Consider the following 57,671-nt stretch of genomic DNA (forward strand, 5'->3'; position numbering starts at 1 on the left):
CGGCGCGCGGGTCCCGGCCGGGGGGGGCGGCCGTCCGCCCCGCGCTCCGTACGCCGGCACCACGATCGCCGCCCGGTGTCATGAATCCTCCGGGCCCATCAGGGCCGTCTGGATCTGCACACTCTTGCGCCGGGCGATCCGCAGCCCCCGTCCGGGCGGCAGGATGCGCCCCTTGACGTTGCCGAAGAGATAGCCCTCGGTCGGCGGGCAGGACAGCAGGATTCCGGGGGTGTTGACCTCCTGGAGCCGTCGCATCAGCGGGTCGTTGAGGCCCCGGCCGGCGCCCGCCGCCGAGCGGGCCACGATCATGTGCAGACCGACCTCGTAGCCCAGCGCGAGGAAGTTCGTCAGCCCCTCGAACGGCTGGTTCAGCGGTCCGCCGCCGCCCACCATGTCGTAGTCGTCGACCAGGACGAACAGCCGCGGCCCGGTCCACCAGTCGCACAGCCGCATCCGGGACGGGGCGATGTCCGGGCCCGGCATCCGGGTCTTCACGGCCCGCGCCGCGCCACCGACCAGCTCCTTGAGGGCGTCCAGCGAGACGGCGTGGCCCAGCCGGTACTCGTCGGGGACCGCCTCCACCAGCTCGCGGCGGTAGTCCACGACCATGATCCGGGCCTCGGCGGGGGAGTACCTGGCCATGATCGCCTGCGCCGTGAGCCGCAGCAGGTTGGTCTTGCCGCTCTCCGTGTCGCCGACCACGATCATGTGCGGATTGGTGCTGAAGTCATGCCAGACGGTGCCCATCCGGTCCTCCTCCAGACCCAGCGGCACCCGCAGATCACCCTCGGCGGGCGGCAGCTCGGCCGCCGGGAGCTTCGTCGGCAGCATCCGCACCGGGGGAGCGGGCGGGCCCGACCAGTGCTCGCGCACCGCCGCCACCAGCCCGGCCACGCCGTCCGCGAGGTCATCGGCCCCGGCCACGCCGTCGATGCGCGGCAGCGCCGCCAGATAGTGCAGCTTGGACTCGCGGGTGAGGCCACGCCCCGGGACCCGGGGCACGCCCGCCGCCTTGCGCACATCGATCCCCGAGTCCATCGGGTCGCCCATGCGCAGCTCCAGACGGGTCGCGGCCTGGTCCCGGACCGCCGAGGACAGCTCGACCCAGCGGGCGGTGGTGACGATCAGGTGGACGCCGTAGTTGAGGCCCCGGCCCGCGATGGCGTTGAACGTGGGGATGTGCTGGTCGTACTCCTGGCGGACCGTCGACCAGCCGTCGATGACCAGGAAGACATCACCGTGTTTCTCCCCCGGGAACTCCCCGGCCGCCCGGCGTCGCCGCAGCGTCGCCATCGAGTCGATGCCGTTGTCCAGGAAGAACCGCTCCCGGTGCGCCAGCACCGCGGAGACCTCGGCGATCACCCGGCCGACCCGCTCCTGGTCCAGCCGGGCCGCGACCCCGCCGACATGCGGCAGGCCCACCAGACCCGCGAGCGTGCCGCCGCCGAAGTCCAGACAGTAGAACTGGACTTCGCGCGGGGTGTGGGTGAGCGCGAGAGACGTGATCAGCGTACGGACGAGGGTCGACTTTCCGCTCTGCGGGCCGCCCGCGACGGCGACATGGCCACCGGCCCCGGACAGGTCCACCCGCAGCTCGTCCCGGAGCTGGTCGAAGGGCCGGTCCACGACGCCGACCGGCACCGACAGCCGCCCCCGCCTGGTCAGATCCGTGGTGGTCAGTCCGTACTCGGTGTGCGGCGCGAGCAGCGGCAGCAGCTCGTCGAGCGGCGACGGGTCGGTCAGCGGCGGCAGCCACACCTGGTGCGCGGGCGGCCCGGCGTCCCGCAGCCGGTCCACGGCCACCGACAGCAGGGCGTCGCCGTCCCCGGCCTCGCTCTCGTCCGGCTTCTCCGGCTCGTCCGGAAGGTCGGGCAGCTGCCGCGGCACCACCCAGCCCGCCGTCCACGGCACCACCTGGCTGGCCACCCGCGCCTGGTGGGCCGAGCCGCTGCGCCGCCGGTACGGGCCCGAGACATAGGCCGCGCGGAAGCGGGTCAGCGCCTCGACGCCCGTCTTGATGAAGCCGCTGCCGGGAGTCGGCGGCAGCTCGTACGCGTCCGGCACGCCCAGCACGCCCCGGCTCTCCATCGCCGAGAACGTGCGCAGGCCGATGCGGTACGACAGATGGCTCTCCAGCTGGTGCATCCGGCCCTCGTCCAGGCGCTGCGAGGCGAGCAGCAGATGCACCCCGAGGCTGCGGCCGAGGCGGCCGATCATCACGAACAGCTCCATGAAATCGCGGTGCGCGGAGAGCAGTTCGCTGAACTCGTCGACCACCACGAACAGGCTCGGCAGCGGCGTCAGCGGCGTGCCGTCCGCCCGCGCCTTCTCGTACTCCAGGGCCGAGGTGTAGTTGCCCGCCGCCCGCAGCAGCTCCTGACGGCGCATCAACTCGCCGTGCAGCGCGTCCTGCATCCGGGAGACCAGCGCCACCTCGTCCGCGAGGTTCGTGATCACGGCGGAGGTGTGCGGCAGCTCGTCAAGCCCCAGGAAGGTCGCGCCACCCTTGAAGTCGACCAGCACGAAGTTGAGCGTCTCGGAGGAGTTGGTCAGCGCCAGCCCCAGCACCAGGGTGCGCAGCAGCTCGCTCTTGCCCGAGCCGGTCGCGCCGATCAGCATGCCGTGCGGCCCGGTGCCGCCCTGCGCCGACTCCTTGATGTCCAGCTCCACCGGCACCCCGTCCGAGCCCACCGCGATCGGCACCCGCAGCCGGGCGGATCCGGTGCGGCGCTCCCACAGCGTGGGCGGCTCATGGCGGTACAGGTCCGGGATGCCGAGCAGCGAGGTCAGCTCCACATCGGCGGCCAGCGGCTCGGCCGACTCCGTGGCCAGGCCCATCCGGTACGGGGCCAGATGCTTCGCCAGCGACGCGGCGACGGTCGTGCTCAGCCGGTCGGGCCGGCCGAGCGGGGTGGACTGCTCCTTGCGGTCGCGGTCCGTGCGCACCAGGTTCATGGTCTCGTCGGACACCTCGAACCGCAGCGTGGCGCGCCCCGGCCGCCAGGGCAGCTCGCCGGTGAGGTCGAGCACCACCGTGTTGCGGTGGCCGGGCCCCTCCATGCGGTGTCCGCCGGGCGGCGCGACACCGTCCAGCACGATCACCGTGTACGGCTCCTCGCGCCCCGCCATCGCCTCCGGGTCGAACGGCGGCCGCTCCTGGAACTCCCCGCCGAGCAGGTCGTCCAGCTCGTTCACCGAGGCCACGACCATCCGTACGGAGCCGGCGCCGTCGTTCTCCTGCGCGTGACGATTGTGCGGCAGCCACTTCACCCAGTCCCACTCGGCCCGCTGCTCGTCCGCCGTGACCACCGTGATCCACAGGTCCTCGGGGGAGTGCAGCGTGGCCAGTTGGGCGAGCATCGCCCGGGTCAGCTCCCGGATCCGGGCCGGATCGCCGCGGAACAGCACCCGCGCCCACGTCCGCAGATACACCGCGATGGGCTGGTCGGGGACGGTGGAGTACGCGCGGATGAAGCTGCGCAGCGCGTGCGCGGTGAGCGGTTCCAGGTCCTCCACCGGCTTGGTGGACAGCGGCGAGAGCCGCAGCCCCAGCTTCTGGTCGCCGACCGCGACCCGTATCTCCCCGAAGTCCGGGTCGCCAGGGCGCCGTTCCCACAGCCGGGTGGTGCCCACCAGCGACCACAGCGCGGTCGGCTCCGGATGACGCCACAAAAGGGCGCGCTGCTGCTCCACCACGGCGGCCCGGACCTTCTTCCGGGTCTGCCGCAGATAGCGCAGATAGTCCCGCCGCTCGCCCTTGAGCCGCTGCTTGCGCTCGCTGTTGCGGCGCACGACCTGGCCCAGGATCATGGCGACCGCGGAGACCACCATCATCCCGAGGGCCAGATAGATGAACGCGCCGCTCTTGGAGCCGCCCGGCCGCATGTACATCAGCATCATGGACACCGACATCAGCGCCATCGGCAGGTAGTTCCACACCGCCGAGCTGTCGGGCGTCACCTCCGGGAGCGAGGGCGGCTCCTGGAGGCTCAGTTCCCCTTCGGGCATGTCCGGGCCGCGCCGACGCGCGGGCCTGCGGAACAGGACGGTACTCAAGCGGGTGGTCTCCTTCGGGGCCGGGGGTGCTGCCGGGATGCTGCCAATGGGCTGAGAACAACCGTTGAACGGACGGTGACACGCGCGGCCGGGGCAGGCAGGGCCCGGCCATCAGGGCAGCCGCGGCGGACGGCAGGAGCGGTGAACCCGGGCCGGGGGCAGGAATCCCGGGCCGGTGAAGAAGAGTCTACGATCCGATTCCACGGTTCACTTCGACGGCCGTGACCGAAGCAGGCGGTTCAGCAAGTAGTGTGCAGCCTCCCTGCGCACACGTCCAACGCCCCACACCCCCCACGGAGACTTACCCCGTGTCCCGAACACGTCTCCCGAAGAAGCGTGAGTACTCTCATGACTGACAGCGCAACGGCAGGGCTCTGCCGCGTCACCGTGCGCGCCCCCGCCACCTCCATCGACCTCGCCGTCCCCGCGGATGTCCCCGTCGTCGATCTGCTGCCCACGCTGGTGCGGTACGCGGGTGACGACCTCGCCGAACAGGGCCTGGAACACGGGGGCTGGGTGCTCCAGCGGCTCGGTGGCGAAGCGCTCGCCGAGGACAGCAGCCTCGAATCCCTCGGTGTGCTCGACGGCGAGACGCTCTACCTCAGCCCGCGCACCGACGTCCTGCCCGAGGTCCGGCTGGACGACCTCGTCGACGGCATCGCCACCACCATGGCCGACCGCCCCTTCGGCTGGACGGCGACCATCAGCCGCCGGCTGCTCCTCGGCACGCTGATCCTCACCCTCGCGGCCGGACTCGCCGTCCTCGCGATACCCGGCCCGCCCGCCGAACTGCGCGCCCTGGCCGCGGCCGCCGCCGCGGCGCTGCTGCTCGGCGGCGCCGCCTCGGCCAGCCGCGCGGTCGGCGACGCCGAGGCGGGCGCGGCGCTCGGCTTCGCCGCCGTGCCGTACTGCGCCCTCGCCGGCTGGCTGCTGCCCGGCGGCGACCTCGGCGGACCGCACCCGTACGAGGTGCTCGGCTCCCGGCTGCTCGCCGCGAGCGCCGCGGCGGCGGGCGGCGCGATGCTGGCCGTCGCCCTGGTCGTCGCCTTCGCCGCGCTCTTCGTGGCCGCCGTGGCGGTCGCGGCCGCGGGCGTCCTCGCGGCCGTCCTGATGATGACCGCCGATCTGTCGGCCGCCCACGCCGCCGGTCTTGTCTCCCTGGCCGCCGTGCTCTTCGGGGCGTTCGTGCCCTCGATGTCGTTCCGGCTCTCCGGGCTGCGCATGCCCCCGCTGCCCACCAACGCCCAGCAGCTCCAGGAGGGCATCGAACCGCACTCGCCGTCCGCCGTGGCCGCCCGCACCGTCATCGCCGACGGCTGGATGACCGGCCTGTACGCCGCGGCCGGGGCGATCTGCGCCGGCTGCATGCTGGGCCTCGCGCGCGCCGAGGATCTCCCCGAAATCCTCACCATGGCCGCCCTGTCGGTGCTGCTCCTGCTGCACAGCCGCGGCCTCGGCAACACCCTTCAGCGCCTGTCGCTGGTCGTCCCCGCCCTGTGGGGCGGTGCCCTGCTGATCTACGAGGCGGCCACCTCGTACAGCTCGTCCGGCAAGCTCCTGCTGGTCGGCGGGTTGCTCGCGGTCGCCGCCGCCATCGCCATCGCCTCCTGGACGGTGCCGGGGCGGCGGCTGGTCCCGTACTGGGGGCGGGCGGCCGAGCTGCTGCATTCCGCCATGGCGATCGCCATGTTGCCCCTGTCGCTGTGGGTGCTCGGCGTCTACGGCGCCCTCCGCTCCCTCAACGGATAACGCCCAAGACCGCCCAAGGACGAGTTCTCCATGCAGACCAAACGCGACCAGGTTCAGGCCCATATGTTCCTCATGGGCCGGCTGACCTCCAGCATGCTGCGCTCCGACCCGGACGCGCCCGAGAGCCCCCAGGGCCGCACCAACCGCGGCGTCGCCATCGGCGTGATCATCACCGTGCTGCTGTGCGCCGGGGCCTTCGTCCTCGGCCTCATCTCGCCCGGCCAGAAGGACTCCTGGCGCTCGGCCGGAAATCTGATCGTCGACAAGCAGACCGGCTCCCGCTACCTCTACCTCGACGGACGGCTGCGCCCGGTGCGCAACTACGCCTCGGCGCTGCTGCTCGCCGGCTCCGACCTGGAGACCACCACGGTGGGCTCCAAGTCCCTCAAGGGGACCCCGCTCGGCACGCCCATCGGCATCGAGGGCGCCCCGGACTCGCTGCCCAAGGCGGGTGACCTGTCCGACGACCCGTGGCAGGTGTGTTCGGCGCCCTCGGCGGAGAACGACGGGAAGGTCGGCACCACGCTCGCGGTCGGCGCCGAGACGCCGGGCGACGCGCTCGGCAAGGGCGAGGGGGTGCTCGTATTGGGCCCGGACCGCAACCGCTACCTGCTGTGGCAGGGCAGCAGGCTGCGGCTGGACCGCGACTCGGGCGCGGCCGAGGCGCTCGGCTACGCCACCACCAAGCCGGTGCCGGTGTCGGCCGGGTTTCTGAGCGCGCTGCCTGCGGGCCCCGACCTCGCGCCGCCGGAGACCCCCGGGCTCGGCGATCTCGGGCCGCGGCTGGGCGGCCGCTCCACCCGGGTCGGGCAGGCGTTCGCGCTGGACGTCCCGGGCTCCGACAGCCGCTACTACCTGCTGCGCAAGGAGGGCCTCGCGCCGCTCACCGCGACCGAGCTGGCGCTGGTGCTGGGCGATCCGCAGACCCGCGCCAAGGCGTACGGGGGCCAGGCTCCGGTCGCCTCGCCGGTGACCTCCCAGGCGCTTCAGGGCAATCTCGCGCCGGAGAACTCGCTGAACAAGGGCCCCGGCCAGGCGCCGAGTTCGCCGCCGAAGGCGGTCACCGTGGCCGATGAGCAGACCCCGTGCGTCCGGGTGGCGCCGCAGGGCAAGGGCACCCGGGTCGGGGTCACGCTGGTCGAGGAGCCCGACCTGGGCCCGGTCGCCCAGCACTCCGCGGGCGCTGCCGCAGCCCCCGCGTGTCTGCCCGTGGACCGGATCACCGTGCCGCCGGGCCGCGGCGTTCTCGTACGGGCGCTGGGCGCCGGCGGGGGCCGGGTCGGCAGCACGGTCTACCTGGTCACCGACTCGGGCGTGAAGCACCGGCTGGCGAACCAGGACGCGGTCAAGGCGCTCGGCTACGAGGGCGAGGGTCCGCAGGAGATGCCCTCGCTGATGCTGTCGATGCTCCCCTCCGGCCCGGACCTGTATCCGCAGGCGGCGCAGAACGGCCAGGTCAACGTGACGGCGCCGCGCTGCCGCTTCCCCGGCAAGAGCGAACAAGCGAAAAACAATCTGACGACAACTCAGAAGAACGAGAAGACAAACGAGGCCTCGTAGCATCGCCGTCCTGAAGCCGATCGAGGAGAGGGGCGCGTATGTCTGCCAACGGCATGCAGCAGTCAGAGGAATCCGCGACACGGAACGGCATCCAGGCCCTGGAGATGGCCTTCAGTGGAGTCATGAAGTGCCGCCAGGACGTCGAGTCCACCAAGAACAACCTCATGACCCACTACAAGGGCAGTGACGGTGGCGCCTTCCGGGACCTCGTCACGTCATGGGAGGAGAAGGCCGATGTCATCCTCACCAACGTCCAGGACATGATCGAGACGCTCAACCAGACCCTCGTCGAGCAGGGCAAGCAGCAGGGGTCCTCGAACGAGGCCATCAACCAGGCCTACTCGCAGTCGGACGCGGTCTTCGACACCCTGACCGGCTGATCCGACCGCCGGTTTCCCCACCAACCTTCGGACCCTAGGCGAGACGAGGACAGGCAATGAGCGACTTCACCGACGGCTACATCTACGTCGACTACTCGCACATGAGCAACGCGGCCGACGACATGATCACGCAGACGAAGGCCATCGCGACCACGCTCGAGAACCTGGAGATGGAGCTCAACGAGCTCAAGAACACCTGGATCGGTGACGACAAGGACGTCTACACCCAGAAGCAGCAGGCCTGGGACAACGCGGTCAAGGGGATGGAGGACCTGCTCACGAAGCACTCCGCCCTGCTGACCTCGGTCTCCGAGAACTACCAGTACAGCGAGCAGTCGCTGACGCAGATGTGGGACTCGGTGAAGATCGGCCGCTGACGCCCGCCGGCGGGGCCGGCCCCCGAGGCCGGCTCGCCCATCACACCCCCAGCGGGAAGGACCCGGAGTGGACACCAAGGATCCGAACGAGAAGACGACCAAGCTGACCTTGGACAAGGCCGGTCTCCAGAGTTTCCTCGACAATCGCGTGCTGCCCTTCAAGGACGAGATCCGCAAGATCACCGAGGACGACCCCACGTTCGGTCCCTCGATGGGCTCGCTGATCGGCAAAGAAGACATCAGCATCGAGGATTTCGACTCCTACCAGGCCGGGAAGCCGCTGTCGCTCGGCTGGATGCTCCAGGAGGGCGAAGTCGACGGGCAGGTGGCGAAGCTCAACAAGAGCCTCGCCACGATGGCGGAGAACCTCGTCGAGATCTACAAGGAGCAGACCAAGCTCTTCGGGGACATCGAGGACAACCTGGAGTCCACGATCTCCACGCTGTTCTCCACCCAGAGCGGCAATCTGACCACCATCGACGGCCAGGAGTTCCTGGACATCTTCGAGGACGTGGACGACGACCTCGCCGGCGGCAAGTCCAAGGGTGGCGGCGATGACGACTAGGCGGTGTCCGGTGGGCCTTGACGCTCGCGGGCTCCTTCCCCACCCCGCCCCTTCCCGATACTGGGGCTCCGCCCCAGACCCGAGGTCCAGGGGCGAAGCCCCTGGTTACGGGAAGGGGCGGGGTGGGGGAAGGACCCGCCGGAGACCGCCCAGGGGCTGAGCGTCCCGCCGCCCCCGTTACAGCCCGCCCCCCACCCGCTGACCGGCCCGCCGGAGGTCTCGCGCCATGTCCAAGAAAGTCCCCGTCGCCCACTCCGACAACGACTGGTGGGCCAGGGCTGTTCGGGTGCTGACGGGCGTCGTCCTGCCCGCAAGGGCGGACCTCTTCGACAGCCTCCTCGGGAACAACGACATCCCGCTGATGCGGCTGGAGTTCTCCGACTACGACGGCGAGCCCTCCAACGCGATCGTCGAAGCGGTCAACGACATGTCGTGGCGTACCGAGAACTCCGGCTGGCGCATCAACAACACCGACTTCGTGATCCCGTTCTACTCCGGGAAACACGGTCCCATCAGCGGGGCGGCCCCGGGCACCAAGGTCGTGATGAAACAGGCCCGCATCACCCTGCTCGGCACCAACGGCACGGGCGATCCCCCGGCCGGCGGAGTGGTCGTGGGCGGCGAGTTCAAGAGCGGGCTGGGCAAGGACTTCGAGGGCCAGTCGAAGGACACGACCTGGAGCAACGTCGGCCTGTCGCACTACAGCTACGGCGGCGGCATGGCGCTTGTGTCGCTGATCAACAACGGCAAGACCACCGGATTCGACTGGTATGGCCTCAGGGTCAACGAGAAGGACGCGGTGGACCTGGATTCCCTCAACAGGTCGGCCGAAGCCCTCGACCGGGCTGCGCGCTTCTTCAAGAACCGGTACGACGACCTCCGGGACTGGGAGTTCGACCTCGGCAAGGAGGAGGCGTCATGGAAGGGAATGGCCGCCGGGGTCTTCCGGGACATGGTCCACGGGATGGCGCGCAACTACAAGTCGTACAACGAGCAGATTCCCCTCCAGGGCAACGGATCCAAGTACGGCAATGAGCTCCGCAAATACCGGCAGGACATCCACAACGCCTCCTATGCGCTGTACAACAAATGGAACACCTGGCAGCTGCTCACCGGAAATCCGCTGCGCTGGCTGCACGACATCCTGCTGGATGTCTCCGAGTGGATCTGGAAGAACAACATCACCAAGGTCCGTTACTACGAGGACTACGGATACGAGTCCTACGACTCGTACCACGCGGTGAAGCTGGACGGCTTCCACGGCGACCACCCGACCTACGGCCAGCTCGAGAGCAAGGAGGCCTGGAAGAAGATCGGCGAAGAGGCCATCAAGAAGTGGCAGCAGTCCGTCGTGGACGTGCTCGGGGAGGCGGGCAAGGCAGCCATCCTCGCCATTCAGAACTCCGTGAACGACCAGGACCTGCCCAAGAAGATCGACACGGAGACCACCAGCCTGAGTCAGGAGTTCGCCAAGGACCAGGCGGCGAAGGAGAAGGCGGACGCCGAGAGGGAGAGGAAGCGGATCGAGGAGGAGAACAAGAGGAAAGAGGAGGAGAACAAGAGGAAAGAAGAGGAGTGGAAGAAGAAGCAGGAGGAGGCCGAGCGCAAGGCCGAGGAGAAGGAGAAGGAGTGGGAGAGGAAGCAGGAGGAGGCTGAGCGCAAGGCGGAAGAGAAGGAGAAGGAGCAGGAGAGGAAGCAGGAGCAGAAGGAGAAGGAACAGGAGGAGAAGCAGCGGGAGCAAGAGAAGAAGCAGGAACAGAAGGAGAAGGAAGCCGAGGCCAAGCAGGCCGAACAGGAGGCCAAGCAGGCCGAGAAGGAAAAGGAGCAGGAGGCGAAGCAGGCCGAGCAGGAGCGCAAGGCCGAGGAGAAGCAGGCGGAGCAGGAGGCCAAGCAGGAACAGAAGGAGAAAGAGGCCGAGGCCAAGCAGGCCGAGCAGGAACGGAAGCAGGAGGAGCGGTACAAGGAGCAAGAGGCACAACAGCAGGCTGCTACGACATTGGCACGCGCGGAACGCGAGCAGCAGAAGAAGGAGCAGGAGAAGAAGCAGGCGGAGCAGGAGGCCAAGCAGGCCGAGAAGGAGGCGGAACAGGAGGCCAAGCAGGCCGAGCAGGAGCGCAAGGCGGAAGAGAAGCAGGCCGAGCAGGAGAGGAAGCAGGAGCAGAAGGAGAAGGAAGCCGAGGCCAAGCAGGCCGAGCAGGAGGCCAAGCAGGCCGAAAAGGAGAAGGAGGCGGAAGCCAGACAGGAGGAGCAGGAACAGAAGCGCATTCAGACCGAGAGCGAGTACGAGGCCAAGCAGAAGGAGCAGGAAGCCAAGCAGGAGCAGAAGGAGAAGGAGGCCGAAGCCAAGCAGGCCGAGCAGGAGGCCAAGGCCGAGGCCAAACAGGCGGAGCAGGAAGCCAAGCAGGCCGAGCAGGAGGCGAAGCAGGAGCAGAAGCAGAAGGAGGCCGAGGCCAAACAGGAGAAGCTGGAGCGCGAACAGGAACAGCGCCAGGCCGATGCGGAGAAGCGCTACGAGCGCCAGAGCCGGGAGCTCGGCGGCGGGAGCCCCGGGCGGTACGAAAGCCCGGACCTGCCCTCCGACCTGCCCGACGACTACGGCGGCCAGAGCCCCTCGCTCGACCGCAGCAGCGGCACCACGACCCTCAACCCCGACCGCACGGTCACCCTGGAGTACCCGGACGGCACCTCACGGACGATCGATGTGCCGGGCGGCGACATCTCCACGGTCCTGCCGGACGGTTCGACGGACTTCGACACGCTGCGCCCCGGTGACTCGATCACCAACAGCGATGGCAGCATCACGACCCTGGAACGGGACGGGACCCTCAACACCGAGTTCCCCGACGGCAGCAGCACCCGGATCGACCCGGAGCAGGGGCTGATCACCAACCGCCAGCCCGACGGGACCACGACCACCACCCCGATCGAGTCGGGTGAGACCCTGCCGAGCAACCTCGGCAGCTCCTCCAACCTCCACTCGCCGTCGAGCTCTTCCTCGTACGACGGCCTGTACGGCGGCGGCTATGAGGACGACCTGTACGACTCCACCCCGTACAACAGCACGCCGTCCGGCAACGGATATGGTGCGGACGGCAGCTCGTCCGGTGGCGGCATGCCGATGCTGCCCCCCGGCACCCGGATGAACGGGTCCATGAGCGGCGGCGCCGGTTCCGGCGACACCGAGCGGGTCCGAGGGGTGTACGACGACCCCACCCAGCCCATCGTGCGGCGTCTCGGCGGCTCCCGGCCGTCCGGTTCGAGCTACCAGGAAGAGGAGATCGTCGCGGCCCGCGGCGGCGGGATGTCCACCGCCGGCGGCATGCCCTTCGCCCCGCCGATGGGTGGCGGCATGGGCGGCGGCCAGCCGCAGACCCAGAGCTCCGACCGCGAACGGGCGGCGTGGCTGGAGGAGGACGAGGACGTCTGGGGCACGGACGAGGGCGGCGCTCCGGCCGTCATCGGGCGTTGAGAGCGGCGAGGAAGGCGTAGCGATGGACAGGGAATCGATCAAGGATCAGCTGGCCCGGGCCATGGCTGACATGGAGCGGACCCAGCAGGCCGTGGCGCAGGCCAAGGCGCAGCTCAGGACGGCCGCCGTCACGGCGCGGTCGCGGGACCGCGCGGTCGAGGCGACCGTCGGCGCGCAGGGACAGCTCGCCGATGTGAAGTTCCTCGACGGCAGGTACCGCACCATGGCTGCGGCGCAGCTCGCGGCCTCGGTGCTGGAGGCGGTGACCCAGGCCCAGGCACAGATGGCCCAGACGGTCATGGACACCTTCCGGCCGCTGTCCGACAGCGTGAGCGGCGCCCCGCGCCTCGACGGTGTCGGCATCGAATGGGACGAGATCTTCGCACCGCTCGCGGACACCGCCTCGAAGGGCCGGGCCGCGCATGCCCGTTCCAGCGACCGGCTGCGAGACGAGATCCACGAGGACGGGGACCGGAGGTAGGCCACGATGAGTTACGGATACGGCGGCGAGCGGTACGAGGCCGACCCGGCCCGGCTGATCGCCATGATGGATGAGATCCGCGCCATCGCCAAGCAGGCGAGGGAGCTCCCGGGCGGATTCACCTCGGCCCTGCAACCCACGCGGCGGTGGTACGGGATCGACGACGAAGTCGCCGAGGGGTACGGCCCCCAGTACGAGAAGACCGTCGAGGGTGTCAGCGACACCTTCTTCGCCATCTCCGACGCCGTCATCGGCGTGGTCGAGGGCCGCCTCCAGGAACTCCAGGAGGTCCGGGGGGCGGAGTCCTTCGCCCTGGACAGCGTGGACGAACTGCGGCAGGCCGTGAACTCCGTGGGCGGGGACGGCACCCAAGGCGGCGGCGGAAAACATTGAGCGGTGCCGACCGGGGAGGCTCCGTCCCCGAGGACTCCATCGAATTTCCCGATGACGTCCGCAAGATGCTGTTCGCCCTGGGCCTCGAGCCGCCGCAGGCGTCCTCGGACATGGCCTATGGCAGCAGCATGCCGTTCGACGAGTACGCGCAGGCGCTGCTCGACCTGCGCGATCGCATCATGGACTCGGTCAACCGGGTCGACGGCGCGCTGCCGACGCAGGTGGCCGACGTCTACAAACAGGCGATGGCGATGCTCACCGGCGCCGGTGGCCAGGACGCCATGGGGGAGTTCGCCGACAACCTGAGGGAGATCAGCAAGGGGCAGGTCGGGCACTCCAGAAACATCATGGAGAGCAAGTGGGAGGTCATTGCCGAGATCATCCAACTGATCATCGAGCTGGCCTTCATCGCCGCCATGGCGTTCTTCACCGGAGGGCTGTCCTTCGGCGACGCCGTCCTGGCGAGGACCAGAAGCCGTCTGGCGGTGCTGATCATCCTGGACCGGCTGCTGCGGATGACCCATCTGGCGCCCACGTTCAGCGAGGCACTTCAGGAGGCCTTCACGACCTTCGCGGTACGGATGGCGATGCTGGGCCTGAACAAGGGAGATCGCCGCCCCGACGGGATCGACTGGGGCAACATCGGCAAGTCCGCCGCCTTCGGCGCCCTGGCCGGGTTCTTCATCAGCGGCCTCTCTTCGGTACTCGGGCCCCTCTTCAAGAACATCTTCAACAACTTCGGCGACAACAAGTGGGGGCACTTCGGCGCGGAGCTGTTCAACAGCTTCGGAAGCGAGGGCGTCGGAGAGGCGTTCGCCGAGTTCCTGATCAACGGCCTCTTCGAAGGCAACTGGAAGTTCGACCCCATGACCATCGTGAGCGGTGGTCTCGGCGGCGCCTCCGACCACATCATCGGCAGCGGACTCGGCTACATCGGCAAGGGCCTGAACACCAAGTTCATCGGCGGCAATCTCTTCAGCATCATGCTGTTCAACGACCGTCCGGGGCCCAACTCCGTCCTGGGCGGGGGCGGTGGTGGCACCGGCTCCGGCGGGCCGGCCACCGTCGACACGGTCACCAACAACACCCCGACGCCGCCCCCGACTCCGACGCCGCCCCCGATCACGACGCCGCCCCTCACACCCGTGCACACGACGGTCATCCCTCCGGCCGTCCACAACAACGACGCCGACATCCCGGCGGGCGAAGTACCGGACCTCTACCCGGAGTTCGGTCCGGAGAACGACCCGTACTCCGACAGCGACACGGACTCGATTCTGAGTTCGGCCTCGAACTCGACCTCGAACTCGGACGCGTACTCGGACGCGTACTCGGACATCACCGACTGGGACGCCTACGAGGACACCGACCCCGGTACCGCCCCGGGCGCCGTGCCGCTGACCATTCCCAAGGCCGGGGCTCCCGACCCGCTGCCGCTGTCGTCGAACACCCCGCGGCGGGACACCACAGCCGACAGCAACCCGCTCCCGGATCCCGCGTCCGTCGGCCCCACCGCGTCCGCGCCCCCGGGCACACCGTCCGCCACGCCCACCCCGACCCCCTCGACGACGCCGTACACCTCGCCACGCGGCCGCGACACGGACCTGTACGGAGACGGGTTCGACGCGACCCCCGACGACACGCCGGACACGACCCCCGCCCCGGACACCACCACCCAGCACAGCGACAACAACCCCGCGGCCGCTGACCCCGTCCGGGATCCGGTACGCCCCGAGCAGTGGCGCGGGCGGCAGCAGGGGTCCCCGACCGAGATACACACCGAGATCCGGCCCGCCGCCGACGACCAGACGCAGGACCAGGACCAGGACCAGAGCCAGGAACAGGGCCACGGCGGCCCCGTGACCCAGCCCGCCCCGGACCCGACGGTCGTCCGCACCACGGTCCAGCGCGTCCAGGCCGACGACGGCCGCTGGGTGCGCAACCTGACCCTGGACCTTCCGGTGCGGTTCGGCGACGGGTTCTCCGCCGACCGGCTCCAGGAGTTCCAGGAGCGGATGCGCGGACTGCTGGACACCGAGGTCAACCACGGCCTGCCACTGCCGCGCTCCGGCGATCAGCTGCACATCGACCTGAACCTCGTCCACGACCCCGGCAACGCCGAGGCCATCGAGCTGACCGAGACGGCCAACCCCGCCCCGTCCGATCAGCTCCATGTCCGGATGTCCCCCGACGACCCGTCACTCGGCGGACCCGAGCGCGTCCGGCGCCAGCTCCGCAACGACGGGACCGCGCTGCACCAGGTGCTGCGCTACGCCGGCCTCGACGTGGATCCGGACGCGCTGCCAGGCCCCGCCGTACGCCCTGACCACCTCCAGACCGTCGAGGACCTGACCGACACCGGCCCGGCCGTGGCCGACCAGGCGCCGCCACCCACCCCCTCCGTGGCCGACCACACCCAGCCCACCCCGCCCGTGGCCATCGCCACGACGTCCACGACGCCCACCAGCGCCCTCACCGAGGCCGACGGCCCCGTCGGCCTCGCCGAGACCGTCGACACCGACCCGGCCCCCGTGCCCGAGCCGACGGTCCTGGCCACGGCCTCCTCGTCGCCGGTCGACCCCGCGCCGCGCAAGCCGGTGATGGCGGAGCCCGTCGCCGATCCGGTGCGCCCCGAGCAGTGGCGCCCCCGGCGGGAGGGGGCGCCCTCGGCGCCCCTGTGGACCGAGCGCTACGACCCGGCCGCCGACCCGCTGGCCGAGGGCCCGGGCCGCGGGCCGCGGACGCTGGGCGGGCGCGACACCGTCATCCGTGCGTGGATCCGGCGCGTCCAGGCCGACGACGGCCGCTGGGTGCGCAACCTGACGCTGAATCTGCCCGTGCGGTTCGGCGAGGGGTTCCCCGCCGACCGGCTCTCCGGCTTCGAGGGCCGGATGCGCGAACTGCTGGACACCCACATCAACCACGGGCTGACGCTGCCGCGCTCGGGCGACCAGCTCCACATCGACGTGAACCTCGTCCACGCGCCCGACCACCCGGAGGCCATCGAGCTCAGCTCGACCGCCGACCCCACCGAGTTCGACCAGTTCTCTTTCCGGCTTTACTCCGACGACCCGTCGCTCGGGCCGGCGGAGAACGCGGCGCGCCGCCGCAAGAACGACGCCCGGTCGCTGCACGAGCTGATGCACTTCGCCGGTCTGGGGGACCGGTCGCTGGACCCCTCCTCGCTCTTCCGCCGGATCGAGAACGGCTCGGTCGACAGCGTCGGGATCATGGCCGATGCGAACACGCTGCCCGACCGCGCCGTGCCGGCGCACTACCTGCGGACCATCGAGGACGCCGCCGACTCCGGTCCCGTCGTGCGCGACCATCCGAGCTCGGCCCGGCCCCTGCCGACCACCACCTCCGGCGACCCCGCCGATCTGCTGCCGCCCGCCGATCTGCGACCGGCGCATCCGCCGTCCCAGGCGAACATCGGCTTCAACGCGGCGCCCAAGGACGTCGAGGACCTCAAGGAGCTGTGGGACCGGGCGGTCGAGAGCCAGGGCCCCGGCAGCGGGCCCCTCACCATCACGGTGGACGGCGCCAGCGTGACCGCGCCGCAGCTGATGACCGCGGTCCTGGAGCGGCTCGGCGCCACCGACCGGGCGGGCGATTTCACCGTGCCCAAGCCCAAGGCCAAGCTCACGGCGGGGGCCACCCACAAGGTGCTGCTCTCCTTCAACGCCGACGGCCACCGTGGCACCGTCAGCCGGGACATCCGCATCGAGTCGGCGCAGTCGGCCACCGAAGCCGCGCCCGGGCCGGCCGGTCCGCCCCGTCCCCCGTACGACCCGGCGACCACGCCGGAGGCCAACGCGCGGGCGCTCGCGGTGGGCCGTGACGTGGCCGCGCTCATCAACGGGCTGATCCCGGGCGACGGGCGGACGCGTGACGTCCAGGGGCCCCTCGTGCTCACCGGCGGCGCCCACGCCAATCTGCGCTTCGGCAGCCCGCGCCCCCTCGCGGGCCTGGACTTCCGGCTCGCCACCCCGGATGTGCGGCGGCACGAGGACCTGATCAACCGGGCCCTGGCCGAGCACTTCCCGAGCCCGCCCGGCGCCCCGCCCAACGCCCTGCGGCAGGACGGGCGCGACCCCCGCGCGCTCAGCGGACAGATCAACGGCGTCGACATCACCATCGGCCCGAGCACCGACCCGTACCGCGACACGGACGAGGCCGACGGCATCGCCGTCCCGTCCCTCGTGGACTCCCTGGTCGACACGGCGTACGCGCTGGCCGCGCGGCCGGACCGGCACAAGCGCGGCTCGGACCTGTTCGACCTGCTGTGGGCGCTGGGCCGGAACCCGGGCCTGGACGCGGCGCTCGCCGACGAGCTGGTGCGGCGGCGGGGCGCGGAGTACGCCGCCCAGCGGCCGGCCCAGGCGAAGGCGGATGTGACGAGCCAGTTCATCGACGTGCTGAACGGGCTGATGGGGACCAGGGCCGCGCGCGATTCCCTGGAGGTCCAGTGGCGCGAGTTCGGCGCCACCCCGGAGGACGTCCACCGGCTGCACACCACCCTCACCGACCTCGCCGACAGCTTCCGGGCCGGGTCCGGCCCGCACCGCGCCCTGGTCCTGACGGCGGGCAACTTCACCGGCGACATGTTCGGCCTGGCCACCGCCCTCTCGCTCAACCCGAAGCTGCACGTCGGCGTGGTGACCGGACCGCGCACCCGCGACCAGGTCGGGCCGTTCCTCCGGAAGACCCTCACCGCCCCGGTGCACACCCGCCACGCCCGGGCGATGGCCGAACTCGAGGCGAACACCCGGCTGTCGCCGAGCGAGCGCGCACAGGAGCGGGACCGGCTCACCGCCCGGCGCGACGCCGAACTGCGCGCACAGGAGGACCGGCTTCACACCCTCCACACCGACGACCCGCACCAGCTGTACACACAGACCGCCAACGGCTACGAGGCCCTGCCCTACGACGCGATGAGCCCACCCGTGCCGGCGGGGCTGCGCAGCACCCGGTTCCAGAAGCCGACGAAGTACGCCACGAGCGAGGTGGCGCAGGTATGGGACGGCCAGGGGCGCTCGAGGGCGACGATCCGTGGCGCCTGGGGCCTGGACAACCCCCACACCGAGCGGGTGCGGCGCTTCCTCGCGGCCCGCGGAGTGCCGGAGGGCGGCCCGCATGTGGTGCTGTGGTCGCGGCTGGGCAGCCGTCAGGAGGGCGACGCGCACCCCCAGCACGACAGCGGCACGACCGGGCTGCGGCAGATCATCGACCATCTGCCACCCGGCACGAATGTGATCATCGCGGGCGACAGCGCGCAGAGCGGCGCGCTGAAGCGGCTCGCCGACGGCTATGACAACGTCCACGACCTCACGGAGTTCTGGAAGACGGACGACTGGCGGCAGGCGTTCCCCGACGAGACGCGCGAGGTCCAGTTCCAGGTCTTCGACCACCTCTCCCAGGCCTCCGGCGGCAACCTGAAGCACCTTGGTTTCCGCAGCGGCAACCTGGAGGGCTACGCCCTGATCGGGCATCAGGTGCGCTACCTGGAGGAGACCGGGAACCGCCAGGCCAAGCGCATGAAGGCCTGGCACGACCCGAAGATCGGCTATCAGCGGATCACCGTCAACAAGGTGCCGACCCTCGCCGGGCAGTGGGTGGTCAAGAACGCCGAGGTGACCGGCAACGAGGCACCCGTGCCGTGGTGGTCCGACCTCGACAGCGCGAACACGGGGTCCCGCGCGCGGCTGAAGACCGAGTCGCTCGCCGCCTTCGGCATCCAGAACACCCCGGCCCAGCGCGGCTTCGCCCCCCTGGACCTGGAGGCCATCGGCTCGTATCTCGGCTTCTCCGCCCAGGGCTCGCAGGGAGCGCTCGACGCGCGCCCCCTGCCGCCGCCTCCCGGCACCTCGGCCCCGTCCCCGGCCGCCGACCCGACCGGGCAGCGGCCGCGGGCGCGGCGGCCCGCCCCGTCCCCGGTCTCCCCGGACCGCGTGGCGGACCTCGCCGCCCGGCTGCCGGGCATGCCGTCGGCGGAGCGCGCGAGGGAGCTGGCGCTGCTGTCGTCGGCCGACCGCGAGAAACTGGCGTCGGACCCGGCGCTGATCGACGCGCTGGAGGCCGGGCTGCCCGCGCCGGAGTTCGCCGCGACGGCCGCGCGGCTGCTGATCCAGGTGCCGAAGGGGGTGAACCAGCCCGACGCGGCACGGCGCGAGGTGCTCGGCCGGCTCACGCCGATGCTGAGCAACCGCAAGGTGGCGGCCACCCTGCTGAGGGCCCGTGCGCGGGTCGTGGTGGTGCCCAAGGACGAGGCGATGACCTCGCTCGCCCCGTTCCGCCATCTGCGGGGCAAGCCGGTCGGCCCGGACGGGCGGGTCTGGGACACCGTGCGCGGCAAGGGCGGCCGCACGACAGCGGTGACGGAGGAGAACCTTCTCGGCAAAGAGAGCACCATCGGCGACGAGCACATCTACGCCAAGGGGTACTCCACCACCACGCACGAGTTCGCGCACGCCATCCATCAGCACGGGCTCTCCGACAAGGACCGCAAGCGCATCCGGGACGCCTTCTACGCCAAGCGCAACCGGGAGCGGCGGTCGCAGCTGCCGGGCTCCAAGGTCCCCCCGCCGCAGTGGCCGGACGGAGTGGCCAGGGACCTGGCGGGGCAGCCGGTGCTGAACTACTCCGCCCGGGACGAGTACGAGTTCTTCGCCCAGCTGACCAACGCCTACCTCGGGACCAACGAGGGCACCGACCCGTACACCGGGCAGCGCCGCAACAACGGGGCCCAGTGGGTACGGGAGTACGAGCGGGGACGGCCCAAGCGGGAGCGGCTGTTGCCCCTGCTGGAGCGGCTGTACGGCACGAGCCGTCCCGAGGCCGAGAACAACCTGTACGAGGGGTTCCGCGGGCTGTGGGACCAGGCCGAGAACACCCACCGGCCCCAGCCGCACGTCCCCGCGCCCGCGCCCGACCCCGCGCCCACCGTTCCGGCCACCGTGTACACCCTCGGGGCCGACGGGCAGACGCCCCCTCCGCCGCAGACCACCGCCCAGGACCAGCAGGAGCGGAACGGAGACCAGGACGGAGACCGGGACGGAGACGGTACCGAGACCGGTACGGACACGGCGGAGACGACGCCGCCCAAGGATCCGCTGAGCATCGAGCACCACCTCGACCGCCGCCGCCCGCCCCGCCTCGACCGCGGGCTGCCGCCCGCCCCGCTGGAGCGCGAAGGCGCCCGGTTCACCGACGGCAGCCGGATGCCCGCCCCCCTCGACGGCATCCGGCAGCTGATGGCCGATCTGCCCGAGGAGGTGCTGGCGCGGTCGGCCGCCTTCGGCACCAAGGACTTCACCCTGCGCGGCACCGACCAGGCGCTGAAGGAGCTCGATCGCGAGCTGCGGGCCAGGCCGGGCGCCCGGCCCCGCAAGCCCCGCTCCGGCGCCCCGCGCGACACCGGCCTGCTCGCCGAGGTGGCGACGGCGCTCCGCGAGGACCTGAGCGGACTCAGCGGCGACGGGCGCGAGTTCACCTACACCGACGAGCAGGGCCGGGTCCGGGTGCTGCACCTCGCGGTGCGCCACTACGGCGGCTGGGAGCGTTTCGCCGACACCTCCGACGGACCGCGGAAGATCGAGTCGACGGCGCGGACCCAGCGCACCACGGGACGCACCCCCACCCAGAGCACCAGCTACGCCCTCAACCCGTTCGTCCCGCTGTGGCCGCTGACCAAGCCGCTGGACGTCTTCGGCCGGGTCGGCCTGCGCTTCGCCCGCACGCACGCCGTCGGCTACACCCTCACCTCCCAGGCCACCAGCCAGTCCAAGACGAGCAGCACCGACACCTCGCACCGCTACCTCGACGACGCCTACTACGAGTTCACCGTCACCGATGAGCAGGGCCGGCCCGTGACGGAGGACGGCGGCCGGACCCCGGCGACGTTCGGCTTCGGGATGCGCGGCGGGCTGTCCCTGCGGCTCTCGGACAGCGCGGTGACCGAGTCCAAGCCGGGCCGCATCCCGCGCCTGATCGGCTACCAGGGCCGGCCGCACCACCGGCTCGTCACCACCGAGGACTTCGGCCCCCTCATCCATGTCAGGGACTGGGCCGCCGGGCAGATCGGGGCCCGCCCCGGCTCCTCGGCCCACCGCGAGCTGGACGCGTTCATCTCGTCCCGCAACTTCCAGCGGATGTCCCGGGTCCTCGGCACCGGCCGGATGACCACCGCCCCGCTGTTCGCCGACGACAAGCTCCGCACGCCACTGGGCGTCTTCACGGTGCAGGTCCTGCCACGCCGCGCCATCCTCGTCGACGAGACGACCGCCTCCGCCCTCAAGGACGTCACCGCGCTCACGCTCACCAACGAGCGCAACCTCTCCATCGCCACCGGCCAGGAGATCAACGGCTCGGTGGGACCGGCCTTCAACTGGCTCGGCCTCAACGGGGACCAGCTGAATCTGCGCTTCCTGCTCGGCTTCGCCGCCCGGTACGGCCACCGGTCCACCCGCGCCATGAACACCGGCGGTTCCGGCGCGGTCAAGACCGAGGGCGAGGCCAAGAACACCCCCGTCGGCCTCTATCTCGTCGAGAAGGCCGTCGTGGTGCGGCGCGCCGGCCGCGACCGCAGCGGGGGCACCACCCCGGGGCCCGAGCACACGGCCCGGGTGTTCGTCACCTGGAGCCTGGACCGGATGCCCCGCTCCGAGGCGCGCCGGCTGGCGGGCTGGGACGACGGGACACGGCTGCGCATGCGCAGCGGCGCGCCCGAGCCGTACGCCCCCGCGTATCTGACCCCCGACCGGCCGCCCACGCTGGGGGTGGCCAGGGTCGAGGAGTTCACGGCCGACGACGCCACCGCCGACGACGCCACCGACACCACCTGGCTCGACAGTTTCGCGGACACCATCCTGCGGGAGGCCGCCCGCGCCTACCCGGACCTGGTCGCGCCGCTCGACGAGCTCGACCCGGACAACCCCCGCTGGCGCGACGCCGACCACTTCCAGACGGCGCTCGCCAACACCCTGGAGATCCTCACCACCCTCTCGTACCACACCATGGCCGGCAGCCTGGAGACGCTGACCACCAGCGGCGTCCGGATCCCGCTGCGCGAGTCCCTGCGCTTCAAGCGCGGCTATCGCTATCTGTGGCTGGACGGCGAGCTGACCGGCCGCCGCTACGAGGGCACCCAGACCGGGCTGAAGATCAAGCACTCCGCGCCCGGCGGCGAGAAGCTGGACAGCGACCACGGGGTGGTCCACGACCTGGAAGCAGGCATCGAGGGCAACGGGACCCTGCGTACCACGGCCGCCACCGCGCTCGGCCTCGCCAAGCACTCAGGCAGCCTGTTCCTCGGGCTGAGCGGGGGCCGCGGCCGCGGCCAGAACAGCGTGTTCGGGCCCAGCACCGCCGTCGAGCGGGCGGTGGCGAGCACCCGCCCGCCGCATCTGTACAGCTACCGACTCAGCGTCACCGCCAGCCGCGGCGGCTACTGGCGGCTGCCCGGCCTGCTGCGCGGCTTCGCCTCCGCCGGGCTGCTGGGCACCCAGCCCTTCGTCTTCCGCGAGAAGCCGTCCGATGTGATCGGCACCGCCACCGACGGCACCCCCGTGGGCGGCGGCCCGCTCACCGGGCGGGTGCTGCTCAGCATCCTCGACGAACACACCTCCGCCACCGACCCGCACGCGGCGGGCACGGCCAACCCCTACCGCGACTTCGAGGACGGCATCGACAGCACCCCGCTGGACGACGCACAGGCCCTGGCGCTCGCGAAGGCCGACCACACCGCGCTCGACGCCGCGGCCCGCCGCGCCCAGCAGCCGTTCGCGGGCCACGCCCAGCTCACCATCGCGGTCCTCGGCCAGCCCGCCCTCATCCGGGCCGTGGAGGAGTCGCTGCGGGGCGCCTCGGGCGGGTCGTGGCATCTGACCCAGCAGGGCGCGCCCGCCCATGACGCGGCGGTGCGCCCGTTCCAGGCCCCGTATCTGACGGCCAACGCCGACCAAAGCCTCAGCCCGTCGGGCTGGCGGATCACCGGGCTGTGGGCCAAGGGCCCGTATCTCAACCGCGGCGGCGTCCTCGCCCACCGGATGACCGTGGCGGGGCTGACGCTGCTGTCCGAGCCGGCCCCGATGGCCGCCGCCCTGAAGATCACCGGCGGTACGCAGTCGGGCGGCAAGAACACCGTCACCTACAGCTTCCTCTTCGGCGGGCGGCTCTCCGCCTTCCAGCCGCACGGCGGCGAGCGCGGCGCGGCCGGGTTCTACTCGCTGAACATCAGCCCCTGGTCGTACGGCCGGACCAAGGGCGACACCATCAGCCGGTCCGTCACCAACGAGGTCTCCCGGCAGGACAACACCCACCAGGTGCTGGTGTCCGGCAACGCCGAGCACGAGATCGCGGTGGCCTCCAGCGCGCTCGGCACCACGACCGGCGCGGGCAGCCGGCTGGTGCCGCGCGGCCTCGCCGCCGCCTCGGGACGGCTGCTGGCCGTCCCCGGCGGCTGGATCGGGCTGCTCCCCGAGTACAGCGCCGTGGAGCTCCGGCTGATCGACGACGGCTGGGGCGCGGTGCCGCACTACGACGCGCAGACCTGGTCGCCGCAGGCGTGGCTGGCGGGCAACGCGCTGAGCGGCTATCCGCTGGGCGAACTCAACGCGGCCGCGGTGCTGGACGCCTTCGACCGCGCGCTGCGCGGTCTGTCGCTCGACGAGACCGGCCGCAACGCCCTGCTGCGCCTCGCCTCCAGCCGGCTGCTGCGGGCGCTGCGCGGCGACATGGAGGGCACCGGCTCCACGGTGCCCGCCAGGACCGGGCGCTGGGGCTGGGACGGGATGCGCATCGGCGGCCGCCAGGTGCGGCTGCGGGTGCAACTGATCGCCGGTGCCCCGCGGTTCCGCCGGCTCGGGCACGGCATCGACTGGGAGGACAACCTCGCGGCCACCGAGTCCACCGGCTCCAGCCTGAGCCGCACCCGCGGGCCGGACTTCGGCCTTTCGGTCGGCGAGAACGCGTACACCCACAACCCCGACGCCGCCACTGCGGGCCCCGGCTACAGCGAGACCGGCTCCAGCCGCAAGACCCTCACCGCCAGCCACTCCTCCAGCCCGATGACGACCTGGACGGTGGCCACCAGCGAGCCCTACGCCGAGTACGACACCCCCTATCGGCTGCGGATCGTCCTGGAGGTCGAGGACGCCCCCGACCCCGCCCCGCCGACGGCCGCCGACAGCCGCGTCAGACACCTGACCCACCGGGCGCGGCAGGCGTCCCGCTACGTCCGGGGCAAGCGCCGCGTCGTGGAGGAGGGGGACGTCGGCACGCTGCGCAAGCAGACCCCGCTCAGCCTGATGAGCCCGGACCCGGCCGGCCCGCGGACGGCCCCGGCCGCCGTCGACCCCCTCGGGCCGCCCACCCTTCCCGCCCCCTCCGACCCGCGGCCGGCGGCGCCCCCGTCGCTGCGCGGGGACGGCGACTGGCGGCGCGTCACCTTCCTCGACGGCACGCAGGGCGTGTTCGAGATGCCCGCCCAGGGGTTCCAGGTCCGCGGGGTCATCGGCTTCGAGCAGGTCCGGGCGGGGAGCTATCTCGCCCTCGCCAAGGCGTACGACATCGGCTTCAAGACGGACGGCGACGACGTCCTCGTACGGGCCAAGGACACCGGCCTGACCGGGCTCGGCACCGGCTCGGCTCACACCCTGGACGAGGGCACCGGCAACATCGTGCTCGCAGCCCACTACCCGCTCACCCTCGAGCCGGTCGGCTACCAGGTGCCGGGGCTCACCGAGGACAGCCTGGTCGGCGGCGCGGACGGTCAGCTCGCGCTGTACTCCAAGCCGCACTTCGGCGGCGCACAGCTGCTGACGGTGGCCCCCGGCACCAACCTCCAGATCGCCCGGCGCCACGTCACCGCCGACGGGGTGGCCGCCTCGGGGTCGGAGGGCCAGACCTCGGCCGTCGACGCCGCCGTCTCCGCCTCGATGGGAAGCGCCGGCTCGACCAGGCCGGGCGCCGCGGCCACCGGCCCCAACGCATCGCAGGGCGAAGGCGCGGGATACAACCGCGATTTCATGGCGGAGATCTCCGTCAACGACGGCGAGGACCGGGCCTTCCTCTTCGCCGTCCCCACCACCTGGCTCAGCAGCGCCACCGTCCACCGGCACATCAGGGACAGTGCCATCGGGCGGATGGTGGCCTCCCCGTTCCACAAGCTCAGGCCGGGCCACTTCGGCTCCGCCGGACGGCAGGCGTTCGAGACCGACGCCGCCGTCATCGCCTGGGTACGGGAGGACGTGGCCCGCCAGCTCGGCCTGATCGACGACACCAACTTCCCCGCGGAGGCCGGGAAGGCGTGGGACGCCGTCCAGGAGGCGGCCAAGGCGTGGACCGAGGCCGACGAGAAGTACTGGGAGACGCGCCGCCAACAGGGCTCCGGACCACGTGACACCCTGGCCAGGGCGGAGCGTGAACTGCGAACTCTCCAGCGGCAGCTGACCGAGGCGCGGGACGCGGAGGTGGCGGCGCGGCGGCCGCTGGTGGACGCCAGGGCCGCCGCCGCGGAGGCGGACCGCGCCGCCGGCGAGCTGGTGGCGGACGCGCGACTGCGCGTCGAGCGGGAGCGCGGCGCGGCCGCGGACGCCGCGCCCGAACACGACGGCTGGGCCGAGCTCCAGCGCGAGGCGCTGACGGACGCCCTCCGCGACCTCGCCACCGCCGAGACCAGGGCGGCCGAGCTGCGGTCCGCGGCCACCGAGCGGGTGGCCGGGGCCGAGCGGACCACGGCCGCCGAGCGCGGGCGGACCGCGCGGGAGCTCGAGGCCGCGACGGCCGCGGAGCGCAGGGCCACCGACACCCGGGACGCGGCCCGGCAGGCCCTGCAAACCTGGCAGGGCACCCTCGACACACTCCAGGCGACCGCCGAGGCGCTGGCCACCGAATACCACCGGGTGCGCACCGCCGCCGACCGGCTGACCCGCTGGCACCGGCTGAACGCCACCGAGGAGGGCCGCACCCGGCTCGACGGGTTGCCCAAGCCGCCCGAGGTGACGTTCACGGACCCGTCCAAGGCCGCCGCCGCGGACACCGAGGACACCGCGGACACGGACACGCAGGACGCGCCGCGCTACACCCAGGAGGACGGCGACGAGGACCCGGCGGCGCTCATCGCCCCGGACGGCGAGCGGTTCGCCCTCCTCGATGTGCCCAGGGACGGCGACGCCTTCTTCCACGCGCTCGCCGAGGGCCTGCACCGGCTGGACCCCGGCCTGCTCGCCGACGCGAGCCTGGACCTGTCCAGCCGGGCGGCGCTGGTACGCGGCCTGCGGGAGCTGCTGGCCGCCCGGCTGGCCGACCCCGCCAACGCGGATCTGCTCGACGTCCTCGCGCCGGACACCACGGACACCTTCACCGACGACGAGATCGGCGGCGCCTGGATCGAGCTGGGCGAGGACACCGCCGAACGGCGGGAGTTCGAGGCGATCGGTGTGCTGCCCGACTCGCTGCCCGTACGCACCCGCTCCCGCCTCGCCCTGGCCGTCGCCCAGCTGCTGCGGCCGGGCGGCACGGCGGAGCGGGGCGGCTGGGACCACGCCGCCGCCGACCTGCTGCCGCTGCTCGCGGCGCGCACCTTCGGCGTCCCCGTGCGCGTGGTGACGCCGGACGGAAGCTTCCTCCAGTTCTCCCCGGACGGCTTCTCCACCGACGGGTCCGGCGCCGACGCGGACCCCGTGCAGCTGTGGCTGGGCGGCGAGGGCGATGACCGCCACTACCAGCTGATGCTGCCCGAGGAGTCCGTCGACTCGAACCCGCCACCCGGTCTGCCCGCCCCCGCACCGGCCACCGCCACCGCCCCCGCCCCCGTGGCCGCCACGGGGACCCAGCGTCCGGCGCACGCCACACCGCCCTGGACCGCTCCTCAGGACGGCCAGGACGGCCAGGGCGGCCAGGACGGGTCCCGGTTCGACGCGGCGCAGGACCACCGCACCCTCACCGGCCCCGACGGGCGGGTGTACGACCTGGTGGAGGCCGAGGGAGACGGCAACCGCTTCTACGCCGCCGTGGCGACGGCCCGGCCCCCGGCCACCGCCCGGACCACCCCGCAGGGCGGGAACACGGGACCGGGCGTACCGGGGGCGACCCCGCTGGCCGACCTGTCCACCACCCAGGTGGCGCGCCGCATCGCCACCCGCGTGGCCGCGCAGCCGCTGCCGGACGGCGCCCGGCTCGACCCGTCGGCGACGTTCCGCTGGGAGGACGTGGCGGGCCTCACGCCGGGCCTCGACGCCACCCGGCGCGCCGCCCTGCGCGGCGAGATGCGCCGCACCGGCGGCCGGATCCCCCAGGCGACCCGGGACGCCGACGGCAACGGGGAAGCGCTGCTGCGCGTCCAGTTGCACGCGGCCCGCCGCTGGGACGCCACCACCGCCGCGCTGGCCGCCGAACTGACCGCGCGGGCGCAGGGGATCACCCTCACCCTGGTGTCCGAGGACGGCACCCACCGCACCTTCGGCAACCCCGCGGCCACCCCCGAGAACACCGTCACCCTCTATCAGCGGGGCGACGAATTCCTCCTGGCCCGCCCCCGCCCCCGACCCGCGGAGGACGAGGCCGGCGACGTCGAGGACCACGTCAGCGACGCCGAGGACGAAGCGCCGGACACGGCCGGGGACACCGAGGACCGGACGCGGGACACCCAGGACATCCCCCTGCCGCCGCCGCCCGGAAGCGGCTCGGGCCGCTCCCTCATCCCCGCGAGCCCAGACGACCTCCAACGGCTGCGCTACCAGCACGAGTCCGAGGCGTACGAGCGCAGGCTCGGCGAGTACCTCTCGGAACATCCGCAGGTCGTCGAGCAGATCTCCCGGTTCGCCCGCCTCGTGTGGGAGAAGACGCCCCCGGCGCTGCGAGGCCTGCTCGGCACCTACGAGCAGGAGGTGCCCGGCGCGGTCGGCGTCGAGCCCAAGACCCTGGAAGAGGTCGTCGACGACGGCAACTTCCGCGAGCAGTCGACCCTCGTGTGGAACGCGCTGCGCCGCGGCGTTTTCCATATGCTGCTGGGCACACCGACCGACCAGCCGGCCATGATCAACGACGAGCGCCGCTGGCGCGGCACCCCGTCCGACGGCCCGTTCGACCGGCCTGCCCCGCAGGACATCCTGCCGCCGCTCAGCGCCCGCGAGCGGGCGTTCACCTCGGACGGCGCCACCTGGAAGCCGGGCGAGGAGCTGTCGGGCATCAACCACGAACCCCCGACGCGGCTGGCCGGGGACCCCCGTCAGCTGACCCTGGAGGACTCCCCGCACGCGGCCGCCCAGCGCACCGGCGGCCTGATCAAGACCGGCAGCTCCGGCACCGTTTACAGCCTGCTCGACGCCGCCGAGGACGCCAACGAGAAATGGGACGCGGGCCTGGACCTGCGCTGGTTGCGGCTGGCGTACATCGGCTCGATGCTCGCCGACCGCCACCACACGCTCCATGAGCTCCTCAGGGCGTCCGAGCTGTGGGCCCATGAGGAGGACCATCCGGACCGCCGCGGGCTGGGCTTCGACTACGACGACACCTGGACCCGCTACCACGGTCTCCCCCCGCTGCCGGAGGAGGAGCTGCGGGAACACGTCGCGGTCGGCGGGCGGTTCCCCGACGAGCGGATCCGGGAGTACTACGCGGACACCACCTCGGGGGCCCCGCCGGGCGCGGCGGCCCCGCGGCTGTCCCGGCTGCTGCCCCGGGATTCGTGGTGGCGGCTGTTCATCGACCCCAATGTGCACGCCGAAGCGTTCCGGGCGACCCCCGAGGACGTCGGCGGCCACCTCGACACCCGGACCTACCCCGGCTACCGGGCGGGCATGACCGAGGCGTACCAGCAGATCCTTGACGTCGGCGGCACCGGACGCGACTGGTCGCGCATCGACGCCGACGCGTACGAGGAGCTGCACCACATCGCCACCCGCCATCTCAAGGTGGGCGAGGGGCAGAACGTGGCGACCACGTGGTCGGGCCACGAGGGCGGCCGGATGAAGACCACGATGCGCGGCACCGGCGCCGACCGCGTCGCGGCGGACATCAAGGACGACGTGCTGCTCGGCCGCAGGCTGCTGTTCTCCCTGAACGAGTCGCGTGAGCCGGGCATGGGCAAGCCCTGGGTGGTCTTCCACCACGGGCAGCGCGGCGGACAGATCTCCATCGACTACGCCCCGGGCGAGGCCCGTCAGGTGGTCCAGGCCGCGCTGGACCGCTACTACGGCGAGGTGGCGGTCGCGGTCACGCCCGACCAGAAGCTGCGGGCCGTCGCCCGGGTGACCCGGGCCCTTCAGATCCTTCAGCCGTTCACGGACGCCAACAGCCGCGTCAACGTCCATCTGCTGATGCAGAAGTTCCTGCTGGAGCAGGGGTTCCGCCCGGCGGTGCTGATGGATTCACGCTCGCTGTTCCTCGGCGGGTTCACCGTGGACGAGATCGTGGCGGGCCTCAAGGAGGGCATGGCGCGGTTCGCCCGGCACGCCGCCCAGGCGCGCTGGGACGGGTTCAACGGGCCCCAGGGGCCGCCCGCCGAGCTGGTGGACCGGCTGGCCACGGCCCTGGGGCTCGCCGACGCCGACCCGGAGGCGCTGCGCCGCGAGGTGACCGCCACGGTGCGCACGGCCCGGGCGCTGTTCGGCGACGCGCTGCTCGGCCCCGACTCCCGCTCCGAGGTGACGGACCTGGCGCGGCTGGCGGCGGTCCGCTCGCTGAGCGGGCCGGCCATGGCGCGGTTCCCCTCCCGTACCGCCGCCGAGGCGATCACCGCGTACACCCGGGAGGTGTTCGGTCTCGACTCGGTGGACGAGGTGAGCCAGGCCCACATCGCCGCGCTGACCGACGCCGCCACCGAGGCGGCCGACCAGGGCCGGCCCCTGGACATGGACGTTCTGCGCTCCCTCGCCCGGCCACCGGCCACCGACGAGACGGCACAGGACGCGGCTCCCGACCGGTCGCGGCCGGCGTCGCCGGCCCCGGAGGGCGTCGTGGAGCCCGCCTGGGACACCCTCGTCCACATTGCCCCGGACGACGGCCGGAAGACGCTGGAGTTCCGGGTCTCGGAGCTGACCGAGGGCGCTCCGGTGCGCGAGGCCGACGATCTGGGCGAGGCGCTGCTGCCCTCGGTGGCGGGCGAGCCGCTGGGCGGGGTCCGGCTGGTGCTGCGGGCCGACGCCGGGGCGTTCGAGAGCGATCCGGCCGAGACGGTCGCCGAGTTGGCCGACAGCCTGGCCGCCCCGGTCGACCTGCTGCTTGCCGCCGCCGACGGCACCGTACGGCTGCTGCGGTTCGACGAAGGCGGCCGCCACACGGACCTCGGCCCGGTGCTGAGCGCCGCGGACCTGTCGGTGCTGCGGTCCGAGGCGGTCGCGGAGGTGCGGACCCTGCTGCGGCTGGCGCCCGACGCGCCCGTCCGCCTGGATGACAACACCGTGATGCTGGAGCATCAGGCGCTGTCCCCCGATCAGTGGCGGCGGACGCTGCGCCAGCGCGGCCAGGCCATCGGGCAGATCCTGAAGTCCGGCGACATCGCCAGACTCATCGGCGGCGCGCCCCGGGGCGACGGCTCGCGGGACGGGAGCTCCCGCGGCGAGAGCTCGCGCGGCGAGAGCTCCCGCGGCGAGAGCTCGCGCACCCCCCGTAACCGCCCGCCCATGCTGGACGTTCTCGCCGAGGACGAGGAACCGGACGAGGACGAGGCACCCACCCCCGGCCCCAGCGCCTCCCGGGGCCCGGCCGGACCGCGGCCGGGCCCGGCGCGGGCCGCCGACGAGCCGCGGCACGCCGCTTTCAAGGACTCGCTCAAGGCCCGGCCGCTGGTGACGACCGACTACGAGGTCATCGACCCCAGCGGGAACGGCGTCCTCTTCAGCCAGCCGTCCGGCGAGTCCCTGGGCGTCTGCTACCCCCTGGGCGGCGGGCCGGACCCGGACGTCGCCGCGCTGTATCTGCCGACCCAGGGGTACTACCCCTTCCGCGCCGACGCCCGCCCCCCGCTGCGCATCTCGGCGGACCGGACCCTGGCGCTGCGCAGCGACGACGACGGCGCCCAGGGCAACCCCCAGCAGGTCTACGCGACCCGCGGGGCCATCGAGCGCTCGAACGCGCAACTGGCCCTCTACGACCGCGGCGTCCGGCTGAAGGCGAGCGAGGACATGGCCATCGTCCTTCCCAAGGACGACGGCACCCGGAGCGAACCGCTGTACAAGGTGGAGCCGGAGTTCCTGACCCGCAGCGGCCGTTCGGAGGAGGAGATCTGCCGCGACTTCGCGCAGATGCTCGCCAACGGGGCTGCCGTCTCCCACATGGTGTTCGAGGACCCCGACGGCGGCGGGGTGACCACCGTGCCGGTCAACGCCCTGGACGGGTGGGAGATGACCGGCACCCACCACCTGGCCCAGGCGCTCTCCGGAGTGGCCGACGGCACGGCCGACGTGGCGCAGGTGAATCCGCGGTGGGCCGCGGACCGGGCACGCGAGGACGACCGCCCCATGGGCGGCATGGGCGGCCCGCTGCCGGGCGAGTCGTACGGCAGCGCCCAGAGCTACGAGACCGAGGACGACCCCCGGCGCGAACGGCTGGACGAGGCGCTCCGGCGGATCGGCGCCAACAAGAACGCCTGGGCGCCGGTCGGTTCCGGCTATGTGATCCAGTCGATCGGGGCCAAGGACGAGCAGGGCCGTCCGGCGCTGGACCGCAACTACGCCAAGCCCCCGGGCGCGGAGGGTGTCACCTTCGGCTACCACTTCGCGCAGGTGGTGATGGCCAGCGAGGACGGCGAGTACCAGGTCACCCTGGAGAACCACGCGCGCAGGGGCTACATGAGGTCCCTGCTGTCCGGGATGGTCGAGGAGAACCGGGCCCGTACCACCCCGGAGGGGCTGCGGCGGCTGGAGGCCGGACTCCGGCGCAGGGTCGACGAGGCGCAGGCGGACGGCACCGGCGAGCGGGAACTCGCCGGCCTGCGCGCCTATCTCCAGCTGACGGAGGCGCTGCTCGCCATCGGCCAGGCGGAGGCCGACGCCCGTACGCACCCCGACGGCACCCCCGAGCACGCCGCGGCGCTGGACCGGATGGGCCGGGCACAAACCCGCGCCCAGACCGCCATCCGGCGCGCCGCACCGCTGATCCGCAACGAGGACCAGTGGTACTTCCGCGTCTTCAGCAAGCGCCAGGGCGAGACCATTCACGAGGTGAACGCCGATCTGCTGTCGGACGGCCCCTCGGCGGAGGCCAACCCGCTCACCGCGGTGGTGGTCCACGGCCACCGGATCACCCCCAAGACGGTCGCCTTCGCCGAGGGCGAGCACGAGGTGACCGCCGAGCAGAAGAAGACCGTGATCCACGGGCTGGCCGCCGGCCTGGCGCGGGTGGGGCTGTGGAACCTCGCCCATGGCCTTCCGCTGCCCGACATCACCGTCACCGGACGCGCCAACAACCGCCGCTTCTCGCTGGGGAGCGGGGCGAAGAACACCGGTCAGATCCGGGCCGAGAACATCGCCGCGGCGCTGCGCGAAAGCCTGGCCGAACACCTGGAGCGGCTACAGAGCGGGCTGGAGGCCCCCCTGATCACCGCGGACCGGTTCCGTATCACCGAGGTGCCCGAGACGGCCCGCGGTGGCGGCGACCCCGGCAAGGGCCGCGAGGCGACCATCACGGTCGACGACCAGCGGGGTTCGGCGTCCCCCGTGACACGCACGGGCCGGCCGCGCCGGGAGTCGACGGCCGGGGACTACACCAACGCCCCGGACCGTGATGCCCCCCGATCCGGCCAGGCCCCCGCCCCGGCGTCGTCGTCGGCGGCGCCCGCGACGGCCGCTCTCCGCGACGCGCTGCCGCCGGTCCTGCCACCCCGGTCCCATGTCTCCTTCGCCGACCGCTCCTCGGCGCTCGACGCACAGCAGAGCGCCCGCGTCGACGATCTGGGCCGCCAACTGGCCGAGGTCGCACGGCGGGACGCCCTGGCCGGTCTCGCCCCGCCGAAGGTGAAGGTCACCGGGCACCGCGACGGCACCGGATCCGCACGGCCGGACGCCGGCCAGGGCAGCCGCGCCCTGGACCAGGAACGCGCGGACACCGTGGCCGACACCCTCTTCGACAGCGCGAACGCATCCCTGCGGCGGGCCCAGCGCGACGAGCCGTCGACCGCCGGGCGGATCGACGCCCGCGACATCCCCATCGAGGCCGTCGGCCAGGGACGGACGCAGGGCACGGACCGGCGGCCGCGCACCCGGACGACGGTGGAGATCGTCCGCTCCCGCTACTCGGGGGCGGTCGAGCGGCTGGACACCCTGCGGCGCACGGACCCCGACCCCGCCCTGCGCGAGGGCCCGTTCGACCCCGCCCCGCTCGTCCGCCGGATCCTGCACCTGGCCCCGGACACGCCGGTGAGCAGCGAGCAGCGGCGCGAGCTGTACCAGCTGGTGGACGAGGCCATCGCGGCCGACCGGGCGGGCAGCCTGGCCGAACTCGGCGTCCAGCATCTGGTGGAGCAAGGCGTGTTCGCCAGGGCCACCACGATCACCTCGACCGGCGGCAGGACCATGGGCCGCAACCTGACGGGACGCCCGATCGGCGCCTTCGACCGGCGGTCGTACTTCATTCAGAACCCCGACGGCTCCCTCGGCAAGCCCATCACGGGGGAGTGGTGGCGCAGGCCCGGGGCCAGATCCCCCTATGTCGTGGTGGCCGAGGGCGGCCACGACCACATCATGGTCTCGCCGCCGGGCTCCGCTCCCGTGCGGGTGACGCTGGAGGAGTTCGCCGCACTGCTGGCCAGGGACCCGGAGCTGCTCGGTCTCGACCCCGGCGTTCCGGTGCTGCTGGCCGTGCCGGGCGCGGGCGACCGGGGCCTCCTGCTGCCCCGCACCGGGGCCTTCCGGACCGCCAGGACGGTCTGGGCGCACAGCGGCGAGGTGACCGTACGCTCCGGCCGGATCGTGGTGATCGACCGAGGGAAGGGCGGACCGCCGGTCGGCGGGTGGATCGGCAGCGAGCCGGACGACCTGGGCGAGGAGGACCTCGCCGCGGGGGAGGGCTTCGTCCGCACGACCGACGGACACCTCATCCCGGACAGCGCCGTCAAGCACACGACCATGGTGGCCGACGGGCGCCCCTACGGCCGCGCGAGCTTCAACGACGCGGACACGCGGCTACGGGAGGGCACCTTCGAGATCCTCCCCGACACCGACGAGTACGTCGTCCTCGACCCCGTCACCAGGCAGCCGGTGGGCCCGCCGGAGAAGGTGCCGTGGGCCGGCCGGAACGCGCACTTCGTGAGCACGCACGCGATGCCCAACCGGTTCAAGCTCACGGACGACCGCGACCGGTCCTGGAGCGTGGACGGGGACGAGATGGGGGGCTTCCTGGAGCGGCGCCCGAGCATCCGGCGGCTGCGCCCCGAGGACGTGGTCGTCACCATGAGCTGCTGGATCGACGCGCGCGCCGACGGCTACCCCGAGGTCGGCAACCTCAGCCGCGACACCGCCGCCGCCGACCCGCTGGAGACCGTCTCGGCCATGCAGCGGGTGGCGAACAGGACCCGGCGCACCCACTTCAGCGCCGATCGCACCTCCGGATTCCGCGCCTCCCAGGGGCGGCACTCGATCGTCACCGACCCGCAGCTCCGGCCGCGCCGCTGGCTCGAGACCCGGCCCGAGCCGTACGGCGCCGAACTGGACGAGCTCGCCCGGATCGCGGGCCTGCACAGCGGGGAGGGGCGCGCCCCGTCCGAGGTCAGGAAGGTGACCCTGCGGCTGGTCCGGGCGCTGCGCATCACCTTCGACGTCACCGTGGAGAACGACAAGGACGACCCGGCGGGCGAGTACCGGCGGCTGCTGCGCGGCATCGGCGCGGTGGAGCGGATGCGCCGGCGCGGTGCCGACGGGAAGTTCCGGATGGAGCTGCTGAGGCGCGCCGCCCTGGGCCATGCCGGGGTGCCGCCCCGCGCCGGCGGCCGGCCCGCCGAGCCGACGCCGGAGCAGGTCAAGGCGCTGCTCCTGGCCGCGCCGTCCGCGCCGCGCGGCACAAAGCTGAGCGAGTTCGTGTCCATGCCGTCGGTGGAAGGGGGCGTGGATCTGCTGCGGAGGGTGGTCCGCGGAGACCGGCTGAGCCTGAACGAGCGCATGGCGGAGGTCCTCCGCCTGAACTCCCCGGACCAGGTGACCGACGCGGACCGGGAACGGGTGCTGTGGGCGGTGATCGAAGCCCATGAAGTGCTCTCCGACACCCCCGATGTGCAGGCGCTGGCGGCCAAGGTCCTGCACCTCGGCGACGCGGCCGGGCCGCTCGACCGGGAGCGCCACGCGGAACTGGTGTGGCTGATCGCGGCCGCGTCGGCCGCGGGCCGTGATGTCCACAACCCCACCGCCCTCGCCGCCTACCACCTTCAGCTGAACGACGCGCTCTCCGACGACACGCTGATCCGCACCCCCGGCAGCGAGGCGAGGGGCCGCGACTGGACCGGCCGGCGCTCCACCAAGCCGCTCGAGGTGGCGTACTACCTGGAGTCCCCGGACGGCACACTCGAAGGGGCCTTCGAGGCCCGCACCCCGCGGTACACGCCGTGGAACGTCGACGGCACCTCCGATGTGCCCAGGGCGCGGCTCCCGTTCTTCGTCCTGGCCGACGGCGGCGACGGCCATATCGACATGCCCTGGCCGGACGGCTCACGCCGCCGGGTGCCGCACGACGAGATCGCCGAACTGCTCGTCCACGACCCGTGGCTGACCGTCAGGCCCCCGGACGCCGAGGTCGCGGTGATCAAGTCCCACGCCGGCAGCGGGAGCCGCAGCCTGCCCAAGTCCCTCAACAGCCGGGCGGCCACCGCGCGTACCACCGTCTCGTCCCGCGGCCCGGTCACCGTGCACGACGATCCCCTGACGGGTACCCGCGTCATGGTGGTGACGGCGGCCCCCGGGCAGAAGCACCACTGGCAGCGCGGCCGTCCCGCGGCCCCGGCGCCCGGTGCCGCGCGCACCGCGACGACCTCGGAAACGGACACGTTCAACGCGGACGACCCGTCCCGGGACCGCCGCGGGGAGCCGGCGTCACGCGGCGGCGCCGGGCCGCGCGGCGGCCTGCCCCGGGCGGAGGGTTCGCGCCCCGCGCGGAGCCGGCCGCCCGTGCTGGACGCGCGCATCATCGCCGCGGCCGAACCGGGGCCGCAGCGCGCCCTGCGGCGGGTGAGAGGGCGCATCGGTGGCGAGACCCGGCCCGCCGCGCCCCAGGAGCCGCGCCGGCCCGGGCCGCTGGTGACGCGCGACTACGAGGTCATCGACACCAGCGGCGACGGTGGCGGTGTGCTGTTCCGGCAGCCGGACAACCCCGTCCTGAGCGTCGCCCATCCCCTCGGACGGTCGGCCTCCCGGAGGGCCGCGCTCTACCTGCCCAGCCAGGGCTACACCGAGACCCCGACGGACGAACGCCCCACCCTGCGTTTCTCGGGGGACCGGACACTCGCCGTCCAGAGCGGTGAGAACGGGGAACTGGGCTTCAACCAGGAGGTCTACGCCACCAGGAAGGCCATCGAGCGGGCGAACGCGCGCATGGCGGAGGCGGGAAACCACGTCCGGCTGACGGCCCATGAGGACGTGGCCATCGTCCTGCCCACCGCGGACGGCAGCCGCGGTGAGCCCCTGTTCAAGGTGGAGCCGGAGTTCCTGACCCGCAGCGGCCGTTCGGAAGAAGAGATCTGCCGCGACTTCGCGAGGATGCTGGCCGGCGGGGTGCCCGCGTCCCACATGGTGTTCACCGACCCCGACGGCGGCGCTCCGGTCACCGTGCCCGTCAACGCCTCCGACGGCTGGGAGGTCACCGGCACCCACCATCTGGCGCGCGCACTGGCCGAGGTGGCCGACGGCCTGGAGGACCTGGAGCAGGTGGATCCGCGCTGGGCGGCGGCGCGGACGCGCGAGGACGACCGCCCCATGGGCGGCGTGGACGGCCCGCTGCCCGGCGAGGCCTACGGGAGCGCGCAGAGCCTCGAGGAGCCGGACAACCCGCGCCGTGAGCGGCTGGACACGGCGGTGAAACGGATCGGCGCCAACCGGGGCGCCTGGGCGCCGGTCGGCTCCGGCTATGTGATCCAGTCGATCGGCGCGGTCGACGATCAGGGCCGTCCCGTACTGAACCGCAACTACGCCAAGCCCCGGGCCGGGGAGGGCGTCCCGTTCGGATACCACTTCGCGCAGGTGGTGCTGGCCAGCGAGGACGGCGCCGACCAGATCACCCTGGAGAACCACTCACGCAAGCTCTATATGAAGTCCCTGCTGTCCTGGATGGTCGAGGAGAACCAGGACCGCTCCACCCCCGAGGACTGGTGGCGGCTTGAGACCGGACTCCGCCAGCGGATCGAGGAGGCCGAGCGGGACGGGACGAGCGCCCGGGAACTGGACCGGCTGCGCGGCTATCTGAAGGTCACGGAGGCGCTGCTCGCCGTCGACCGGGCGACTGCTGACCGGGACGAGCACGTCCGGGGCACCCCGGAACACGCCGCGGCACAGGGCGAGCTGGACCGGGCCCTGGGCCGGGCCCAGGCCGCGATCAAGCGCGCCGCCGCGCTCGTCCGGAGCGAGGACATGTGGTACTTCCGCATGTTCAGCGGGCGTCAGGGCGAGAGCATGCACGAGGTCAACGCCGATCTGCTGTCGGACGGCCCCTCCGCCGAGGTCAACCCCCTCACGGCGGTGGTGGTCCACGGCCACCGGATCACCCCGAAGACCCTCACCGTCGAAAGCCCGCGACAGGCGACGGCCGACCAGAGCCGCTTCGTCATCAACGACCTGGCCGCCACCCTGGCCCGGGTGGGGATGTGGAACCACGCCCACGGACTCCCGCTCCCCGACATCACCATCACCGCGCGGGACAACGTCCGCGACTCCAGGGCGGGGCGGGCGAAGGACAGCGGCCCGTGGCGGGCCGAGGCGGTGGCCACGGCGCTGCGGGAGAGGCTGGCCGAGCACCTGGCCCGGCTCCAGAGCGGGCAGGGGAGACCACGCGTCACGGCGGATCGGTTCCACATCACGCCGGTGTCCAGAACCGCGCGCCCCGGCGGCGACATCAGCCGGACCCATCAGGTGGCCGTCACCGTCGACGATCACCGGGGTTCGGCGCCGATGACGCTGCCCGTCGGGCTGCGTGGCGGGACGAGGGATGCCGGCGTGGAGCCGGTGGCACAGGGCCGGCCGGTCGGTCATGAGCTGACCGTCGGGGGCCCGCGGTACGGCGGCGGTGTGCGCGAGGTGCCGCCGCCGGCCGCGCCGGAGGGGAAGGGCAAGTCGGCGGAGCAGTGGCGGAAGTTCGAGCGCCCCTCTCCGAACCAGTCCACGCCATGGGGCTACGAGGTCAGCGACACGGGGGACATCCGGCTTCCCGACGGCGAGGTGCTTCCGTCGGAGGGGTGGCAGCGGTTCGGCGACGACTTCGTCCATCCGGCGGCGGGGGTGCTGCTGCGGGGAGACAGCGGCTGGATCGGCGGGGTGGCCAATATCGACACGCTGTGGGACGTGCTGGAGCTGCTGGATCCCGCGATGGCGCCCTACCGGGTGGTGGTGGACGCGTCCGGGATCCATCTGACACCGGTCGCTCCGGCCAACGAGGGGGCCAAGGCGGTCCTGTTGCCGTGGGAGTCCCCCGCCGAGGACAGCGCCGCCGACGAGGTGTCCGGGAAGGCGCTCCCGCCGCTGGACAAGAGCCGCACCGTGCCGGTGAAACTGCTGGAGGAGATGGGGGTGACCCTCTCGACCTCCCAGTACGCCCAGGCGGCGCTCCTCGTCGACATGCTGCCGCTCGCGGATGTCGAGCTCACCCCGGCCCAGCAACTGCTGCTGCTGACAGCGGACCCGTCCTACGCGGCCGACGGTCCGGGAGGCGACAGGGCCTGATACGCCGGTGGCCCCGGCGGAAACCGCCGGGGCCACGGGCAGCCGAGCCGGGACGAGGGCTCAGGAACGGGTGAAGTACCACTCGTGGTTGTTGAGATTCTCCGGTGCGCACGGCCAGATGATCAGATCGCGCGTCTGGTCATCCGGCCCGTACGAGTCCAGACAGGTGTTGTTGCTGGCGAAGTTGCGGATCCAGAACCGGCCGTCCGCCTGCTTGTCCAGCCACCACAGCTGGTTGTCGCCGGTCGTGCCGTCGCACGGGAACTCCGTCACCTTGGTGGCGTTCCCCGCGGCCCCGTGATCCGGCAGGTCGAGGCACATGCCGTCCATGACGTTGCGGATCTGGAACAGGGGAACCCCGCCCGGACCGGCGCTGTCGTACCTCTTCTCCACGTTCCACAGCTGGTTGTCGTCGGGGTTGCTGTTGCAGGTCGACTGGTGGATCGGGCCGTCGGGGTTGCCGCTGGTGAAGCCGGGGACGTCGACGCAGGTGCCGTTGGTGTTGTTCTTGATCAGCACCCGGGTCAGCACGGCCGGCAGATTGCTGGGGGCCTTCTTGCGCACGGAGGTCTTCTTCTTCTCCTCCTCCTTGGCCGTGGGGGAGGAGCTGGGCGGTGACGGGTCCGCGGCCTTCTCCTTCGCCGGGGAGGGGGACTCCTTCTCCTTTTCCTCCTCCTTCTTCTTCTCGGGCTTGCTCTTCTTGGGAGACGGGGATTCGGCGACGAACTCGCCCGCCCGGCCCCCGTCGTCGTCCAGCACGGTGTCGGCGGAGCTGGAGGAGGCCACCTTCTTGCTCTCGTCGTCGTCCTTGCCGGTGGCCATGATGAGCAGCGGCACGGCCACGAGGATGGCCCCGGCCATGGCGGCGCCGGCGAGGAGGGGCTTCTTCGGGCGGCCGGAGAGGCCGCCGTCCGCGTCGGGGGAGTCGCCACCGGGGCCGATGGTCGTGGCGGCGGCGGCCGCGGCGGCCCCGTCGGGCCGTCCGTCGGCGCCGGACACCGTGGCGACCCTGCCCCAGCCACGGCGGGGCTTCGGGGCGGGGGCGCTCTCCTCCGACCGGGCGCTGTCCTCCGACCGGCCTTCCGATTCCGCCTTCTTACCGCTCACGGTCTCGGCTTCGGTCTCGGCCTCGGGATCGGGATCGACCTCGGGATCGGTCTCGGGCTCGGGATCGGCCTCGTCGTGGCCGTCCGTGGGCGCTGAGGCGGAGGAGGAGGCGGCTCGCGCGGCGGTGGTGGTGCCGGCGGATGTCTTCTTGCCGGTGAGGTGTTCCTCGACGGTCGCCGCGTCGGGCGAGTCGTCACTCTCACCGGCGGCGGAACCAGCGGCCTTGCCGGTGGCCTCGGCGGTGGCCTCGGCGGTGGCGGACGATTCGCCGGAAGCGGACGCGGACGCGGAACCGCGTGGCGAAGGCGACTCCGGCTCGGGCGACGCGAAGAACGCCGCGGCCGGCTGGCCGCTGGACGTCGAGTCGTCACCGGTCCGGTGCTGATCGGACATGAGCTTCTCCTCGTGGCCACCGGACCCGGGTCCGGTGGCGGTGGGGGCTTGACGGGGGATGTGATGGCAGAGGGGACGGGATGGCCGGGCGCTCACCGGCCCGGACATCGCGCCGGAACCAGGAGCGGGCTCAACGGCCCTGGTCCGGCGACGGATGGCGGATCCGGTCCTGGTCCGACACCGGTGCCATCGGGCCCGCCGCGCGAAGTTGCCGGGCGAGCCGCTCCGGGTCGGTGTCTTCCCGGGCTGCCAGCTCGCGGGCGAGCGCGGCGTGCAGCAGTTGTCTGGAGGACGGGGTGAGCGTACCCAACACGACTTCGCGGGCCAGCTCGGGGAAGCGGTAGCGCCCGGTGTCACGCTGGCCGGGGTCCGTGTCCCAGACCAGGACACGGGCGGTGACGGCGGCGTCGATCAGCGGCAGCAGCCGGTCCCGCGCCATGCCCTGGACATCGGCGAGCAACCCGATGTCCAGGTGCGGGCCGTCGGCGGCGGCGTAGGTGAGCATCGTCCTCGCGGGGGCGGGCAGTTCGGCGAGCCGCGCCTGGACGACGCTGCGCACGGCGGCCGGCACCTGCGCCGCGGCTCCCACGCGCCGCTCCGGCGGCAGCTTCAGCAACTCCCCGAGCGTGAAGGGGTTGCCCTCGCCGCGCCGGTGCAGCGCCGCGGCCTCCTCGGCGGAGGAGCGCTCGCCGCGGGCGGCGAGCAACTCGCCCACATCCGCGGCGGACAGCGGCTCCAGGTGCAGCCGGGTGGCGCCGTGGCGGGCCAGCTCCGCGAGCAGCCCGCTGGCCGCGGGGTCGTCGGCGTTCCGCAGGGCGCACACCACGGCGACCGGGGCGTCGCGCAGCAGGGCGGTGAGCCGGCGCAGCAGGTCGTGGAAGTCCGGTGGCGCCCAGTCGAGGTCGTCGACGACGCACAGTGCTGGGCCCCGGTTGAGTTCCCGTACGAGTTCGGCGAGCCGGTCCTCGTCGGGCCGGGTCTCGGCGGGGGTGTCGTCGGTGCCGGTGCCGGGCCGCTTCCGGCGCAGTGCGTCCAGGAGCTGGGCGGCGGGGCACACCAGGGAGATGCCGTGGCTCTCGCTGAGCGCCTGGCCGCCGCTGGCCCGCGCCACGGCGAACCCGGCCTGCTCGGCCCAGGCGGACACCTGGTCCAGCAGCCGCGTCTTGCCGGACCCCGGCTCCCCCGAGACCACGGCCCACTGACCGCGCCCCGCGCCCGCGGCGCGCAACACGGCGGCGAGGCGCGCGCTCTCCTCGGACCTGCCCACCAACGGGGCGTCGGCGGGACCGGCTTCGGCGCCGGGCAGGGTGGCGGAGGTCAGGGTGACCGCGGGTCCGGTCGAGTGGGGCTCGCCGAGGACCCGGGTGTCGTGCCGCAGGATGGCGGTGTGCAGATCCGACAGTCCGGGGCTGGGGTCGAGGCCGAGCTCCTGGGCCAGAAACGTGCGGAACCGCTCGTACTGCCGGAGCGCCTCGACGGACCGCCCCGCCCCGTACAGCGCGCGCATCAGCAGCGCCCATGAGGACTCGCGGAGCGGGGCGCCGATGGTGAGTCCCTCGGCGACGCCGATGGCGCGCTCCAGGTCGCCCTGTTTGATGAGGATGGTGGCCTGGAGCTCGATGGCGTCCTGTCGCGCGGTGTTGAGCCGGGCCGTCTCGCGCGCCGCGAAGTCGAGTTCGGCGGTCTCGCCGAGCGCCTCGCCGCGCCACAGGCCCAGCGCCCCCTCTATCTCCTTGCGCGCGACGTCGAGTTGGCCTCGTCGCATGGTGTCCCGGGCCCGTGTCACGGACTCCTCGAAGCGGGTGGTGTCACGCGCCTCGCGGGGCACCTTCAGGGCGTACCCGGCGGGGCCGTTGACCAGCAGCGTGGACCGGCCGCCCCGCACGGGCTCCAGCACCGAGCGCAGTCTGCTGATGTGCGCGCGTACGGAGGAGACGGCCCCGGTCGGCTGGGAGCCCTGCCATACGTCCAGGCAGAGTTGGCGCAGGGAGACCGGCCGGCCGTCCTCGATGAGCAGTCGTATCAGCAGCACCCGTCGCTGCCGTGGCCCCAGGGCCAGCGCCGTGCCGTCCCGTGTCACCTCTACCGGGCCCAGCAGGCTGTACCACGTGGAGTGATCGTGCACCGAGATCCTTCCCTGCCAGCACGCGTTGGGTCCTCCCTCGGCCCGCGCGCGGCAGGGGACGAGGGAAAGGGCTGCCGTGCGGGGTGAGTTGTCCGACAGGGACCGGATGGCCCTCTGGGTGTCTCCACCACAGGGCGCAGGCGACAAGCCCAGGTACTCCGCCTGCGACGCTATAGAGGCACTTTGGGCAGGTCCAGGTTCATCGGGGCAGCGAGTTTTGGTCTTTCGGGCAGCGCCGCGCGGCCGTCGCCGCGCGAAGGGCGCCGGAGGCGGGGCCGTGGCGGGGGCGCCCCGGCGATCACTTTCGCCGCGCTGTTTCCGAGTGTTTCCCTAGCGTTTTTGTCGTATGGGTTACCGGCGGTATCGAAGCGATAAAGAAGGATTTGAGTACGCGGGCGTCGATGTCGGCTGGCGTATGATCAAAACCGGAATCGCGTGGTCCGTTTCGCGGTGGACAGAGGGAGTACATTGGGCGCCTCTTTAGAGCCGGTGGATCCCCGGTCGGCGACGACGGACTCCCGGCGCAGAATCTCGGTCGTCGTCCACGCGCGGGATCCGATCTCCCGTGAGGGGGCGATCGGCCAGCTGCGGCACCACCCCGAGATCGTCCTCCTCGACAAGTCGGACGCCCGGGCGGGCGATGTGGTCATGCTGCTCACCGACTCGATCGACGCGGCCACGCTCGCCGGTCTGCGCCGATTCGTCCATGACGCCGGGCTGCGCGTGGTCCTGGTCGCGAGCCTGATCCGCCGGGCCGAGCTGCTCGATGTGATCGAGTGCGGTGTCGGGGTCATCGTCTGGCGCCGCGAGGCCACCGGACACCGACTGCTCCAGGCGGTCCTCGCGGCCTCCCGCGGCGACGGCGACCTCCCCGCCGATCTGATCGGCCAACTGGTCAGTCAGGTCGGTGCGCTGCGGCCGGGCACGCTCGGCCGGCCCGGGGGCCGGCCGCTCGGTCTGACCCCGCGTGAGACCGATGTCCTGCGGCTGGTCGCGGAGGGGCTGGGCACCGGAGAGATCGCCGCCAAGCTCTCGTACTCGGAACGGACCGTGAAGAACGTCATCCAGGGCCTGACGACCCGCCTGGGCCTGCGCAACCGCGCCCACGCGGTGGCGTACGCCCTGCGGGAGGGCTACATCTCCTGACGAAGGCCGCGAACCCCTCCGGCCGCGTCCGTCCTCGTCCCGGTGCGTCGAGCGGGGACGCGGGTCACCGAGCGGCGGTCACCAACTGCTCTTGGTCACCCCGGGGAGTTCGCCCGCGTGCGCCAGTTCGCGCAGGCGGATCCGGGACAGGCCGAAGGCGCGCAGATGGCCGCGGGGGCGGCCGTCGATGGCGTCGCGGTTGCGCACCCGGGTGGCGCTGGCGTCGCGTGGCTGACGGCGCAGTTCCCGCTGGGCCGTGGCGCGTTCCCCGTCGGAGCTGCCGGGGGCGGCGATGATCGCCTTCAGCTCGGCGCGGCGCCCGGCGTAACGGGCCACGATCGCGCGGCGCCGCTCATTCTTGGCGATCTTGCTCTTCTTCGCCATCAGACCTTCCCTCCCCTGGCGCGGATGCGGGCCACGGCGGCCTCGACGCCGATCGCGTCGACGGTCTTGACGCCCTTGGCGCTCAGGGTGAGCCGGACATGACGGCCCTCGCTCGGCAGCCAGTAGCGCTTGCGCTGGATGTTGGGGTCGAACCGGCGCTTGGTGCGGCGGTGTGAGTGGGAGACGTGGTTGCCGAAGCCGGGTCGCCGGCCGGTGAGTTGGCAGTGGGCGGACATGGTCCCTCTCGCTCTCGTGGGGTGCTGACGGTGGCACCCTAGCCGCTTATGAAAATGAAAACCAACTCCATGTATGCTGTCGGGCATGGCACGGAACGAACTACGCCCGATCATCAAGCTGCGGTCCACCGCCGGCACCGGCTACACCTATGTGACCCGCAAGAACCGCCGTAACGACCCCGACCGGATGACCCTGCGCAAGTACGACCCGATCGCCGGCCGCCACGTCGACTTCCGCGAGGAGCGCTGACCGCCATGAAGCCCGGCATCCATCCCGAGTACCGGCCGGTCGTCTTCCGCGACCGGGCCGCCGACTTCGCCTTCCTCACCCGCTCCACGGCGACCAGCGACAGGACCGTCGTCTGGGAGGACGGCAACACCTACCCGGTCATCGACGTAGAGATCTCCTCGGCGAGCCACCCCTTCTACACCGGCAACCAGCGGGTCGTGGACACGGCGGGCCGCGTCGAGCGCTTCGAGCGGCGCTACGGACGCGGACGGGGGAACCGATGAGCGGGACCGAGGCGCGGCTCGCCGTCGCGATCGTGGGCGGGCTGCACGCCGACGCCCGGCGCGCCGCCGTCCGGGAGATCCTGCGCACGGTGCCAGGCTCCGTCGCGCTGCACCACGACCTGTCGTCCGCCGCCGACGGCGCCGTGCGCCGCACCGTACGAGACGGCCGAGGCCTGCTCGGCGTGGGCGACGCGCCCCTGGTGAACGACTGCGCGTGCTGCGCCCTGCGCGAGGACCTGGTCCCCGAACTGCTGCGGCTGGCCGACGGCGGCGGCCACCGGCTGGCCGTCGTCGAGCTGTGGGACTCCGTCGAGCCCCAGGCCATGGCCGCGGTCATCGCCGCCGAGGGCGAGCCCCTGGAGCTGACCGGGGTGGCCACCGCGGTCGACCCGGCCCTCCTCGTGCCCTGCCTCACGGACGGCGCCGACCTCGCCGAGGCCGGTCTCGCCGCCGCGCCGCGCGATCAGCGCACCATCGCCGACACCTTTGCCCGGCAGCTCGAATACCCCACGGTGATCGCCGTGTTCGAGGGCGGCGCGGCCGACCGGCCCTCGGACGACGGCGACCACGCGCTGCTCGCCCAGCTCACGCCCGGCGCCCGACAGGTGCGTACGGACGAGGCGGCGCTGGGCTCCGCCCTGCTGGCCGGGTTCGATGTGGCGGCGGCCGCCGCCCGGCAGCATCCGGCGTGCGCGCTGCTGCCGCAGGAGCACGACGAACACGGGGTGACCACCGTGGTCTGGCGGCGCGAACGGCCCTTCCACCCGGGCCGGCTCTACGCGGCGCTGGAGGACCTGACCTGCGCCGCCGCCCGCAGCCGCGGACGCTTCTGGCTGGCCGACCGCCCCGACACACTGCTGTCGTGGGACGCGGCGGGCGGCGCGCTGTGCGTGGAGTCGGCCGGACCCTGGATGGCCGCGCTGCCCGCGGCGGCCTGGGAGACGGTGCCCGCCGAGCGCCGGGTCGCCGCCGCGCTGGACTGGCACCCATGGCACGGCGACCGCCGCCAGCACCTCACCTTCACCTCGCCCGGCCTCGACCGCGACGGCCTGCTGACCCTGCTCGACTCGTGTCTGCTCACCGACGACGAGTACGGGGCGGGGCCGGACGGCTTGCTCGACCCGGTGGCCTGAGCACCCACCGGCTCTCGCGGAAAGGACCCGATCGCAGGGGGTGCCGTTGCCGCGGTCAGACCAGCGCCTCGTGGACGAAGCACCACCGCCAGTCCTCACCCGGCTCCATCGGCTCCATGATCGGGTGCTCCTCGGCGAACGCGTGGGCGCGGGCGTGCCTGAGCGGTGAGGAGTCGCAGCAGCCGACGTGGCCGCAGGTGAGGCAGAGCCGCAGATGCACCCAGGGGGTCCCGAGACGCAGGCACTCCTCGCAGCCCTCGGGGGTGCGGGCGGTGACATCGCGGATCATGGAGAGATGCGGGTCCCGCTCTGTGGCCATGTCGTTCGCTCTTTCTGTCGTGACGTCGTCTCCTGCGGGTTCATCCTGCCCTGCCCGCTCCCGCGAGCTCCGGCTGCCGGTAGGTGACCACCAGCTCCCCGTGCTGGGCGTCGACGCGCACCGTCGCGCCGTCCTGGACGTCCCCGCTCAACAGGGCGCGCCCGATGAGGGTTTCGACCTCGTGGGAGATGAAGCGGCGCAGCGGCCGCGCCCCGTACACGGGGTCGTAGCCCTCGTGGGCGATGACCTGCCGGCCGGCCTCGGTGAGCTCGACGCTGATCCGGCGCTCGGCGAGGCGCTGCCGCAACTCCTCGAACTGGAGATCCACGATCCGCTCGATCTGGGGCTCGCCGAGCGGCTTGAACAGCACGATGTCGTCGACCCGGTTGAGGAACTCGGGGCGGAAGTGCGCGCGCAGCTCGCTCATCACCAGGCCGCGGGCGTCCGGCTTGAGCTCTCCCTCGGAGGTGACGCCGTCGAGGAGGTACACGGACCCGATGTTGGAGGTCATGATGAGGATGGTGTTGCGGAAGTCGACCACCCGGCCCTGGGCGTCGGTGATCCGCCCGTCGTCGAGCACCTGGAGCAGGGTGTTGAAGACGTCGGTGTGCGCCTTCTCGACCTCGTCGAGCAGCACCACCGAGTAGGGCTTGCGGCGCACCGCCTCGGTGAGCTGGCCGCCCTCCTCGTAGCCGACGTATCCGGGCGGCGCGCCGAGCAGCCGGCTGACGGTGTGCCGCTCCTGGTACTCGCTCATGTCGAGGCGGACCATGTTCTCCTCGGTGTCGAACAGGGTCGCGGCCAGCGTCTTGGCCAGTTCGGTCTTGCCGACGCCGGTGGGGCCGAGGAAGATGAACGACCCGATCGGCCGGCGCGGGTCCCGGATCCCCGAGCGGGCCCGGATGATGGCGTCGGCGACCGCCTTGGTCGCCTCGTCCTGGCCGATGACCCGCTCCCGCAGGATCTCGTCCAGCCGCAGCAGCTTCTCCCGTTCGCCCTCCTTGAGCCGGGAGACGGGGATGCCGGTCCAGGCGGAGACGATGTCGGCGATCTCGTCCTCGGTGACGACCTCGCGCAGCAGCCGGTGGCGGCCCTGCTTGGCGGCCAGCTGCTCCTCCTCGGCGGCCAGCCGGCGCTCCAGCTCCTGGAGCCTGCCGTAGCGCAGTTCGGCGGCGCGGTTGAGGTCGTAGTCGCGCTCCGCCTCCTCGGCCTCGCGGCGCACCTCCTCCAGCTCCTTGCGCAGCGCCTGGACCCGGCGGATGGACTGCCGCTCGGCCTCCCACTGGGCGTGTTTGGCGTCCGCGTCGGCGCGCAGGTCGGCGAGTTCCCGGCGCAGCTCCGCCAGCCGCGCCGCGCTGGCCGGGTCGGTCTCCTTGGACAGCGCCGCCTCCTCGATCTCCAGCCGGGTGACCCGGCGGGTGATCTCGTCCAGCTCGGCGGGCATGGAGTCGATCTCGGTGCGCAGCCGGGCGCATGCCTCGTCGACGAGGTCGATGGCCTTGTCCGGCAGGAACCGGTCGCTGATGTAGCGGTGGCTCAGGGTGGCGGCGGAGACCAGGGCGGTGTCCTGGATCTTGACGCCGTGGAAAACCTCCAGACGTTCCCGCAGACCGCGCAGGATCGAGATGGTGTCCTCCACGGACGGCTCGTCCACCAGCACCTGCTGGAAGCGGCGCTCCAGCGCGGCGTCCTTCTCGATGTGCTTGCGGTACTCGTCGAGGGTGGTGGCGCCGATCATGTGCAGCTCGCCGCGGGCCAGCATGGGCTTGAGCATGTTCCCCGCGTCCATGGCGCCCTCGGCCGCCCCGGCGCCGACCACGGTGTGCAGCTCGTCGACGAACAGCAGGATCCTGCCCGAGGCGGCCTTGACCTCGCTGAGCACGGCCTTCAGCCGCTCCTCGAACTCCCCGCGGTACTTCGCCCCGGCCACCAGGGACCCCATGTCGAGGGCGAAGATGGTCTTGTCGCGCAGCCCTTCGGGCACGTCCCCGCGCACGATGCGCTGGGCCAGGCCCTCGACGATGGCGGTCTTGCCGACCCCGGGGTCGCCGATGAGCACCGGGTTGTTCTTCGACTTGCGGCTGAGGATCTGGATGACCCGGCGGATCTCGGCGTCCCGGCCGATGACCGGGTCCAGCTTGCCCGTGCGGGCCTCGGCCACCAGGTCACGGCCGTATTTCTCCAGGGCCTCGTACGCCACCTCGGGGTTGGCGGAGGTGACCCGCTGGCTGCCGCGGACCTGGGTGAGGGCGTTCAGGAACGCCTCCTTGGTGACGCCGTGCTCCTTGAGCACCCGCCCGGCCGGGGTGGCGGCCCCCTCGTCGGTGAGCGCCAGGACGAGGTGTTCCACCGAGACGTACTCGTCCTTGAGCCGCTTGGCCTCCTGCTCGGCGGTGTCCAGCAGCCTGGCCAGGCGCTGGGTGATGAAGACCTGCCCGGGGGCGGCGCCGGGGCCGGTGACCTTCGGCCTGCGGGCCAGGTCGGCCTCCAGCATGGTGCGCAGCGTCGCGGGGTCGGCGCCCACCTGGTCGACCAGCCGGGGCACCAGCCCCTCGGGCTGGTCGAGGAGCGCCAGCAGCAGGTGTTCGCCGTCGACCTCGGTCTGGCCGAGCCGCAGGGCCCTGGTCTGGGCGTCCTGGACGGCTTCCTGGGACTTCTGGGTGAGGCGGTTCATGTCCATGGGGGTTCATCACTCCTCGCGCCGCCGCGGCGCAGCGCGGCCTCGAGCCGGCCGATGCGGTCGAGCAGGTCGAGCACCAGGCCGATGGATGCGTAGTTCAGACACAGCCCGGTGCGCAGCCGCTCCACACGGGCCAGCGTCGCCGGGGCGGCCTCGGGGAACACCAGCCGTCCCGCCGCGTCACGCTCGGCCTCGACCAGGCCGAGGGCGACGAAGCGCCGGACCAGTTCGGGGTGGAGCCCGGCGCGGCTGGCCACGGTCTCCAGGGTGAGCCGGCGCGCGGGCACCAGCGCGTACTGGACGGAGGCCACGGGCGCGGACCGCGCGGCCGCCCGCTCCTTCGGCGCGTGGGTGTTCATGGCGCGCTCCTGGGGTCGAAGGAGGAGGTGGCGGCGAGCTCTTCGAACAGCTCGCGCTCCCGGTCGGTGGGGTGGGGCGGCACCATGACGCGGATCTCGGCGTAGAGATGGCCGCTCTGGCCGCCGGGGTTCGGCAAACCCTCGCCGCGCAGCCGCAGCCGGCGGCCGCTGGAGGACCCGCCGGGGACCGACACCTTCGCCGTGCCGCCCGGGGTGGGCACGGGGACGGTCGCGCCGAGCGCCGCCTCCCAGGGCGTCACCGGGAGCGTGACGTGGACGTTCCGGCCGTCCAGCCGGAACCGCGGATGGGGCTGGATCCGCACCCGCAGATACAGGTCCCCGGCGGGGGCGTCACCGCTGCCGCGGCCGCCCTGCCCGGCAAGCCGGACGCGCTGCCCGTCGGTGACGCCCGCGGGGACATCGACCTGGTAGCCGCGCTGCCCCGAGGGGCCGGCCAGGGTGACGGTGCGGCGGCCGCCGCGGTAGGCGTCCTCCACGGTGAGCGGCAGCTCGGCCTCCTGGTCGGCCCCGGGCACACGGACGCGCCCGGCTCCGGGCCGTGCGCCGCCGCCGCCGAAGAACGCGCCGAACAGGTCCTCGAAGTCGGCGCCCGCGCCCTGGGCGTCCTCGCCGAAGCCACGGACGAACCGCACCCGGCCGCCGTCCCCCGAGGTCGTCCAGGACCGGAAGCCGCCACCGGCGCCACCCCCGGCTCCGGCGCCGACCCGCTCCTCCCAGTCCTCCGGGATCTTGCGGAAGTCCTCGCCGAACCGGTCGTAGCGGGCCCGGGTGCCGGGGTCGGAGAGCACGCTGTAGGCCTCGTTGAGCTCCTTGAACCGCTCCTCGGCCGCGGGGTCCTTGTTGACGTCCGGGTGGTGCTTGCGGGCCAGACTGCGGTACGCCTGCTGGATCTCCTCGGGGCTCGCGCCCCGCGAGACCCCCAGCACCTCGTAGTAGTCCCGTGCCATGGCCGGTCACCCCCGCCTGGCCACGGTGACGGCCACCGGCCGCAGTTGGTTGCCGGTGTCCCCGTAACCGGGGCGCAGCACCTGGACCACCGTCCCCGGCTCCGCCTCGGGGTCGTCGACCACCCCCACCACCTCGTGGCGGGCCGGGTCGAACGGCACCCCCGTCTCGGCCCGCCGCTCGTAGCCGAGCCGGGCGAGGGCGTCCACGGCCTGGTCGCGCACGGCCCTGACGCCTTCCACGATGGTGCCGGGGTCGGCCTCGGCGTGGGAGAGGGCGAGTTCGAGGTTGTCGATGACGGGCAGCAGCGCCGCGGCCGTACGGGCCCGCTCGGCGGCCCGCTCCCGCTCCATCTCCCTGGCCTGGCGCTTGCGCAGATTGTCCAGGTCGGCCAGGGCGCGGCGCCACCGGTCCTCGAGCTCCGCCAGGGCCGCGGCTTGCTCGGCGGCCTCGGCCTCGGCTGCGGCGTCGTCGGCGGCGAGTGCGGGGCCGCCGGCGGCGTCCGGGCCGGGCCCCTCCCCACCCCGCGCCTCGGCGGCGCCCGGAGCGGGAAGGTCCTGGCCGGGCTCCGGCACGGCGCCCTCGGGCACCGGGTCGGGCTGCTGCGGACGGTGGGACATGGCGGCCGCCTACCCCTTGTCGAACTCGGCGTCGACGACGTCCTCGTCGTCTCCACCGGGCCGGGCCTGTCCGGCCCCCGCGCCCGTGTCCGGCCCCGGGCCCGCTCCCGCGCCCGCCGTCGCATGCGCGGCCAGGCCCGCGTGGACCTGCTGGAGCTCGGAGCTCAGCGGCCTGGTCCGGTCCACGCCGGCCTCGTTCCTGACCGCCTCGCGGGCATCGCCCACCAGCATCTCGGCGCGCGCCTTCTCATGGGAGGGCGCCGCGTCGCCCAGCTCGGCGAGGCGCTTCTCGACCTGGTACGCGATCGCGTCCAGCTCGTTGCGGGCGTCCACGGCCTCGCGCAGCGCCTGGTCCTCGCCCCGGTTGCGCTCGGCCTCCTGGACCATGCGGTCCACCTCGCCGCGGTCGAGGTTGCCGGTCTCGCTGATGGTGATGGACTGTTCCTTGCCGGTGTCGCGGTCGCGGGCGGTGACGTTGAGGATGCCGTTGGCGTCGATGTCGAAGACGACCTCGATCTGCGGCTCGCCGCGCGGCGCCGGGCGGATGTCGGTCAGCTGGAAGCGGCCGAGCCCCCGGTTGTCCGCGGCCCGCTCCCGCTCGCCCTGGAGCACCACGATGTCGACGGCCTGCTGGCTGTCCTCGGCCGTGGAGAAGGTCTCGGTGCGGCGCACCGGGATCGTGGTGTTCCGCTCGATGATCTTCGTCATGACGCCCCCGCGGGTCTCCACGCCCAGCGACAGCGGGGTGACATCCAGCAGCAGCACGTCCTTGACCTCGCCCTTGAGCACCCCGGCCTGGATCGCCGCGCCCAGCGCCACGACCTCGTCGGGGTTCACGCTCATATTGGGCTCCTTGCCGCCGGTCAGCCGGCGCACCAGGGCCTGCACCGCGGGCATCCGGGTCGAGCCGCCGACCAGGATCACCTCGTCGATGTCCGTCCCGCCGACCTTGGCGTCGGCCATGGCCTGCTCGACCGGGCCGAGGCACCGCTCCACCAGATCGGCCGTGATCTGCTCGAAGGTGGACCGCATGACCGACTCGGTCAGATGCTTGGGCCCCGCGGCGTCGGCGGTGATGAACGGCAGGTTGACCTGCGTCTGCGTCACCGAACTCAGCTCGGTCTTCGCCTTCTCCGCGGCCTCGAAGAGCCGCTGGAGCGCCTGCGGGTCCCGGCGCAGGTCGATGCCGTCGGTCTGCTGGAACTTGTCGGCGAGGTGGTCGACGAGCCGGCGGTCGAAGTCGTCGCCGCCCAGGTGGCTGTCGCCCGCGGTGGAGCGGACCTCCACCACGCCGTCCCCGACGTCCAGGACGGACACGTCGAAGGTGCCGCCGCCCAGGTCGAACACGAGCACCGTCTCGTGCTGCTTCTTGTCCATGCCGTACGCCAGGGCGGCCGCGGTGGGCTCGTTGATGATCCGCAGCACCTCCAGGCCCGCGATCCGGCCCGCGTCCTTGGTCGCCGTGCGCTGGGCGTCGTTGAAGTAGGCGGGCACCGTGATGACCGCCTCGGTGACCCGTTCCCCCAGCTGCTTCGCGGCGTCGTCGGCGAGCTTGCGCAGTACCAGGGCGCTGATCTCCTCGGGGGAGTACAGCTTGTCGCGCACGTTGAAGCGCGCGACACCGCCCTCGCCGCCGACGACGTCATAGGCCACGGCCTTGGCCTCGTCCGACACCTCGTCGTAGTGCCGGCCGACGAAGCGCTTGGCCGAGTAGATGGTGCCCTTGGGGTTGAGGATCGCCTGGCGCCTGGCCAGCTGGCCCACCAGCCGCTCGCCGGTGTCGGTGAAGGCCACCACGGACGGGGTCGTGCGACTGCCTTCCGAGCTGGGCACGACCGCCGCCTCGCCGCCTTCCCACGCCGCGATCACCGAGTTGGTGGTGCCCAGATCGATTCCGACTGCCTTGGCCATGAGGAACTCCTTCGCGAGGCGGCGGCACCGCGCGTAGCGCACAACCGCGGAACGAACCCGTCTTCCGGCGCCGACGCGCCCAGCCTGGCAAAACGGGGCCCCGGCCCGCCTGCGCCTGCGGGGCCCAAAAACCACGCTTAGGGTGGACCTGCGGGTACAGGCGGAGCGCGGCCGCAGCGGTGACCGCCCCGCCCGGCGGGTACCCGCGAGTCCGGACTCGTTCTCTTCCGAACGCGGGCGGAGCGACGGCATGACCTCAACAGCCTTCACCCGGGACGAGCGCGGGGCTCGGGACCGTTCCCTGAGTCCCCGGGCGCGGGGGCTGCTGCTCTGCTCCACCGCCATGTTCGACAGCCGGGACGAGACGGAGATCCTGCACCGGGCGATGGCGCAGGTCGCGGCCCTCGGGCCGGGGCGGGCCGAGGCCGGGTTCCTCGTGGTCGGCGGCGCGCTGACCCGCTGCCACGACGACGGGGCCGCCGGGGCCGACGGCATCGCGGCCGCCGCCCTCGACGAGCGGGTCCGGGAACTGGGCGGGCGGGACGGGCCGGTGCGCCTCCCCGGGCAGGCCTGGGGCTGGGCGTACGCGCTGCGCGAACCGGGCGGTCTGCGCGGGCAGCTCGTGGTGAGCTCGGGGGTGCCGCCCGGCGAGGACGACCGCTTCTGGCTCACCGTGCTGGCCCGGCAGACCGCGGCGGCCCTGGCCGGCGCGGCCGCGCACCGGCGGGAGCGGGAGCGGGCGGCCGAGCTGCGCCGGGCGCGGGCCGAGCAGCAGGCCGTCCGGGAGCGGCTGGAGTCCTCGCGGTCCGACCTCGAACACGAGCGAGGGGTCCTCGACACCCTCCGCCGGGCGGCCCTGCACGGAGACGGCGAGGCGGGCATCGCGGAGGCGCTGCACAAGATCACCGGGCTGGCGGCGGGCGTCGAGGACCGGTTCGGCAATCCGCGGGCCTGGGCGGGGCCCGGGCGCCCGGACCCGTATCCCCGGCCCGACCCGGCCCGCCACGAGGAGCTGCTGCGGGACACCGCCAGGTGCGGGCGCCCGGTGCGGGTCAGGGAGCGCCTGCTCGCGGTCGCCGCCCCGCAGGGCGAGGTGCTGGGCGCGCTGTTCCTGATCGACCCCGGGGAGCGGGCCGACGAGCGCGCCCGGCTCGCCCTCGGCCACGCCACGGCGTCGCTCGCCCTGGAACTGGCGCACCAGCGCACCCTGGCGGAGGTGGAGCTGCGGCTGCGGCGCGATCTGGTGGAGGACCTGCTGGCCGGCACGGACGACGCGAGCGCCTACGCCCGCGCCCAGGCGCTCGGCCACGATCTGCACGGGCCGCACTATGTGGTCGCGGTGCGGTGGGCGGAGCGGGCGGCCGACGCCTCCTTCGCCGCCGCCGTCGACCGGTCGGCGGCTGCCGTGGGCCTGCGGTCGCTGCTCGCCCGCCGGTCGGGCGCGGTGGTCCTGGTGGCCGACGGCAGGCCGGCCGGAGACGATCTGCACGCCGCGCTGAGCCGGGAGGCCGGGACGCCGGGCGGGGCCGTCGGCGTGGGCGCCCGCTGTGACTCCCCGGGCGAGATCCCGCGTTCCTACCGGGAGGCGCTGCGGGCGCTGGAGGTGCGGCGGCGCTCGCCCACCGCGTACGGCACGACCTTCTTCGAGGACCTGGGCCTCTACCGGATCCTGCGGGCCGGCAACGACTACCAGGAGGTCGAGGGTTTCGTCCGGGAGTGGCTGGGGCCGCTGCTCGACTACGACTCCGCGCACCGGACGGACCTGGTGCCGACCCTCTCCCAGTACTTCGACTGCGGCGGCAACTACAGCCGGACCGCGGCGGCGCTCGTCGTGCACCGCAGCACCCTGCGCTACCGGCTCCAGCGGATCCGGGAGATCAGCGGTTCCGACCTCAGCAACGTCGAAACCCGGCTGAATCTCCAGGTGGCCACCCGGGTCTGGAAGATCATGAGGACCTGCCCGGACTGAGCTCCGGCCGGGGCCGAACCGCCGGCCATGCCCCCTCGCGCAACACGAGACGGCCCTTCGGGCCTGCCGATTCACCCTATTGACACGCGGCTGAAACGCCACCAGTATCTAGAGCACCGAGATTCATTAGTGAATATTTATTCGCAAGGGCCTCCTCCTCAGGCCCTGTTCCTGGTCCGGGCCCCCTGCCGCCGCTCCGATCGACGCCGCAGGCGCCCCGCCGCTCCGAACGCTCCGAACGCTCCCAACGCTCCGAAGAGTCAGCGATCAAGGACACTCACATGCTCAGCACAGACCCCGAGGGTGCCGCCCGGTTCCGGGCACGGCGCCGACGCGTCGCCGAAGACGATCCGGTGGGCCATCTCGACGACCTCCGGCGTCTGTCGACCGACGTGCGCCGCAGCATCGTCCAGATGATCGACCACGCGCAGCTCGGCCACATCGGCGGCGACCTGTCGGTGACCGACATCCTGGTGACCCTGTTCGGCGGAGTCCTGGACGTCGACCCCGAGCAGCCGCGCAGGCCCGACCGCGACCGGTTCATCCTCAGCAAGGGCCACTGCGCGGCGGCCCTGTACGCCACGCTCGCCCACAGCGGTTTCTTCCCGCTCTCCGAGCTGGACACCTTCATGGCCCCCCTCTCGCCGCTCAACGGCCACCCGAACCGCAGAAAGGTGCCGGGTGTGGAGACGAACACCGGGCCGCTCGGACACGGGTTCCCCGTCGGTGTCGGCTGTGCCCTGGCGGCCAGGCTGTCGGGCTCCTCGTACCGCACCTACGTCGTCCTCGGGGACGGCGAGTTGCAGGAGGGCAGCAACTGGGAGGCCGCGATGACCGCCGCCCACTACTCCCTCGGCTCCCTCACGGCGATCGTCGACCGCAACCGCCTTCAGCAGGGCGCCCGCACCGAGGACACCAAGCGACTGGAGCCGCTCGCCGACAAATGGACCAGCTTCGGGTGGGAGGCGCGCGAGGTCGACGGCCATGACCACGCGCAACTGCTGTCCGCCCTGCGCCCCTCCACCACCGGCAGGCCGGTCGCCGTGGTGGCCCGCACCATCAAGGGGAAGGGCGTGTCGTTCATCGAGGACCGCGTGGAATGGCACCACAAGGTCCCCGACGCCGCACAGGTTCACGCCGCGCTGGAGGAGCTCAGCCGATGACCGCCGAACTCATGCCCGACACCACGCGGACCTACGACTGCCGGCAGGCGTTCGCGGACGAACTCATCGCCATGGCCGCCGAGGACGAGCGGATCGTCGCCGTCTGCAACGACTCCGTCGGCTCCAGCAACCTCGTCCGCTTCCGCGAGCTCTACCCCGAGCGCCTCATCAACGTCGGGATCGCCGAGCAGGACCTCGTCGGTGTCGGCGCCGGGCTCGCCATCGGCGGGTTCATCCCCTTCGTCAGCGCCGCGGGCCCGTTTCTCACCGGCCGGGCCACCGAGCAGATCAAGACCGACGCCGCCTACAACGGACTCCCGGTGGTGCTGTGCGGCCAGAGCCCCGGCATGGCCTACGGGGAGCTGGGGCCGACCCACCACTCGATCGAGGACCTGGCGTGGATGCGGGCCATCGCCGACCTGACCGTCGTGGTGCCCGCCGACCCGGCCCAGACCCGCGCCGCCGTGCGCTGGGCGGCCGCGCAGGACGGCCCCACCTATCTGCGCATCCCGCGGTTCAAGGTCCCCTCGGTCACCCCCGACGGCGCGCCGTTCGAACTGGGCCGCAGCGTCCAGCTCACCGACGGCTCCGACATCACCGTCATGGCCGTGGGGACGATGGTCTCCCGGGCCCTGGCCGCGGCCGAGACGCTGCGGGCCGAGGGCATCGGGGTGCGGGTGCTGAACATGACCTTCGTCGAACCGCTGGACGTCGAAGCGGTCCTGCGGGCGGCCCGGGAGACCCGGGGCATCGTCACCGCCGAGGAGGCGACCACCACGGGCGGCCTCGGCGCCGCGGTGGCCGGCGTGGTGGCGCAGAACCACCCCGTGCCCATGCGGATCCTGGGCGTGAACCGGGAGTTCGCGCCGACCGGAAGCGCCGCCTTCCTGCTGGAACACTTCGGGCTGACCGCCGACGGCATCGCGGCCGCCGTGCGCGAGCTGATGGCCATGAACCCCGGTGGGGCGCATGAGCACGGCTGAGCCGCTCGTCCTGGCCGTGGACCAGGGCACCAGCGCGACCAAGGCGATCCTGGTCGACGTGCGCGGAGACATCGTCGCGCACGGGTCCGCGCCCGTCGCCCTGTCCACCCCCGCGCCCGGCTGGGTGGAGCAGTCGGCCGAGGACATCTGGGAGAGCTGCCGTCTGGCGGTCGCCCGGTGTCTGGACGGCCAGGACGCCGGGCGGGTCGCCGCCGTCGGCCTCAGCACCCAGCGCGAGTCGCTGCTCCTGTGGGAGCGGGCCACCGGGACCCCGCTGAGCCCGCTGCTGAGCTGGCTGGACAAGCGCACGGCCCAGAGCCCCGCCCTGCTGCGGGCCGTGGACTCCGCCCGGACGGTCCGTGACATCAGCGGCCTGCCGCTGGACCCGATGTTCTCGGCGCCGAAGGCCGCCTGGCTCCTGGACCACCACGACCCCGAGCGCCGGCGCAGCCGCCGCGGTGAACTCTGCCTGGGCACGGTGGACTCCTGGCTGCTGTACAAGCTGGGTGGCGAACACCTCATCGAGGTGGGCAACGCCGCCCGCACCCAACTGCTCGACGTGCGCCGCCTCACCTGGGACGAGCGGCTCATGGAACTGTTCGACGTGCCGCCGGAGGTGCTGCCCCGCGTGGTGTCCTCGCAGGGGCCGTTTCCCACCGCGGGCGGCCTGGGGCCGCTGCCGGACGGCGTCCCCGTCACCGCGGTCCTCGGCGACTCGCACGCGGCGCTGTTCGCACACGCCGGATGGCAGCGCGGCACGGTCAAGGCGACCTACGGCACC

The 57,671-nt window shown here is 72.7% G+C and carries 28 protein-coding genes (1 of these 28 running past the window's edge); 17 read left to right on the top strand and 11 right to left on the bottom strand.

What is annotated here, in order from left to right:
• Window positions 1–78: 78 nt before the first annotated feature.
• Entirely contained in the window at window positions 79–4,056 is a 3,978-nt protein-coding gene (eccCa, locus tag ABTY62_RS27790; protein ID WP_352132135.1) for a type VII secretion protein EccCa, read from the bottom strand.
• Between the two features lie 348 nt (window positions 4,057–4,404).
• Between eccCa and eccD the strand changes: the two genes are divergently transcribed.
• The 9 genes from eccD to ABTY62_RS27835 all read left to right on the top strand — a co-directional run bounded on the left by eccD (window position 4,405) and on the right by ABTY62_RS27835 (window position 38,883).
• Window positions 4,405–5,805, top strand: a complete 1,401-nt coding sequence (gene eccD / locus ABTY62_RS27795; RefSeq protein ID WP_352132136.1) for a type VII secretion integral membrane protein EccD — start codon at window positions 4,405–4,407, stop codon at window positions 5,803–5,805.
• Window positions 5,806–5,835: 30 nt separating this feature from the next.
• The gene (gene eccB, locus ABTY62_RS27800; protein WP_352132137.1) at window positions 5,836–7,365 is read left to right on the top strand and encodes a type VII secretion protein EccB; all 1,530 of its coding nucleotides are present in this window, start codon (window positions 5,836–5,838) and stop codon (window positions 7,363–7,365) included.
• 38 nt (window positions 7,366–7,403) lie between these two features.
• Window positions 7,404–7,745, top strand: coding sequence for a hypothetical protein (locus ABTY62_RS27805; RefSeq protein ID WP_311725522.1), 342 nt, complete (start codon window positions 7,404–7,406; stop codon window positions 7,743–7,745).
• Window positions 7,746–7,801: 56 nt separating this feature from the next.
• A complete protein-coding gene (locus ABTY62_RS27810; protein WP_311725523.1) occupies window positions 7,802–8,122 on the top strand; it encodes a WXG100 family type VII secretion target in 321 nt (106 codons plus the stop codon).
• Between the two features lie 67 nt (window positions 8,123–8,189).
• Complete coding sequence (locus tag ABTY62_RS27815) at window positions 8,190–8,687, top strand: type VII secretion system-associated protein (RefSeq protein WP_352132138.1); 498 nt, start codon at window positions 8,190–8,192, stop codon at window positions 8,685–8,687.
• A 226-nt stretch (window positions 8,688–8,913) separates the two neighbouring features.
• A complete protein-coding gene (locus tag ABTY62_RS27820) occupies window positions 8,914–12,156 on the top strand; it encodes an AAWKG family protein (protein WP_352132139.1) in 3,243 nt (1,080 codons plus the stop codon).
• 22 nt (window positions 12,157–12,178) lie between these two features.
• On the top strand, window positions 12,179–12,637 hold the full coding sequence (locus ABTY62_RS27825) for a YbaB/EbfC family nucleoid-associated protein (RefSeq protein WP_352132140.1): 459 nt from the start codon (window positions 12,179–12,181) through the stop codon (window positions 12,635–12,637).
• A 6-nt stretch (window positions 12,638–12,643) separates the two neighbouring features.
• Window positions 12,644–13,030 carry a hypothetical protein gene (locus tag ABTY62_RS27830; RefSeq protein WP_352132141.1) on the top strand — a complete coding sequence of 129 codons (387 nt, stop codon included), beginning with the start codon at window positions 12,644–12,646 and terminating at the stop codon, window positions 13,028–13,030.
• Window positions 13,027–38,883 carry a lonely Cys domain-containing protein gene (locus ABTY62_RS27835; protein WP_352132142.1) on the top strand — a complete coding sequence of 8,619 codons (25,857 nt, stop codon included), beginning with the start codon at window positions 13,027–13,029 and terminating at the stop codon, window positions 38,881–38,883. Before ABTY62_RS27830 ends, ABTY62_RS27835 begins: the two co-directional genes overlap by 4 nt.
• Before the next feature lie 60 nt (window positions 38,884–38,943).
• Here the strand turns inward: ABTY62_RS27835 and ABTY62_RS27840 are convergent, their stop codons facing one another.
• Together ABTY62_RS27840 and ABTY62_RS27845 are read right to left on the bottom strand one after the other, a co-directional pair.
• A complete protein-coding gene (locus tag ABTY62_RS27840) occupies window positions 38,944–40,383 on the bottom strand; it encodes an RICIN domain-containing protein (protein WP_352132143.1) in 1,440 nt (479 codons plus the stop codon).
• A 130-nt stretch (window positions 40,384–40,513) separates the two neighbouring features.
• Complete coding sequence (locus tag ABTY62_RS27845) at window positions 40,514–42,508, bottom strand: ATP-binding protein (RefSeq protein WP_352132144.1); 1,995 nt, start codon at window positions 42,506–42,508, stop codon at window positions 40,514–40,516.
• Window positions 42,509–42,976: 468 nt separating this feature from the next.
• On the opposite strand from ABTY62_RS27845, the gene ABTY62_RS27850 reads away from it, so the two are divergent.
• Window positions 42,977–43,654, top strand: coding sequence for a helix-turn-helix transcriptional regulator (locus tag ABTY62_RS27850; RefSeq protein WP_352132145.1), 678 nt, complete (start codon window positions 42,977–42,979; stop codon window positions 43,652–43,654).
• 78 nt (window positions 43,655–43,732) lie between these two features.
• On the opposite strand, the gene rpsN is transcribed toward ABTY62_RS27850, so the two are convergent.
• Together rpsN and rpmB are read right to left on the bottom strand one after the other, a co-directional pair.
• The gene (gene rpsN / locus ABTY62_RS27855) at window positions 43,733–44,038 is read right to left on the bottom strand and encodes a 30S ribosomal protein S14 (protein ID WP_352132146.1); all 306 of its coding nucleotides are present in this window, start codon (window positions 44,036–44,038) and stop codon (window positions 43,733–43,735) included.
• On the bottom strand, window positions 44,038–44,274 hold the full coding sequence (rpmB, locus tag ABTY62_RS27860) for a 50S ribosomal protein L28 (protein ID WP_352132147.1): 237 nt from the start codon (window positions 44,272–44,274) through the stop codon (window positions 44,038–44,040). The genes rpsN and rpmB overlap by 1 nt, the downstream gene beginning before the upstream one ends.
• A gap of 85 nt (window positions 44,275–44,359) precedes the next feature.
• Here rpmB and rpmG point away from each other — a divergent pair, with 85 nt between their 5' ends.
• Genes rpmG through ABTY62_RS27875 form a run of 3 tightly spaced genes read left to right on the top strand, consistent with a single transcriptional unit; the run spans window position 44,360 to window position 45,920 of the window.
• On the top strand, window positions 44,360–44,524 hold the full coding sequence (rpmG, locus tag ABTY62_RS27865) for a 50S ribosomal protein L33 (RefSeq protein WP_216346459.1): 165 nt from the start codon (window positions 44,360–44,362) through the stop codon (window positions 44,522–44,524).
• Window positions 44,525–44,529: 5 nt separating this feature from the next.
• On the top strand, window positions 44,530–44,787 hold the full coding sequence (locus tag ABTY62_RS27870; protein ID WP_352132148.1) for a type B 50S ribosomal protein L31: 258 nt from the start codon (window positions 44,530–44,532) through the stop codon (window positions 44,785–44,787).
• Window positions 44,784–45,920: a CobW family GTP-binding protein gene (locus tag ABTY62_RS27875; RefSeq protein ID WP_352132149.1), complete on the top strand. Its 1,137-nt coding sequence runs from the start codon at window positions 44,784–44,786 to the stop codon at window positions 45,918–45,920. Before ABTY62_RS27870 ends, ABTY62_RS27875 begins: the two co-directional genes overlap by 4 nt.
• Window positions 45,921–45,975: 55 nt before the next feature.
• On the opposite strand, the gene ABTY62_RS27880 is transcribed toward ABTY62_RS27875, so the two are convergent.
• The 6 genes from ABTY62_RS27880 to dnaK are packed head-to-tail and all read right to left on the bottom strand — an operon-like array spanning window position 45,976 to window position 52,775.
• Complete coding sequence (locus ABTY62_RS27880) at window positions 45,976–46,239, bottom strand: UBP-type zinc finger domain-containing protein (RefSeq protein ID WP_311725541.1); 264 nt, start codon at window positions 46,237–46,239, stop codon at window positions 45,976–45,978.
• Between the two features lie 40 nt (window positions 46,240–46,279).
• Window positions 46,280–48,919 carry an ATP-dependent chaperone ClpB gene (gene clpB / locus ABTY62_RS27885; protein WP_352132150.1) on the bottom strand — a complete coding sequence of 880 codons (2,640 nt, stop codon included), beginning with the start codon at window positions 48,917–48,919 and terminating at the stop codon, window positions 46,280–46,282.
• Entirely contained in the window at window positions 48,910–49,278 is a 369-nt protein-coding gene (locus ABTY62_RS27890; protein ID WP_352132151.1) for a chaperone modulator CbpM, read from the bottom strand. The genes clpB and ABTY62_RS27890 overlap by 10 nt, the downstream gene beginning before the upstream one ends.
• Window positions 49,275–50,246 carry a DnaJ C-terminal domain-containing protein gene (locus ABTY62_RS27895; RefSeq protein WP_352132152.1) on the bottom strand — a complete coding sequence of 324 codons (972 nt, stop codon included), beginning with the start codon at window positions 50,244–50,246 and terminating at the stop codon, window positions 49,275–49,277. Before ABTY62_RS27895 ends, ABTY62_RS27890 begins: the two co-directional genes overlap by 4 nt.
• Before the next feature lie 6 nt (window positions 50,247–50,252).
• The gene (locus ABTY62_RS27900) at window positions 50,253–50,864 is read right to left on the bottom strand and encodes a nucleotide exchange factor GrpE (protein WP_352132153.1); all 612 of its coding nucleotides are present in this window, start codon (window positions 50,862–50,864) and stop codon (window positions 50,253–50,255) included.
• Between the two features lie 9 nt (window positions 50,865–50,873).
• Window positions 50,874–52,775 (bottom strand): molecular chaperone DnaK, encoded by a 1,902-nt coding sequence (gene dnaK, locus ABTY62_RS27905; protein WP_352132154.1) that lies wholly within the window; start codon window positions 52,773–52,775, stop codon window positions 50,874–50,876.
• Window positions 52,776–53,025: 250 nt separating this feature from the next.
• On the opposite strand from dnaK, the gene ABTY62_RS27910 reads away from it, so the two are divergent.
• From ABTY62_RS27910 to ABTY62_RS27925, 4 genes are all read left to right on the top strand, one after another.
• The gene (locus ABTY62_RS27910) at window positions 53,026–54,744 is read left to right on the top strand and encodes a helix-turn-helix domain-containing protein (RefSeq protein ID WP_352132155.1); all 1,719 of its coding nucleotides are present in this window, start codon (window positions 53,026–53,028) and stop codon (window positions 54,742–54,744) included.
• 281 nt (window positions 54,745–55,025) lie between these two features.
• On the top strand, window positions 55,026–55,907 hold the full coding sequence (locus tag ABTY62_RS27915; protein WP_352132156.1) for a transketolase: 882 nt from the start codon (window positions 55,026–55,028) through the stop codon (window positions 55,905–55,907).
• Window positions 55,904–56,890 (top strand): transketolase family protein, encoded by a 987-nt coding sequence (locus tag ABTY62_RS27920; protein WP_352132157.1) that lies wholly within the window; start codon window positions 55,904–55,906, stop codon window positions 56,888–56,890. The genes ABTY62_RS27915 and ABTY62_RS27920 overlap by 4 nt, the downstream gene beginning before the upstream one ends.
• Window positions 56,877–57,671 carry the 5' portion of an FGGY-family carbohydrate kinase gene (locus tag ABTY62_RS27925; RefSeq protein WP_352132158.1) on the top strand. It continues 723 nt past the right edge of the window, so the window shows 795 of its 1,518 coding nt (coding positions 1–795); it begins with the start codon at window positions 56,877–56,879; its stop codon lies off the right edge, out of view. Before ABTY62_RS27920 ends, ABTY62_RS27925 begins: the two co-directional genes overlap by 14 nt.

This window comes from Streptomyces sp. NPDC097640 (assembly GCF_040302705.1).
Lineage (GTDB): Bacteria > Actinomycetota > Actinomycetes > Streptomycetales > Streptomycetaceae > Streptomyces.

Coding starts and splice junctions, on each gene's coding strand:
- ABTY62_RS27890 (WP_352132151.1), bottom strand. CDS start 49,278: ATGAACACCCACGCGCCGAAGGAGCGGGCGGCCGCGCGGTCCGCGCCC.
- ABTY62_RS27830 (WP_352132141.1), top strand. CDS start 12,644: ATGAGTTACGGATACGGCGGCGAGCGGTACGAGGCCGACCCGGCCCGG.
- rpsN (WP_352132146.1), bottom strand. CDS start 44,038: ATGGCGAAGAAGAGCAAGATCGCCAAGAATGAGCGGCGCCGCGCGATC.
- rpmG (WP_216346459.1), top strand. CDS start 44,360: ATGGCACGGAACGAACTACGCCCGATCATCAAGCTGCGGTCCACCGCC.
- ABTY62_RS27805 (WP_311725522.1), top strand. CDS start 7,404: ATGTCTGCCAACGGCATGCAGCAGTCAGAGGAATCCGCGACACGGAAC.
- ABTY62_RS27870 (WP_352132148.1), top strand. CDS start 44,530: ATGAAGCCCGGCATCCATCCCGAGTACCGGCCGGTCGTCTTCCGCGAC.
- ABTY62_RS27820 (WP_352132139.1), top strand. CDS start 8,914: ATGTCCAAGAAAGTCCCCGTCGCCCACTCCGACAACGACTGGTGGGCC.
- eccB (WP_352132137.1), top strand. CDS start 5,836: ATGCAGACCAAACGCGACCAGGTTCAGGCCCATATGTTCCTCATGGGC.
- ABTY62_RS27880 (WP_311725541.1), bottom strand. CDS start 46,239: ATGGCCACAGAGCGGGACCCGCATCTCTCCATGATCCGCGATGTCACC.
- ABTY62_RS27810 (WP_311725523.1), top strand. CDS start 7,802: ATGAGCGACTTCACCGACGGCTACATCTACGTCGACTACTCGCACATG.
- rpmB (WP_352132147.1), bottom strand. CDS start 44,274: ATGTCCGCCCACTGCCAACTCACCGGCCGGCGACCCGGCTTCGGCAAC.
- ABTY62_RS27840 (WP_352132143.1), bottom strand. CDS start 40,383: ATGTCCGATCAGCACCGGACCGGTGACGACTCGACGTCCAGCGGCCAG.
- ABTY62_RS27900 (WP_352132153.1), bottom strand. CDS start 50,864: ATGTCCCACCGTCCGCAGCAGCCCGACCCGGTGCCCGAGGGCGCCGTG.
- dnaK (WP_352132154.1), bottom strand. CDS start 52,775: ATGGCCAAGGCAGTCGGAATCGATCTGGGCACCACCAACTCGGTGATC.
- ABTY62_RS27875 (WP_352132149.1), top strand. CDS start 44,784: ATGAGCGGGACCGAGGCGCGGCTCGCCGTCGCGATCGTGGGCGGGCTG.
- ABTY62_RS27825 (WP_352132140.1), top strand. CDS start 12,179: ATGGACAGGGAATCGATCAAGGATCAGCTGGCCCGGGCCATGGCTGAC.
- ABTY62_RS27920 (WP_352132157.1), top strand. CDS start 55,904: ATGACCGCCGAACTCATGCCCGACACCACGCGGACCTACGACTGCCGG.
- eccD (WP_352132136.1), top strand. CDS start 4,405: ATGACTGACAGCGCAACGGCAGGGCTCTGCCGCGTCACCGTGCGCGCC.
- ABTY62_RS27915 (WP_352132156.1), top strand. CDS start 55,026: ATGCTCAGCACAGACCCCGAGGGTGCCGCCCGGTTCCGGGCACGGCGC.
- clpB (WP_352132150.1), bottom strand. CDS start 48,919: ATGGACATGAACCGCCTCACCCAGAAGTCCCAGGAAGCCGTCCAGGAC.
- ABTY62_RS27895 (WP_352132152.1), bottom strand. CDS start 50,246: ATGGCACGGGACTACTACGAGGTGCTGGGGGTCTCGCGGGGCGCGAGC.
- ABTY62_RS27910 (WP_352132155.1), top strand. CDS start 53,026: ATGACCTCAACAGCCTTCACCCGGGACGAGCGCGGGGCTCGGGACCGT.